Origin of the sequence: Deinococcus aquaticus (assembly GCF_028622095.1) — a bacterium.
Lineage (GTDB): Bacteria > Deinococcota > Deinococci > Deinococcales > Deinococcaceae > Deinococcus > Deinococcus aquaticus.
Window position 1 is genome coordinate 670,291 of record NZ_CP115165.1, and the last position, 42,210, is coordinate 712,500.

Here is a 42,210-nt window from a genome sequence, read left to right on the forward strand (position 1 = left end):
CGGCGGAACAGGGCGCGCAGCAGCGGGAAGGCCGCGGCCCACACCAGTCCCCCGATCACCACGCCGCCCGGCAGGGCCAGCAGCGGGTGCCACATGGCGCCCAACCACAGGGCCAGGAAGCTGAACATGGCCGCGCCCACCGCGATCAGGGTGGCGAGGCGGCGGGCGTTATCCACGGGTGTCCACGATTCCAGGTCCATGGGAGCAGCATGCCACGGCGTGGCGGGCGCAGATGCCCCGGAGCGGCGTGCGGCAGGAGTCACAGACGCGTCATGCAGGCCGCCTATACTCGTTCTCATGAAACGCGCTTTCCTTCTGCTGCTGGGCCTGCTGGCGACCTCCGCGTCCGCGCAGCGCACCGTGAACATCGGCCTGGGGTACAACCCGGACGTGCAGTTCACGCCGTTCTACGTGGCCGACAAACTCGGGTACTTCGGGGCGGAGGGCCTGAAGGTCAACTACCAGCACGGGTACGTGTCCCAGCTGCTGCCGCTGCTGTTACAGGGCAAACTGGATTTCGTGGTGGGTGATCCCGAGGACGCCATCTTCGCCCGCAACCAGGGCGCGGACGTGCGGTACGTGATGACCATGTACCAGAAGAACCCGGTCACGGTGTTCAGCTTCTCGCCCCTGACGGGAGCCGCGAGCCTGAAAGGGAAATCGGTGGGCATTCCCGGCCCGTTCGGCAGTTCGTACCACGCCATTCAGGCCCTGCTGGACAGCGCCGACCTGACCGAGGGCCGGGACGTGCGCCTGAACTCCATCGGGTTCACGCAGGTGGACGCCGTACGCGCCGGGCGCGTGGACGCCGCCGTGGGCTACTCGAACAACGACGTGCTGCAACTGGCCCGCACGGGCGGCAAGAAGGTGTACACGCTGGACATCAGCGGCGCGTACCCCATGGTCGGCGTGGGCCTGATCGGCACCGGCAAGAGCCTGAGCGGCGACCTGGCGAAGAAGGTCGTGCGGGCCAGTCAGCGCGGCCTGAAATTCACGGTCGCCGACCCCACCCGCGCGTTCAAGCTCGCGCAGCCCGTGTTCGGCGCGAGCGGCAACCTGGACGTCCTGAAGGCCAGCACGCCCCTGATGACCGGCCCGTACACCCAGACGAACGGCCTGGGCGCCATGAATCCCGCCGCCTGGACGAAAGCCGTCGCGGCGCTCGTGAAGCAGGGCAAACTGCCGGCCGGAGCGAAAGCCACCGATTACTACACGAACGCGTTCATCAGCAAGACGCTGAAGTAGGAACGCGCGCAAGGGGAGGCGGGGCTCAGTGCGGGCTCCGCCTCCTCTCTTTATCTTCTTTGCAGAGCGTTTGTGCAGGGGCGTGCACATCGGCCGGGTGTGCTAGGCGTGATGGCCTACCGCGCCCGGTGTTCGTGACACGCGCCGCTTTTGGCTGCTACGCTGAGGATCAATCACCGAAAGGAGGTGCCCGCTATGACCAATATCACTGATATCCAGACCGCCGCACATGGAGTCTCTCTTCCTGCAACCTGGAGTGATTTTGACGCACCAACACCGGCCACCTCTGCCTTCGGGCTGGCCTCCCTGCACTGACCGAACGGGGCGCGCGTGAGCGCCCGCACACCACACGCCCGGCCACCCCGCGACTGGGCAGCCCAGGACCCTGCCGATCAGGACTGGGCCACCCAGGACTGGACGGACACCCTGGACGACGCCTGGGCCGACACCCCGCCGCCCCCACGCCGCCGCGAGAAGAACAGACCCGTCGGACGCCGCCACCTCGCGGACCTGACCACCAGTGAACCGGGCGACGCTCAGGACGACGTGATCCGCCGCCTGACCGACCGCGGGTACATCACCGAGGTCGTCGCAGAACTCAAGAGCGGCAAGGAAGCCACCGCGTACGTCGCTCGCGGCCCGCGCGGCAGCGTCCTCGTGAAGCTCTACCGCGACCTTCAGGCCCGGTCGTTCCAGAACGATCAGGTGTACCGCGAAGGGCAGGTCATCCTGGACGCCCGCGCCGCAAAGGCCATGCAGAAACGCACCCGCAAGGGCCTGGAGATGCTTCAGCAGGACTGGGTCCTGAGCGAGTACGCGCACCTGTGGACCCTCTGGAAGGCCGGACTGAACGTTCCCGAACCCCTGGCCGGGCCGCACCCGACCGCGTACGCCGAAACCGTTCCCGCCGTCGTCATGCGCCTGATCGGCACCGAGGACCACGTCGCCCCGCGCCTCAGCGACGCCGCCCTGAGCCCCGCGCAGGCACAGAGCGCCTGGAATCAGAGCGTCACCGGTCTCGCCGACCTGCTCCGGCTCGGGTACGCGCACGGCGATTACAGCACCTACAACCTTCTCTGGTCGGAGGACACCGTGACCATCATCGACTTCCCGCAACTCGCCACCCGTCAGAACCCCAACTTCCAGACCCTGCTGGCCCGCGACGCGCAGAGCCTCGCCACCAGCTTCCGCAAGCACGGCATTCACACCGACGGCACGCAGGTCCTGCGGGACGTGCAGCGCCGCGCCCTGGGCCCCGCCCCGGAACCCCGCGTGCTGCTGCCGTAGGCTGCGGCCATGCGCATCCTGGAAACCTGCCTGTACGTGGACGACCTCGACCGGGCCGAGCACTTCTACACCCAGGTGCTCGGCCTGACCCTGCACAGCCGCGTTCCAGGCCGGCACCTGTTCTACCGGCTGGACGGCAGCATGCTCCTGATCTTCGACCCGCGCGCCAGCGCCCAGCCAGGCGACGTACCCCCGCACGCCGGACGGCCCGGCGGTCACGCCTGCCTGACCCTCGACCCCGCCCAGACGGACGCCTGGGAGGCCCGGCTGCGCGCCGCTGGCCTGACCGTCACCCGCTACGCCTGGGGCGACCGGGGTGAGAGCCTGTACTTCCACGACCCGGCCGGAAACGTGCTGGAACTCGCCCCGCCCCGCATCTGGGGCCTCACCGCGCCCGGCGTATTACCGTGAACGCATGACCCGCACCCTGCCCACGCCCCGCACCCTGCCACGCACCGTGCGCCTGCTCGCGGCCCTCCTGCCGTTCCTGCTCGCCACCAGCGCCGCCCGCACCAGCCACAGGAACCGCGCATGAAACCCCTACGCTCCGTGCTGTACGTGCCGGGCGACAAACCCCGCGCCATCGAGAAAGCCCGCACCCTGCGCCCCGACGCCGTGATCCTGGACCTCGAAGACGCCGTCGCCCCCGAACACAAAGCCCAGGCCAGAGAGCACGTCCGGGACGCCCTCCGCACCCCCTGGCGCGTCCCGGTCCTCGTGCGCGTCAACGGCCTGAACACCCCCTGGGAACACGACGACCGCGAACTCGCCCTGACCGCCGGAGCCGCCGGGATCGTCCTCCCCAAAGTCGAGGACGCCCGCACCGCACGCGACCTCAGCCTCGGCCTGCCACTCTGGGCCATGATCGAAACGCCCCTCGGCGTCCTCAACGCCCCCCACATCGCCGCCGTGCCCAGCGTGGCCGCCCTGCTCGTCGGCGCGAACGACCTCGCCCGCGCCCTCCGCACCCAACCCCACCCCGACCGCACACCCCTCCTGCACGCCCTGAGCAGCGTCATCCTCGCCGCCCGCGCCCACGGTAAGACCCCACTGGACGCCGTGTACAACGACGTCCGCAACCCCGAAGGCTTCCAGCGCGAATGCCAGCAGGGCCGAGCACTCGGCTTCACCGGCAAAACCGTCATCCACCCCGACCAGATTGAAGGCGCCAACACCGCCTTCGGCGTCACCACCCAGGAAGCCGAGGAGGCGCGGGAGCTGATCAGCGCGTGGGAGACCGCCCGGGCCGAAGGCAAAAGCGTCGCCACCTTCCGGGGCGCACTCGTCGAGCAGATGCACGTGGATGAAGCGCAGGAAGTTCTGGAGTTGTGGGGGGTTACGGAGGGATAGAAGGTAGGCGGCTTTCCGCGGGCTTCCCCACCCCCCAGCCCCCTACCCCAGAGGGGCAGGGGGAGCCGTCGTTAGCACTGGGCAGGGATTTCGCCGAGGTGGTCGGTGAGTGTCGGGCGGGGACGGCCACGCCTCACACGCCATCCTCCGAGTTCGCGGCGTTCGCCCCGCGCGCTGCGCGCACGACGGGCCGCGTTGCCACGACGATTGCGTGGCTATGTGGCTTGGTGCTTGCTGGAAGGTTCTACTTTTTCTCGCTTCAGCAGAAGCTGTCTTTTCAAAGTCGATCAGTGGCGCGAAGCGTTCCACCCATCACCTGACCGCAGACTGCCACCGGCCGTCGTGCGCGCAGCGCGCGGGCCTTCCACGGGGGGCGGCAGGATGGCGTCGAAGCCGGACACGTCACCGCTCAACACAAACCCGCCGCGCCAGTCGAATCTCTTGCCCAGTGCAACGCCTGCTCCCCCTGCCCCCCTGGGGTAGGGGGCTGGGGGGTGGGGAAGCACACGGAAAGCCCACCGCCACCCGACTGGCCACCTACCATCACACATTGATTAACCACAGCCAGTACCTTTACTATACTTAATAGATGCCGCTGACCGAGACTGAATCCGCCCTGCTCGCCCTGATCCGCGAGACCCCGCTGGCAACCCCGGAGGAACTGGCGCGCCGCCTGGGGTCCACGCGGGCGGCGGTGAACGTGCACGTGAGTAATCTGGTGCGTAAGGGGGCGCTGCTGGGGCGTGGGTACGTGTTGCCGGTAGAGGGCGGGCCGGGGCGCGTGGTGGTGGTGGGCGGCGCGAACGTGGACGTGAAGGCCCGGACCCTCCAGGCCGCCGTTCCCGGGACGAGTAATCCGGGCGTGACGGTGCAGGCGGCGGGTGGCGTGGCGCGGAACGTGGCGGAGAACCTGGCGCGGCTGGGCGTGCCGGTGTCGCTGGTCAGCGTGGTGGGCCGTGACGCGCTGGGGGAGGGGCTGCTGCGGGCGACGGAGGCGGCGGGCGTGGATGTGCGGCCGGTCCTGCAGGCGGCGGGCGTGACGACGGGCACGTACACGGCGGTGCTGGACGCCAGTGGTGAGTTGCTGGTGGCGGTCGCGGCGATGGAGGCGATGGAGGCGTTGACGCCGGCTGTGTTGCAGGAGCGGCGGGGTGTGCTGCGCGGCGCGGCGTGGGTGGTCGCAGACGGGAACCTGCCGGAGGGGTCGCTGGCGCACCTGCTGTCGCTGGCGGCGGAGGCGGGCGCGCGGGTGGTGTTCGAGCCGGTCAGCGTGCCGAAGGCGGCGCGGTTGCGTCCCGCGCTGGCGGCGGGCCTGTGTCCGTTCGCGGTGACGCCGAACGTGCCTGAGCTGGCGGCGCTGCTGGGCCGGGACGTGCCGGACACGCTGGAGGGCGTGAGCGCAGCGGCGGGTGAGTTGCGGGCGCTGGGCGTGGCGCTGGTGTGGGTGCGGCGCGGCGCGAGCGGGAGTGTGCTGTCCGGCCCGGACGGCGTGCATGAACTGGCGGCCCTGCCGGCGGCGGTGCGGGACGTGACGGGCGCGGGGGACGCGATGCTGGGGGCGTTCCTGGCGGCCCTGGCGTCCGGCCTGCCGCCTGTGGATGCGGCGCGGCGGGGGCATGCGGCGGCGGCCATCACCATCGAGAGTGACCACGCGGTCTCGCCTGCCCTCACCCCGGCGGCCATTGCGGCGCGACTGGAGGGCGCGTAGCGGCACACGTTTCCCCTGCTTTCCAGTTGCCTTCGCACGACCTTTTCTTCTTTTCTCCTTGTCTCCTGTCCCCTTTCCACTGATCAATGGTCCACTGATCCATTCGAGGTTCCTCATGACACACCAGATTGATCCGTCCGTCGCTCCTTACCTTGACCTTCACCCCGAGGTGGCCGCCGCGCTGGCCGCCGGGCAGGCCGTGGTGGCGCTGGAGAGCACCATCATCAGTCACGGCATGCCGTTCCCGCAGAACGTGGACATGGCGCGCGGCGTGGAGGACGTGGTGCGCGCGCACGGCGCGGTACCGGCCACCATCGCCGTGCTGGGCGGCCGCCTGAAGGTGGGCCTCACGCCCGACGAACTGCACCTGCTGGCGACGGATAAGGGCGTGGATAAGATCAGCACCCGCGACCTGCCGGTGACCGTGGCTCTCGGGCGGCACGGCGCGACGACGGTCGCCTCGACCATGCGGATCGCGGCGCTGGCGGGCATCCGCGTGTTCGCCACGGGCGGCACGGGCGGCGTGCACCGGGGCGCGGGCAGCTCCATGGACGTCAGCGCGGACCTGCTGGAACTGGCCCGCACGGACGTGTGCGTGGTCAGCGCGGGCGTCAAGAGCATCCTGGATATCGGCCTGACGCTGGAGGTTCTGGAAACGCAGGGCGTCCCGGCGATCACGCTGGGCGAGACGGAATTCCCGGCGTTCTACTCCCGTCAGAGCGGTTTCACGTCCCCCCTGACCGTGCAGACACCCGCCGAGGCGGCCCGCGTGCTGAAGGCCAAGTGGGATCTGGGCCTGTCGGGCGGCGTGATGCTCGCCAACCCCGTCCCCGCAGGGGCCGAGATCCCGGCGGCCGAGATCACCCCGCACATCGAGCAGGCCCTGCGCGACATGGACGCCCTGGGCCTGACCGGCAAGGACACCACGCCGTACCTGCTGGGCCGCATCGTGGAAATCACGGGCGGCCGCAGCCTGGAAACCAACATTGCCCTGGTGCGGAACAACGCCATGGTGGCCGCGCAGGTGGCCGTGGCGTACGCGCAGTTGGGCTGATGGCTCAAGGCAGATGGCAGATGGCCGCGCCCTGGCCATCTGCCATCTGCCATTTGCGTCCTTCCCTTACGCCGGTTGTGCGCTGCCTAGTTTGCGGCCTTCGCCGTGTTCCTCGGCCTGCACGTCGGCGTTCACGGGGGGCAGTTGCTCGCCGTTCAGGACGCGGGTGAGGCGGTTCATGTCGAGTTCCTTCTCGCTGCGGGCGACGACCAGGGTGGCGACGCCGTTGCCGATGATGTTGGTGATGGCGCGGCCCTCGCTCATGAAGCGGTCGATGCCGAGGATCAGGGCGAGGCCCGCGACGGGGACGGTGCCCAGGGCGGCCAGGGTGCCGGCCAGGACCACGAAGCCGCTGCCGGTGACGCCGGCGGCGCCCTTGCTGGTCAGGAGCAGGATGCCCAGCAGCGCGACTTCCTGAGCGAAAGACAGGTTGGTGTTGGTGGCCTGCGCGATGAACACGGCGGCCATGGTCAGGTAGATGCTGGTGCCGTCGAGGTTGAAGGAGTACCCGGTGGGGACGACCAGTCCGACGACGCTCTTGTTCGCGCCGGCGTTTTCCAGTTTGGTCATCAGGCGCGGCAGGGCGCTCTCGCTGCTGCTGGTGCCCAGCACGAGCAGCAGTTCTTCCTTGATGTAGCGCAGGAACTTCCACAGGCTGAACCCGGCGAGTTTGGCGATGATGTTCAGCAGGACGAACACGAACAGCGCGCAGGTAAGGTAGAAGGTGCCCATCAGGTACGCGAGCTGCTGGAGGCTGCCGACGCCGTACTTGCCGATCGTGAAGGCCATCGCGCCGAACGCGCCGATCGGGGCGAGTTTCATGATGAAGCCCAGGATGTTGAACACCATGACGCTGACGGCGTCGATGCCTTTCAGGACACGCTGGCCCAGGTCGCCCATGCGGATCAGGGCGAAGCCGCTGAGCAGCGCGATGAGCAGCACCTGCAGCAGGTCCCCCTCGGTGAACGCGCTGACGAAGGTGGTGGGGATGACGTGCAGGATGAAGTCCGCGACGGTCTGTTCGCCGGCGGCGTCGGTGTACTTGGTGATGCCGCTGGTGTCCAGGGTGGCGGGGTTGATGTTCATGCCGCGTCCGGGGCCGACGAGGTTCACGACGACCAGGCCGATCAGCAGGGCGGCGGTGGTAACGACCTCGAAGTACAGCAGGGCCTTGCCGCCCACCCGGCCGATCTTCTTCGTGTCGCGCATGCTGGCGACGCCGCTGACGACCGTGCAGAAGATGATCGGGCCGATGACGACCTTGATCAGTTTGATGAACCCGTCCCCGAGGGGTTTGAGCTGCTCCCCGACGGTGGGGAAGAAGTGCCCGACGGCGACACCGATGACGATGGCGGTCAGAACCTGGGCGTACAGACTGCGGAAGATCTTGGGCATGGGTGGAGCCTCCTGGGGTGGTGGGCGGCTGGAGCGGCCAGCTGCGCTGAGGGCGGGCCGGGTCCAGGCGGAATGACGGTGACCCTGCGGCGGTGCAGGGGCGGTGCGGGTGGGGGTTGCGTTGCCTGTCAGCATGCGCGGTCCGGGGGGCGCGCGGCCCGCCACGCGGCACTCCGGTCCGGGTTGGGGTGGGCTGCGCGCCGTCCTGGTGCCCCTGCACGGCCACGCGGGCGGGGGCGGGTATCGTGCATGGCGTGAACACAAGGCCTGATCTGGTCGGGCGCGGTCCGCCCCGGGTGCGGTCAGGTGCGGGGTGGGGACGGTGTGGCAGACTGCAGGTCCATTGCCTGTCCGCCTGCCTGTTCCTGATTCCGCGCGCCTGACGGCCCTGGCGCGCGAGGTGGCGTTGCCGCACACGCCCCGGCTGCTGCGGGTCGCGCCCCGGCTGTTCCTGATGACGCTGGGCGCGTTCCTGCTGCTGGCGTTGCCGCTGGCGGGGCTGGTCAGTCAGGGCGTGTACAGCGGGATTCACCGGTCGTTCGCAGAGCGGTCGCTGCGGGAGTCGCGGCTGGTGGCGGCGCTGCCTCCGGTTGTGGCGGCCCTGTCTGGCAACGCGGCCGAGCGCGCGAACCTGAACGCCCTGATGAACCGCTACGGCGCGGTGCTGGGCGCGGATTACGTGGTGGTCACGGACCGGGCGGCGCGGCGCGTCACGCACCCGGAGGCCGCGCGGATCGGGGAGCACATGGCGGGTGGGGATTTCACGGCGTTCCTGCGGGGCCGCAGCGTCACGGAGACGGTGCAGGGCACGCTGGGGCCGTCCGTGCGGGCCAAGGTGCCGGTCGTGGACGGGCAGGGGCGGGTGCTGGGGCTGGCCAGCGTGGGCTTCCTGCTGCCCAGGTTGCGGGACGTGTTCCGGGACGTTCTGCGCGCCGCGCTGCCCTGGTACCTGGGGGCGCTGGGACTGGCGCTGCTGCTGGCGCTGCTGGTGGCCCGGCGGGTGCGCTCCGAGATGCTGGGCCTGGAACCCGAGCAGATCGCCGGGGGCCTGCGGCAGTACCGGGCGGTCCTGAACACCCTGGAGGAGGGCGTGCTGGTCACGCGGGCCGGGCAGGTGTTCGTGATGAACCCGCAGGCGCGCGCGCTGCTGGGCACGGCCGGGGGCACGCTGCCGCTGCCGTGGCCGCCGGGGCTGCCGCTGCCCGCGCCGGGGGCCGGGCCGGTCACGGCGGACGTGGGGGGCCGCCCGGTGCTGCTGGCCGCGCAGGAGGCCGGGGACGGGGCGGTCGTGGTGACCCTGCGGGACCTGGCGCGCGTGCGGGCGCTGGCGGACGAGCTGACGCAGTCGCAGCGCTACGCGGAGCTGCTGCGCGCGCAGACGCACGAGTTCACGAACCGCCTGCACACCCTGGCGGGCCTGTTGCACCTGGGCGAGACGCGCGAGGCCCTGGCCCTGATTCACGAGCAGTCGGCGCGGCACGGCGCGCATGCGGACGCGGTGCGCTCGCTGCGGCACCTGCGGCTGTCGGCGCTGCTGCTGGGCAAGTTCGACCGGGCCGCCGAGCGGCGCGTCACCCTGACGCTGGACCCCCTGTCGGGCCTGCCGCCCCAGTTGCCGCCGGGCGTGCTGGACCTGCTGGAACTCGCCAGCGGGAACCTGATCGAGAACGCGCTGGAGGCCGCGAGCGGCACGCCGGACGCGCAGGTGCGGGTCCTGATCGCCGCCGACCCGGAAGGCGTGGTGCTGGAGGTCCGGGACAGCGGGCCGGGTGTCCCGCCGGAACTGACGCACTCGCTGACCCGCCGGGGCGTGAGCAGCCGGGGCGCGGGGCGCGGGGTGGGCCTGGCGCTCGTCGCGGACCACGCGCAGGCGCTGGGAGCCACCCTCACGCACGACCGCGTCACGGACGCGGCCCGCACCTGGACGTGCTTCACGCTGGACGTGCCCCTGCCGGGAGGCGAAGAATGAGCGGCGTGACCTCTCCCCCACCGCTGCGCGTGCTGATCGTCGAGGACGACCCGCAGATCGCGGCGTTGCACTGGCGCCTGCTGGAACGCGCCGGGGGCTTCACGGTCCTCGGACAGGCCGAGACGCTGGGCGTGGCGCGGGCCATGCTGCGCACCCTGCGCCCGGACCTGCTGCTGCTGGACGTGCACCTGCCCGACGGGCGCGGCCTGGACCTGCTGCGCGAGGCGAGACTGGCCGGCACGCCCCTGGACGCCATTCTGGTCACAGCCGCCAGCGACGCGCCCAGCGTGCAGGACGCCCTGCTGCACGGCGCGGCCGATTACCTCGTGAAGCCCGTCACGCCACAGCGGTTCACCCTGGCGCTGGAACGCGTGCGGGAACGCGCGGCGCTGTGGGCGCAGGGAGACGTGCGGCAGGGCCAGCTGGACGCCCTGTTCACCCCCGCCCCCGCCGACGCGGCCGGCCTGGACCCGGACACCCTGCGCCGCGTCCGCACGGCCCTGCGTGAGGGCGGCCCGGTCAGCGCCGCCGAACTCGGCGTGAGCCTGGGCCTCAGCCGCGTGACCGCGTGGCGGTACCTCGAACACCTCGTCGAGTCCGGCGAGGCCAGCGTCAGCACGGACGCCCGGACCGGGGGCCGCCCCGCCAAACGCTACCGCCGGGCGTGAAGATGGGCCATAGGTGATGGTTGATAGACCAGCTCAGGCATCGGCTTCAGCAGAAGCTTCTATCACCCATCCACCATCAATCATCATCTGTCCCTGACGGGGGAACGGGTCACCCTGGGCGTTTCGGGGGGGTGGTACGCTGCAAAGCGCTATGGATTCTTTCGACGTACTGGTGATTGGTGGGGGCCCCGCGGGTTACGTGGCGGCCATTCGTGCGGCCCAGCTGGGCTTCAAAACGGCCTGCGTGGACGCCTTCGAGCGGAACGGCAAGGCCAGCCTGGGGGGCACCTGCCTGAACGTGGGCTGCATTCCCAGCAAGGCGATGCTGGACAGCAGCGAGAAGTTCGAGGTCATGCAGCATGACTTCGCCGAGCACGGCATCAACGTGCAGGGCGCGTCCCTGGACATCGCGAAGATGCTGGGCCGCAAGAACGGCGTGGTCGACAAGCTGACGGGCGGTGTAGCCTACCTGTTCAAGAAGAACAAGATCACGTCGTTCTTCGGGCTGGGCAAGCTGGTCCGCGCGGACGGCGACGGCTGGATCGTGGACGCCGCCGGCACCGAGGTCCGCGCCGCGCGCGTGATCGTCGCGACCGGCAGCAGCCCCCGCGCGCTCCCCCTGGCGCCCTTCGGCGGGCACATCGTGGAGAACAGCGGCGCGCTGGAATTCACGGCCGTCCCGGAGAAACTCGGCGTGATTGGCGCGGGCGTCATTGGCCTGGAACTCGGCAGCGTCTGGCGCCGCCTGGGGGCCGACGTGACCGTCCTGGAAGCCATGCCCGGCTTCCTGATGGCCGCCGACGACGCGATTGCCAAGGAGGGCCTCAAGCTCTTCAAGAAGCAGGGCCTGGACTTCCACTTCGGCGTGAACATCACCTCTGTCGAGCAGGACGAGAGCGGCGTGAGCGTCACGTACACCGAGCAGGACAAAGAAGTCACCGCCCGTTTCGACAAGCTGATCGTGTCCATCGGCCGCGTGCCGCACACGCAGGGCCTCGGAGCCGACGCGGTGGGCCTCGCGCTGGATGAACGCGGCTTCGTGAAAGTCGACCAGCACTACCGCACCAACCTCCAGAACGTCTTTGCCATCGGCGACGTGATCGGCGGCGCCATGCTGGCCCACAAGGCCGAGGAAGAAGGCGTGGCCCTCGCCGAGATGCTGGCCGGGCAGGCCGGGCACGTGAACTACGACGTGATCCCCTGGGTGATCTACACCAGCCCCGAGATCGCCTGGGCCGGCCTGACCGAGAAGCAGGCCAAAGACAGGGGCCTGAGCATCAAGACCGGGCAGTTCCCGTTCAGCGCCAACGGACGCGCCCTCGGTCACGGCGACACGCGCGGCTTCGTGAAGATCATCGCGGACGCCCAGACCGACAAACTCCTAGGCGTGCACATGATCGGCGGCGGCGTCAGCGAACTGATCGGCGAGGTCGTCGCCATCATGGAATTCGGCGGTAGCAGCGAAGACCTCGCCCGCACCGTCCACGCCCACCCCACCCTCAGCGAAGTCGTCAAAGAAGCCGCCCTGGCCACCGATAAACGCGCCCTACACATGTAATTTCCGCACTCCGGGCGGGGCGTGACCACAACTGTCCGCCCCGCCCCTCGCATGCCCCACACACACCACTTGACGAATGCACCGAAAGCCTGTATCTTTCTGTGCGTGCCGGAAACGGCGCCCCTTGAAAGGCAGAAAGCGAAGGCGCAAGCCAACGACAACTGAAGTGGTGTGGCCCCATCGTCTAACGGTTAGGACACTACCCTTTCAAGGTAGCGATACGGGTTCGAATCCCGTTGGGGTCACCAAACAGCAGCGCCTCCGCCCACGCGGAGGCGCTGCTGCTTTACATGTGCCCGTTTACATGTACCCGGCGGCCGGTTGCAGGGCCACAGACAGTCAGTCGGCACAGGCCGCTGCGGCCCAGAGTTCTATACTGCCCCGCGTGACTCCTGAGCACCAGCCCCTCCCGCATCCTGCCCGGCCCCGCTGGGTGGGGTGGCTGATCGCCCTGGTACCGGTCTTCCCGCCTCTGTACTTCGCGGCGCTGGCCTGCCTGGGTCACCTGCGTACCCTGCCGCTCACGGCGCGGCGCGTGCTGTTCTTCTTCGCGGCCACGCAACTGATCGCGGCGCTGTTCACCCCTGCCCCCCTGCTGTCGGTCGGGCTGGCTGCCGCACGTACCCTCCTGATCCTCGCCATGGTCGCAGCCGGCGTGTACCTGCAGCGCAGCGCAGCCCTACGCCCGCTGCTGTGGGGGCAACTCCTGATCTTCGCCAGCGCCTGGGCCTACACCCTGAACACGCAGGGCTGGGCGGGCGTGCAGGAACGCCTGGGGCACCCCTACTACTACGTGGTGTCCCTGGGGCTGGTGGCCGTCATTGCCCTGTGGATCACCCTGTACTGGAAAGGCGGCGGCTGGTGGCGCTGGCCAGCCGGGGCGGCCGCCCTGGCCACCCTGCTGGCCGCCGGGAGTCGCGGCCCCATCATTGCCCTGATCACCGGCACGCTGGCCGCTCTGGCCTTCCAGCAGGGCAGGAGGCGCCCCTGGGTCCTGCTGCCCGCCGTGGCCATTGTGCTGACTGCCACCCTGAGCACCCGCCTGGACATTCCCCTGCAACCCGTCGAGCGCCTCCTGAACGACCAGACCAGCGGCCGCGAGTACGTCTGGCGTGACGCGGTGCAGGGCTGGCAGACCGCGCCAGTCGGCGGGGTCGGCCCGTACCAGGGCGGCCCGTACCTGACGTACCTGTTCAAGGACGGTTGCCAGCTCACCCCGACCCTGCAACGCAACGAGATCAGTTGCCCCGACACCCTCAGCCGCTGGTCCAGCGTGTGGCTGATCGCCCACAACGCCTGGCTGCACTGGCTACTGGAAACCGGCGTGATCGGCACGGCCGGCCTGCTGACCGTCATGGGGTACGGCCTGTGGCGCGCCACCCGGCAGGGCGACCCGCTGACCCTGGCGGTCCTGTTCGGCTACACCGCCATGAACGTCGTTGATGTGGTCATCGCGCTGCCCAGTCAGCATTTCGCGGAACTGTGGTGGGTGCTGATCGGGGTGACGCTCAGGCCCGCACCGGAGCGAGCAGACGCCACAGCGCAGCCACGCCCATGACGACAGCCAGCGCCGCCCCCCCTAGCACCGGGACGGTCACAGGGGCAGTCGTATCCATGGTCACCTGCGGGAAGTACACGTAGGCGCACCCCCGGGTGACGGTCGAACCCAGACACTCCACGGTCACGGTGAGTGAGCGTGCATCGGGGAAGCGGGTCAGTGACAGGGCGGGAGACACCCCCTTCAACTTGCTGCCCCGCTGCACGTCCACCACCTGCCCCTGCACCCGCGTGGTGACCCGGAAGGGCTGCGGGGCGTACACGTACAGGCTGGCGTTCAGCAGCTTCCCTTCGGGCCAGGCCAACTGTATGTCTCGGTCAGTCACGCGGCGCAGGAAGTTCACCCCATCAAATTGCAGAGGACCTGTTCCAGAAACCGTCAGCGGCGTTCCTGGGGCATTCAGCACCAGTCGCTCGGTGTGCAGGCCCACTCCCTGACGTGCCGTTGCAGGCATAGGTTGCACCATACGCACTTGCGTCCAATACTGACTCACTGGAACGGTGCAAGGCTTGTGATCACAAAGGTACGTCATCGTGAGCTTATGCACGCCCCGGTTCACAAAAGCGCCTGTCCGTTCTGGGAGTTCGAATTTACCCGCTGGGAACGTCCGGCGACCCAGTGGCTGTCCGTCCAGCACGGCAGTTGCGGTCACGGCCATCACGGGTGAGTACAACTGGTATTCCAGCTCTACGAACTGCGCAGCATCCAGCGTGAAGGTCAGGGTGCTGCGGTCCGCCTGCGGAACCCGGTAGTAGTTCACCCCATCAAACTTGGGTTCAGACAGGCCGGCCAGGATCCACCCGGCCGGCACGTCTGTTCTCAGGTCGACGGTGGTGACGGTGGGTTCAGGCGCGGCCATCGCTCCAGGATGCCACGAGTACCTGCCAGCGGTCGGTGTTCAGGCTGACGTCGCCGGGCAGGGTCACGCCGGCCTGAGCGCGCGTGCCTTCCTGCACGTCGGGTTTGCGGCGGCGGGCCAGTTCGAAAACGCTCTTGCGCTCGGTGACGATGTGCAGCAGGTCGTGCGGGATCTCATGGGCGTGCGTGATGGCCTGCGCGATCTGCGGGGCCAGCACGTCCACGTAGTCCTGGCCGGTGTAAACGTCGCTGAAGGCGACCGGGTACGCGAACTCGCGGGGGCGGAAGCTGGTGCGAATGATCAGGTGATCACCCGCGGCGCGGGCCGCCTCTTCGGCGACCAGTTTGGTCAACGAGTAGTAGTTGACGACCGGGCCGGGCGTGTCGTCCTCGTGGTAACCACCGGTGTCGCCGCTGAACACGTAATCGGTGCTGATGTGGATCAGTTTGGCGTTCACGGCATTCGCGGCGGCCGCCATGGTGCGGGTGCCGACCACGTTGGCGTTCCAGCAGGCAGCGCGGTCCTTCTCGGCGCCGCCCACGTTGGTGTACGCGGCGGCGTGCACGATCAGGTCCGGCTGTTCACGGCGTGCCACGTCCAGTACCTGTGCGGCGTCCGTGATGTTCATCTCGGCGGAAGCCGGGGCGACGATACCGGGCAGCAGGGCGCGCAGTTCGGTGCCCAGTCGGCCGCCGCCGCCCGTCAGGAGGATCTTCATCCCATGTCCTCGGCCCACAGGTCGTCACCGAAATGATTCCAGGGCAGGCGGCCCTCGTTGGGGTCGGTGATGTCAAACTGGGCGTCCATGGTGTACAGCAGGGTCGCCCCCTGCTCGCCCGCCTGATACCCGTGCGCGACGCCGCTGGGAATGTGCACCATCATGGGTTGCTCGCCACTGAACACCAGTTTGCGTTTCACGCCCAGGGTGGGGCTCCCGGCGCGGCAGTCGACCAGCCAGATCATCAGCTGGCCCTGCAGCACGCACCAGATCTCGTTCTGTTCCTGCTTCACGTGAATGTGGAAGGCATTGATGCGTTTCGGGGCGGCCCACGACACGCTGATCTGTCGGGGCGTCAGCTGGCCCGGCAGGCTCTGCACGCCCTGTTCGTCCAAGCGGACGTACTCCATGAACGCGCCGTTCTCGCTGCGGTTCTTCTTCAGCGCGTGAAACCACACGCCGTCTATCTGTGGGGCGGCCGGGTAGGTTTCGAATTTCAGTTCCTGCGCGTACTCGGGCGCGAGTTTGATGGTGTGTTCAGGCATGGCGTTTCTCCTTGCTCAGTTTCAGCAGGTACTTCCCGTACCCGTTCTTGGCGAGTTTCTGCGCCTGCTCCAGCAGCATCTCTGTGCTGATCCAGCCGTTGCGCCACGCGATCTCCTCGGGCGAGGCGATCTTCAGGCCCTGACGGTGCTCGATGGCCTGCACGAACAGACTGGCTTCCAGCATGCTCTCGTGCGTGCCGGTGTCCAACCACGCAAAGCCACGGCGCATGAGTTGCACGTCCAGCAGACCCTCATTCAGGTAGGTGCTGTTCACGTCCGTGATTTCCAGTTCCCCGCGCAGCGAAGGCTTGATGCTGCGGGCAATGTCGACCACGCGCTCGTCATAGAAGTACAGCCCGGTGACCGCGTAGTCGGATTTCGGTTCGGCTGGCTTCTCCTCGATAGAGAGCGCCTTCCCGCTGTCATCAAAATCCACGACGCCGTAGCGTTCCGGGTCGCTCACCTGGTACGCGAACACGGTGGCGCCCTCGGTGCGGCTGTTGGCGTCCTGCATCAGGTCCGACAGGTCGTTTCCGTAGAAGATGTTGTCACCCAGCACGAGGGCGCTGGGGTGGCCGGCAATGAAGTCCTCACCGATCAGGAACGCCTGCGCCAGCCCATCGGGTTTGGGCTGCACCGCGTACTCCAGACGAATACCCCACTGCGATCCGTCGCCGAGCAGCTGCCTGAAGCGGGGGGTGTCCTCGGGAGTGCTGATGATCAGGATGTCCTGCATGCCGCCCAACATCAGGGTGGTCAGCGGGTAGTAGATCATCGGCTTATCGTAGATGGGCAACAGTTGCTTGCTGACCGCGATGGTCGCTGGGTACAGGCGCGTGCCGGACCCACCCGCCAGGATGATGCCCCGGCGGGACGTGGTGAACGCCGTCACTTCGACTCGGTTCCCGCGAGACGCTCGGCGTACTGCCGGTCGTAGTACTCGCGGAACTCGCCGCTACGGATTGGTTCCCACCACCAGCGGTTGTCCACGTACCAGCGAGCAGCCTCCGCGACCGCCTGTTTGGGGTCGTACTTCGGCTCCCAGCCCAGGGTGCGCAGCTTGTCCACGTTCATGGAGTACCGGCGGTCATGGCCGGGACGATCCGTCACGTGCTTCACGAGGCCGTGATCCTTCCCGAGGGTATCAAGAACGATGTCCACCATCTCCAGGTTCGTCATCTCGCGCCCGGTGCCGACGTTGTACACCTCACCGATCTCGCCCCTCAGCAGCACGGCCTCGATGCCAGTGCAGTGGTCGTACACGTGCGCGTAATCCCGCATCTGCAGGCCGTCACCGTACACGGGCAGCGGCTCGCCCAGAATGGCGTTCGTACTGAACAGCGGCACGGCCTTCTCCGGGTACTGGTACGGCCCGACGTTGTTCGCGCCTCGCGTGATCGTCACGGGAATGCCGTACGTGATCGCGTATGCCTGCACCAGTTGATCGGCGGCCGCCTTGCTGGCCGCGTACGGGCTGCGCGGGGCGAGCTCGTCCGTCTCCACGCTCTGGTGGTTGTCCTTGATGTGGCCGTACACCTCGTCCGTGCTGATGTGATGCAGGCGGATCCCAAGTTCACGCGCCACTTCCAGCAGGACGTGTGTGCCGCGCACGTTCGTGTCCGTGAACACCAGCGGCCCCAGGATGCTCTGATCCACGTGCGTCTCGGCCGCGAAGTTCACGATCAGATCGATGGCCTCGTCCTGGCAGGTGCGGCGCACCAGATCCTGATCCCCGATATCCCCTACGACCAGTGACACGTTCGCCGTGTCCCACAGGTCATGCAGGTTCTCCTTACGGCCCGCGTACGTCAGTTTGTCGTACACCACCACACGGCTCTCCGGGTGCTGCTCCAGCCAGTACCGCACGAAATTACTCCCGATAAACCCGCAACCACCCGTCACCAGCAAACTCTTGATTTCACGCATACGTCACTCCTTTTTCTGATCCCAATGATAACTGTGCATGCTCATACGTTTCTTAACGAACAGTGGAAGAAACCGGTGCCGCTTCCCCAGCTGAAACGCTGAGAACTTCGCGCCGGCCTCCAGCACGACCAGCGGCAGCAGGTCCGGCCGTCCCCTGCGCAGCACGTACCGCAACTGCTCACGCACGAACCGGAAGCCCTCGCCACCCACAGCCGCACCCTCCAGCATCCCGCCCGCATCCGCAAAGAACGCCCCGACATCGAAGTTCCGGCGGAACTGCTGCTTCAACGAGTAATCATGCGAGTGCACCACCTCGGCCTCGGCCTCGTATTTGATCGCATACCCTGCCCGCAGGACCTTCGCGGCCATCAACATGTCCTCGTTCATGATCACGTCATCCGGGAAGCCACCCAATTCCCAGAACACATCCGCCCGGACCGCAGAACAGACGTTCGAGAAGAAGAACGCCTTCACACCCATCTCGGGAATGTCGGCACGGGTGCGCAGACGACCCTGCGCCGGGTAGTTGAAATACCGTGAGAACTCCTCCAGCACCGACGCCCTGGGCCTGGGCAACTGCCGCGCGAAAGTCGCCACCGCCTCGCCCGACCGGATCGGCGCCACCAGATGATCCAACCAATCCGGCCCGGCCGGCACCGCATCCTGCGTCATGAACACCAGAATCTCAGAACCCCGCTCCGACGCCAGTTGCGCACCAAGATTACGAGTTCCACCGTGACTAAAATCAGTTTGGCTGATTGGAATATAAACCCAATTTCTCTCGTCACACAGGTTTTTGATCAATGTCGATTTCTCTGAGTCAATTACAATAGCCTCCGCATCAGCATCCCCGAAATTGAGATCCTTCAGAAGCTCTATACCCATGAATTGAGGTATCACGATTTTTACCCTCATTTGCTTATCTTCCTATGAAGAATAGCCAAAAGAATGTTAATTCTTTTCAGCGACACTGACGCCCAACTTCCCCTCTTCATAGATGTCACGTTTCCACTATGCCTTCTATACCCCACAAGTCGATCCTCTATGAAAAGACTAGGAGACTTAGTTTCAGACATCAAACCAATCCACTGATCATGCATGGGTATTTTGTCCGGAAAAGGCATAATCATTTCCTTCAGCTCAGATCTGAAGGCCATACAGCATCCTATATATGTGTTTTTTATTAAGTTCTTTACAAATCCACTGCCACTGTTTCTAATTTTAAAAAATCCATCTCCCGTTGGGTGTCCGTTCTGGTCTATTATATCTGCATTACAGACAACCAGCTGATGGTAACGGAGACCGTCAAGCATCTTCTCTCTTTTTCCCTTTATCCATATGTCGTCTTGATCGCACAAGAAAATGAAATGGCCGGTACTTAATTTAATTGCTTTCTCAAATGATTTTATTACTCCAATGTTTCTATCATTGCCGTATATTTTTATTCTATCGTCTTGAAAACTATCTAATATTTTCAGCGAGGAGTCAGATGAGCAGTCATCAATGACTATTATCTCGTCATCCTTTTCTAAGTCAAGCAGGATTGAAGAAATCTGGTCTCTCAGAAATCTATCACCATTGTACATAGCAATACAGACGCTAATCATTTACTGCCCGGCTTTGAATTGTATTTGCCAAACCTACCCGCCAAACCATCAGATATACCCCTACGTATAAAATAGAATTTTTCGCTTTTATCTTCTTCCCACATGGCTATTTTCAAAATCTCAGTAATATTTCGGAAGAAATCCCTAAACACCCACACAGGATACCTATAGATATAGTTTCGATATATATAGATCCTGTTCCTGAATACATAATACTTTCTCAGCGGGCTATGGTTGCTCGTATGAAACTGCCACTTACCAATTCTATGGGGGGACATTTTCCCCAGGCTGTGTGAGAGTCGGATACCCTCAGCTTCCACCACCAGATACCCCTCACTCATCAGCCTAAAGCAAAAATCATTGTCCACATAGTCGATAAATAACAGGTCATCCATGAGACCAGTATTCTTAAGCGCAGATCTCTTTATCATGCTTCCGGATGCTATCGCTGTTTTTATTTCTTTTACGGCACCAATTTCATAGCTGGAACTGATTTTTAATCCACCAAAAGACGGGGCGATCAAGCCCACACGGGAAGTATCCAGATCGCCTGATTTTTCGATGTTCTCCAGCATCATCTCAAAGTATCCATTATCTATTGAGGTATCCTGATCGAACAGAGCGAACCACTTTGAATCTACGCACGAATTTACAATACCTATGTTGGTAGCGTGAGCTATGCCATAATTATAGTCCAACGCGATTATTTTTACCCTTGGAGGAATTTGTAACTTTTCCCACCATTTTTCAGAAGATCCATTGTCGACTATTATCAATTCAAGGCACTGGCTTGATATCGAGGTTATATTCCCCGTTATCTCTGAGTCTGGATTATAGCTTACCATTACAGAAGTAATCATTTCTCTTCTCATTTTCTTCCATGCTTTGCATTTTTTGAGTTAATCAAGAAAAGAAATGGAGCGGCCAGAATTCTTGGCTGCAGGATCCAGGATAGATTGCTTATCACGTCAGATCTAAAATACCCGTATTTAAGTATGGTAAAGATCCTAGGTATGTAAGACATGTCAGACATCATATAAAACGACGAGACTTTCGTGTCGCCATTCAAAGAATAGACATCGCAGAACTCTTTTGCCTGAATATATCTCTTCCTGCTGTCTTCGTTGTATGCTCTCCCCTTCAAGCTGTAGTCTTTAATCATTTTTTGCACCCTGTCAGCATAATAATACGCAGAGTTTTTCTGGGTTCCGACCACATTCTTAGAGTGCTGCCTGTATCTTGTCAGAGGCTCTTCAAGGCTAATTATCTTACCGTATTTACAGCATACCAACGCAATCCAGCTATCGTGCATTTCAGCTCCATCTGGTATTGTTGCAACAAGCTTCATTAAACTCTGGTTAATGGCCATTGTGCATCCAGTCACAATGTTCTGAGTCATCAGCAGTCCCAGCCTCTGGCTCCACTTTTTGCTCATTTTTTGGTATTTCCACATCGAATCAGAGATTAAATTCCCCGTCCCATCGATCAGGATTGCATCAGTATGGACTAAAATAGGCATATCTTTCCCGTATTGGGATTCAGACTTTCTGATCTCATTCATTATTACAGAGAATTTGTTAGGTTGCCATATATCATCCTGATCAGCGAAAAACAGATATTCGCAATCTACTTGTCCCATTAGATAGCAAAAATTCTCTTTAGCTCCTCCCGTAGGCGGAGACTGTATTATTTCGACTCTATGATCAGCCTTTGAGTATTCAAGCAGAATCTTATCGGTGCCATCAGTAGATCCATCATCATGTATGACAAGCCTGCTGTTTCCTATCTGGCAAAGAATAGAGTCGATTTGCTCGACAATATAGGGCTTTGCATTGTATGTTGCCATAATTACGACCACCGAATCGTAATCAATATCCTTTACTGCATCCTTCAAGACGCTCCTCCTATTCTGTGTCTGTTCTTTATAGATTCAAACGCCACAAGGAACATTCCAAAGATTGCTCCTCCAGCACTGGAAACCAGATTTGGATTAAACATTCCGGACATCAGCCAAACGATGTATGCCAATGCTATAAAAACCGAGATCAATTTCCTGAAGTCTATACTAATCACGCTCAAAACGAAAATAATCAAGGCAAAATTCCCAATGATTCCAAATTTCATCAGATACCCTAACCACTGCACTTCGTAAGCATAGGGAATATACTCTGATCTGCGGTAAGTTTTGATATTTCCGCCCATCCCGTTTCCAAAGAGCGGCTTTTTGTCAAACTCTTCCTGAAGATAGTATATTTGCTCTACTCTAATTCTGTCTGATACCACCGTTCCGTTACCGGATATTCTTTCGCTGAGGACATTCTTTACAATTTTGTCCTCCGAAATATATCCAACCAAACCTAAAAAAACAATCGCAGCAATCAAGGATGATATGGTATTTTTGGCGCCTCGCCGCTCAGTTATAGCGGTGAATAAGAGCGGAGTTATAACGCAAAACAGACCGGCAAACCAATAATATCTGGCAAAGGACACGGCTATAGCGAAACCTACCAATAATATTACTGCTATTACATTTATTGATTTTAATTTTTTATGCCCAATGAGGTAGAAAAATAATATGTATGGCAATATTGAATCGTTTGCGATCTGGATTCTAATAATCCCATTTCCATAGTTGTCTATAATTGGAATAAGACCCAGAGAATTTTCCATGATTGAGATGACCGCTCTGTAATCAATATAGCCGAAGAAAATAGCAAAAAACACCAAAACTTTTACAGCAGAGTAAGCAATGGCTGCCACGATAGAAATTCGGATCAACTCATTCATCTTCAGCAGATTGAGTTTATACACTACAAAGAGGACAAAAATAACATAAAAGGCGGATATGAAATCTGATAATTCCCTAAATGCGAAATTGTTACCATTAAATATAGTCCCATTTAATGTCATTAGAATCAGAAAACATATAAATGCTATACTAAAAACGGAAAATACTACCAAGCCAATCTCAATCTTCCTGATCGATATTAAATAAATTAATATTGCAGCAAGCATAATAATCGACAGTATAACCTTGAAATTAACACCAAGTATAATCCCTGTAGGCAAGGATATAACAGAAAATAAGAAAATAGCGGCTAAGCTTTTGATTATACTGGCAAAAGACACAGGCTTTCCCGCCTTAATCATTTTTTACCGCCCATCTTCCACTATTAATCCATCTAAATATATAAAATGAGAAGAAAATCATTGCAATACTCTCGGGTATTAGCATGGCATATATCATACCATATGTGTCAAAAAGCTTCACAAGTGGGAAAATTGAAAGCAGAGTAGCCACGCTTATGTAGGAATAAAGCTTAGTTACCAAACTATCCAGATGATTAGGAATCAGGAAATGATATACTATTACAGTATTGATGCATGTCATCGGCAGGATAATAAGCATTATTCGCAGGTATTCAGAGCTTTCAAGGTATTTTTCCCCAAATATAATTCGAATGATATAAGGCGAAAGTATCCATATAATCATAAAAAGCGCCATCCCCAGGAAAGCGTATACCTTTAACATATGTTTTAAATTCTTTATCCCTTCCTTTCCGCTATTTTTAAAGGCCCTGGATGATCTTGGTAGAAAAATCTGATTAATCGGGCCTAACAAACTAATAGCAGTGCGCAGTAATCTATCAGCATTACCGTACAAAGCTACGGCGAGAGCGGGCGAAAGAAGACTAAAAATGTATACGCTTGCGGTCGTGTACACACTTGTAATCAGGGAAAAATTCGCTAAATGAAAGCTTTGTCTAAGCGCGTCAAAGCCCCCCGAAATCGATAAGTTCAGCGGGCCTATTTTGTTAATCATCCACTTAATCATCAGGTAGTTTCCCATAAAATTTAGAACAGCCTGTACAGAGAGAATCAGATATCCATATGGATATCTGCTAAACAGCAGAACGGCTATTATCATATATAAAAGCTTCACCGCAATATCAATCAGGGAGTATTTTTCGAGATTCTCAGTTGCCTGATAGTACCACAGAGGACTCAGCCCCTGAGAGATCGCCCATATTAATCCCCATACGATGAGATTATATTCGCTTTTAAGTATTCCAAACTGACTTGCAGCTAAACAAATAAGGGCGGCAGGAATAAGTAGGATGAGCTTGGCACTAAACGCAGCGGATACGCTACTATTTATAGATGCCACATCATCGCCGGAAATAGCGATCTTCCTACTCAGGGAAAGTGTAAATCCAAAGTCGAGCAGGATTATAATCCAAGAACCCAGTGCCTGAGTCGCTAGCACCCTACCCCATTCAAAAGAAGATATGTTCTCAGTGAATATCGGGGTTATTAGAAAAAATGCAAAACTCCTTATAAAGAAGGAGCCGTAAATTATTAGCAATCTACGGTATTTAGCTATTCGTGCATCTTGCACTAATACGCGCCTTTTCCAGCGAACACAACTCGGATCGTCTGAATCAGTACGACCATATCCAGCCATGGGGTCCAATTCGTAACGTAGAAGTTGTCCATGCCCACCCGTTCGTCGTAACTAGTGTCGCTGCGGCCGTTGGCCTGCCAGTAGCCGGTCATCCCGGGGCGGACCTGTTTGTAGACGGCGTAGATATCGCCGTACTTGGGAACTTCGCCCTGCACGATGGGTCGGGGCCCGACAAGGCTCATGGTGCCTAAGAGGACGTTGGCGAGCTGCGGGAATTCGTCAAGACTGGTCTTGCGCAGGAACGCGCCGACGCGGGTCACGCGGGGGTCGTCCTTGAGCTTGTGTGTGGCTTCGAATTCGGCTTTCAGGGCGGGGTTGCTGTCGAGAACGCTGTTTAGTTTGGCTTCAGCATCGCGGTGCATGCTGCGGAATTTGAAGCAGTCGAACGGTTCGCCGTTGCGGCCCAGGCGGCGGGCGCGGTACACGGCAGGGCCGGGACTGTCGAGTTTGATAGCTAGGGCAATCAGCAGCAGGATCGGAAGGATCAGCAGACCGCCCAGGCCAGCGCCGAGCAGGTCGATGGTGCGCTTGATGAACCGTGACTGAACTGACATGTTGCAGTTTTAGAAAAGGACGTCTGGCACGGCGCTTTGGCCTCAGAATGAGGTGTGAACCCAAAGAATGCACGTGCCAGACGGCTCTATTCTGACATCCTCACCTGCTTTTCGCGCAAACAACATCGCGATTCCTTTCAGGTCTTCCTGGACCTCCTCCTCGACGGTTCCGGTCGTCCCCTGCCCACTCGCGCAACCGTCAAATCGCCCTCCGCGATCAGTCGATTCCTCAACCACACGATCTGGGATCTCCGGACACTCTGCCGCTTCATGCGCCAGGCTGCACTCCAGCTCTTCAATGACACCTGGAAACATGCTCCACACCAGCGTCCCCGGGTCGAATTCCTGGTCGACCTGACCAGCCTCGAAAAGGCAGGAAAGTTCCCCGGACTCTCCGACTGGATGCACGTCCTGAACGCCGTGAACGGCGTTCACCTGGTCGTCCTGTACATCTGCTGTGGAGACCTGAAGCTCCCCTGGGCCTTTCAGATCTGGCGTGGAAAAGGCACGTCCTCACCCGCCGCGTTAGCCCTCAAACTGCTCCGCACTGTTCCACCCGTCATGCTTCAGGGGAAGCGCCGCCCCCGTCTGCATGCAGACGGGGGCTTCGAAAGTGCGGAGTTCATTGAGGCCGTCCTGGAAAGAGAAATAGACATCGTGATTGGTGTCCGGCGCAACAGAACACTCGCGAATGGGACACCCATTCACGAGCTGATGACCCGCGGGTACAAGGCACAACTCCAGGGTCTGAAACCCACCATGTACGTCTCGTGGGCATGGCTATACCGGAACAAAGAGCCAGAGCAGCGCTTCGTCATGTCGAACATCAACCTGGGCGGCAAGTACCTGGCCAGAGTCGGGAAACGCCGCTGGCGGATCGAGGGCTTCTTCAAGACCATCAAGGGGCGGTTCGGCCTGGAGCGGTTCGCGCAGCACAGCAAAACAGGTGTGATGCGGTGGTGGTGTCTCTCAGGGCTGGCGTATCTGCTCTGCCACTTGGCGGATCAGGATGTGCCGCCCAGACCACCGGGAACATGGCCAGATTGGGGAGCGTTAGCGAGAACCGTTCGGTTCTCGTTTATCCCAGAAGTGCGTCGTAGAGCGCTTCAACTGGAACTCGCCGAGCTTGATGCCTTCCAGGACGCACTTTCTGCTCCCGCCCCCTAAACTGCAAGATGTCAGTGAACGCTGCGCAGGTTATTCCGGACTTCAAGACTGGCGACGCTGCCGATATTGTGGGGTTGCAGGGCCTGGTTGGGAACGCCGAACAGGTCCGGGATAACCCAGGTATGCGGGAAGACGGCGTACGTGGCGTTCACGATCCGCTGCTGCAGTTCGGCGCGGGCGCCGGGCATGGAGATCAGGGCCTGTTCGGTGCGTGGGTCGGTCAGGGCAAGGTCCAGGGTGCCCAGAACGGGCACCCCGAGAATATCGGTACCGTGCAGAGCTGGGTTGTCGTCGTAGGCGGCAACCGGGTTCAGGCCGTAGGACGGATGGGTTTTCAGGTGGCTGATGGCCAGCTGAGCGGTCTGTCCTGCACCGATGATACTGATGGGCCGCCCGTAACGGCTCAGTCGAATCAGGATGGAACGGACAGCGTAGCGCGTGAACAGCGAGGTGATGAGGGCCAGCATCCAGTACAGAAGGACGCCGGGCACGCTAGGCGCGAAGGGTTGCACGGCGAACGCGGCGGCCAATTGCACGGCAACGAGTTGAATCGTGCCGGTCACGTGAAGCCGGAGTTCGGTCTGGGGGGAGCGGCCGTAGCCGGGGTACAGACCCTGGTAGGCGCGCCAGAGGAGCCAGACGCCTCCCCAGACAAGCAGGCTGTGCAGGTTAATGCCTTGCACACCAAGTACGGAAAGCAGCGGCAGACTGATCAGGTAGGAGGCAGTCAGGGCAAGCAGGTCACCTGTGATCAGCGCACTAGCCTGTGGCACGCTGGTCAGGGTGCCGGCACTGTTGCGTTCCGTCTGGCGGACAGTACTTGTGGAGGGAGTCAGGATGCCCACGTCATGTCACCTAACCTTTGCTTTCCCTGGGGACGTAACCGTAGCTGTAGGTTTTTCCGTCCTGACCGGAGGGATTGACCTTGTTCATGATGAATCCGAGGACATTGACGTTGGCGTTCCGGGCACGGCGCAGGCTCTGCCGAATGGCCTGGAGGCTGGTGCGGCCTTCCTCGACGACTAGCAGAACGTAGTCCACGTGACGGCCGATGACAAGACCGTCAGCCAGTGCCAGCAGGGGTGGGCTGTCGATCAGGATCAGGTCGTAGCCCTGTCCCCAGTGGGTCAGGTACTCGCCCAGCGGGGCGCGGTTGAGCAAGCTGAGACTGTCGTGCATGCCAGGGCCGGCTGGCAGGACGTGCACGCCCGGCTCGGCTTCCATGACCTGCACATTGTGTGGATCTTTCAGGGCTTCCGCGAGTGTGCGGGCGCCGTTCTGGCCGGTCAGCTGCACCCATTCGTGCTGCGTTTCGTACTTGTCCCAGACTTCCTGCTGCGTGCCGCGGCGCATGTCAGCGTCGATGATCAGAACGCGTTGACCGCTGGCGGCCAGCCCGTCGGCGAGGGTGGCGGTCAGGCTGCTTTTACCTTCGCCGGGCGCTGTCGAGGAGATCATGACGCGCTGGCCGGGTTTGTTACCGATGCGTGAAAGGATGTTCACGCGCAGGAACCCGATGGCCTCGTACAGGCCAGCGAGGCGGGCGGCGCGCACAATGCCGTTGAAGACGACTTCGCGGCGGCGCAGGCGGGGAATCATGCCCAGGGTGGGGAGCCCAAAGCCGAGCAAGTCATCCTCGGTGCGGGCAGTGCGGTCGGTAACGGTACGCAGTGCGGCGATCCCGGTGCCAAGCAGCAGGGTCAGGAGACCCACCAACACTGCATTCCGCGTGGGCTTGGGAGCCACCCGGTCCAGTGGAAGGACAGCCGGCGCGACCAGTTCTAATGAACCGCTGACACCCTCGGCCTGAATTCCGGTCTGTGCGAGACTGCGCTGTAGGGTAGCGCGAGAAGCGATAAGCGTCTGGCGTTCCAAGTCACTCTGTCGACCCTCTGCGAGTTGACGATCGACTTCTGTCAATTGAGCACGCAGACTGCGCTCGGCACGTTGAACACCGCTCAAAGCGCGGCCTCGGTCCCAGTTTAGGAGCGATTGTGCTGTCAAGTCAGCGAGGAAAGTAGCGGCCTCGGGCGTGCCAGCGCGGGCACTGACAGTGTAAATACCGTTCCCATTGAAATCCAGCTGATTCTGGAGAGAAACAGTCGTCACATCGCGGCGGCGCAATTCCTGCTGCAGGTCCTCTGCCAGAGCAGTGCGCAGTTCTGCCGGAAGTGCGCTTTCCTTCTTGACGCGGGTGATGATTTCACCCAGTACCACAGGGCCGCGCATCGCTTCCTGCAAGGCTCCTTCCGGAAGGGGCGCTGCGGTCACGACGCTATTGATCGCACCGATATTAGAGCTGTTGCCTGTTGTGACCAAGCTTGAGGAAGCCTCAAATACGTCGGGTTGAGCGCGGGACCACAAGAACGCAGCACTGGAAGTAAGCGCCGTGACCAGCGCAATCCACGGTAGCTGCCGACGTACTCCCTGCCACAGAGCACCGAGTTCGATCTCGTTTTCCTGTGCGGTTTCGTTCGACCGTTCAGGGCTTCTCGTCCGTTGAGGATCTTCAGGAACGGAGTCAAGGAACGGGTCAGTCACACTGCCCCTGCCTGCCTGAAGCGAGGGCACTGGACCATTTTCATATGAACTGTTGGGTTGTGTACGTGCATCTGTTCTCCGTAGGTGTCAGGTCCCAGCATCAGCTCATCCTACTGTGTGGACGATCACATCCTGCTGCACCGTCTTGTGTTCGTTGGGTTGCTGTGCAATGAGTAGCGCTTCATCCGCCTCAGGGTGAAGGAATAGTATCTGCATAAGACCATAGTTCATCTCTTTACGGTATGCACGGATGCCCACCGATGTTCAACATCACATCAGGTAGATGAGAAGCAGGTGGAGCGTAGAATACTCGGTGTGAAAGCCATTATTCCCGCTGCTGGTCTGGGCACGCGTCTCCGTCCTCTCACGTATACACGGCCCAAGCCGGTGTTGCGGGTGGCCGGTCAGCCGATCATCGTGCATGCCATCGAGACGTTGCAGGCGGCGGGCATCTCGGAGATTGGCGTGGTGGTGTCGGATATCACGCGGGTGGAGATTCAGCATGCCATCCGGGAGATTTCGGGCGTGCAGGTGACGCTGATCAATCAGCATGAGCAGCTGGGGCTGGGGCACGCGGTGCTGGTGGCGCGCGAGTGGGTGGGCGAGGATGATTTCTGCGTGTACCTGGGGGACAACCTGTTTGAGTTCGGGGCGAAACCGTTCGTGGACCGCTTTCTGGCGGAGCGTCCGGCGGCGTTGATTGCGCTGGTGGAGGTTGAGGACCCGACGGCGTTCGGGGTGGCGCAGATGGACGGTACGCGCATCACGCGGCTGGTGGAGAAGCCGAAAGTCCCGCCGAGCAATCTGGCGGTGGCGGGCCTGTACTGTTTCACGCCGCAGATTTTCTCGGTACTGGACGGCATGGCCCCTTCTGCGCGGGGCGAGTACGAGATCACGGACGGCATTCAGGGGTTGATCGATCGGGGCGCGGACGTGACGGGTCAGCCGGTGATGGGCTGGTGGAAGGACACAGGTCGCCCGGCGGACCTGCTGGACGCCAACCGCCTGCTGCTGGAGCGGATCGTGCTGGACGTGAAGGGTACTGTTGAGGATTCGCGGATTACGGGCCGGGTGGTGATTCCGGCGTCGGCGCGGGTGACGCGCAGCAAGATCGTGGGGCCGGTAATGCTGGGTGAGGGCGTGGTCATCGAGGACGCGTACATCGGGCCGTTTACCAGCATCGGGGCCAACACGGTCGTGCGCGGCGCGGAGGTGGAGCACAGCGTGGTGGATGAGGAGGCCTGCATCGAGAACCTGAGTAAGCGTCTGCAGGACTGCCTGATCGGCGTGCGGGCGCAGGTGCGGGGTGGGCGGACGGTGCCGCGTACGCACAAACTGACTATCAGTGACGCCAGCGTGGTCGAACTGGCCTGATCTGGCCTGGGCTGGGCTGGTCTGAACTGGGCACTCCGGGCGTGGCGGCCGGGGCACTTTGGGTGTGACGGCAGGGTTCTGTCAGCCCGGCGGCCCTATCATGTGGGCATGACGGATTCACCTCGTATTCACCTGGGTTCCCTGTTGCGTTCCTCCACCGAGGACGCGCACGTGGAAGGCAACCTTGATCACCTCCAGTACGAGCAGGGCCGCACGCAGCACACGCTGCGCTTCGCGGAGCCCGCGCCGTTCGAGGTGGATGTCAACGCCCTGGGCACCAACGAAATGTACCTGCAGGGCACCTTCGAGCCGGTGCTGGTCATGGAGTGCGCCCGCTGCCTGCGGGAAGTGCACGTGCCGCTGGAGATCACGCTGGGCACGCTGCTGCGTTACGAGCCCTCTGTCGAGACGCCGTACCTGGAGGAGGCCGAGACGGGCGAGGAGATGCTGGTGTTCGGCGATCCGGACCTGGACCTGAGTGCGTACCTCGCGGAGACGACGCTGCTGGGAGCGCCGCTGAGTGTGCTGCACGATGAGGCCTGCCGGGGACTGTGTCAGGTGTGCGGGCATGACCTGAATGACGGGCCGTGCGAGCACATGGCGCAGGTGCCTGTCGAGGAAATCGACGATGAGCTGGGCATCCCGGCCGGGTCGCTGCACGCCAAGCAGAACCCGTTTGCGTCCCTGGCGGACCTGAAGCTGCCGGAGGAGTGAGGTGAGCGCGCCGGAACTGACGCATTTCCGTGATGGGCTGCCGCGCATGGTGGATGTGACTGGCAAGGTCGCCACGTCGCGCGAGGCAAGTGCCGAGGCGTGGGTGCGCCTCCCGCCGGAGGCCCGCGCGGCACTGGAGGGCGGCACCAATCCCAAGGGCGACCCGCTGATCGTGGCGCGGCTGGCCGGGCTGGCGGGCAGTAAGCGCACGGCGGATCTGGTGACCCTGTGCCACCCGATTCCGGTGACGGGCGCGGACGTGCAGGTGACGCTGGAGGAGGCGGGCGTGCGGGTGCGGGCGACCGTGCGGACCACCGCGCCGACCGGGGTGGAGATGGAGGCCCTGACGGCCGTGACGGTAGCGGCGCTGAACGTGTACGACATGCTCAAGGCGGCCAGCAAGGCCATCGAGATCACGGGCGTGCGGCTGCTGAGCAAGTCAGGCGGCAAAAGCGGCGATTTCGTCGCGCCGGATCAGGTGCCAGCCTCCGGCTGAGCAGTACTCAGGGTCCTGTGGTCGGGGCAGGGGAAGGTCCGGGAACCCGGCGGGTCTGTTCAACGTAAAGGGAACGTATGGGCGCAGAACGTCACAATCCAGCTTCAGCGGCCTCGCACCGGGCGTGGCTGGACCTGCTGCACCTGGAAGCCGACGGCACCCTGGACGCGGCGGGGCAAACCACGCTGGCGCAGCTGGAGACCGACCCCTTGGGGATTCCGGTCGCGCAGTGGCGGCAGCAACTGGCGCTCGGCGTAACGCTGGTGCAGGGGCTGCCGCGCCCGGTGCTGCCGGGCAGCGTGGCGGCGCGGGTGGTCAGTGAGATTCAGGGCAGCAGGTGGCTGGGTGTGCCCGCACCTTCCATGCCTGTGTCGGTGGCGCGGGTCGTGGCGACCGACGTCAGTCTGGACTGTCACCTGACGGCTCCCCCACTGCCCGAGGGGATGAGTGTCGCAGCTGCCGTGGCGCGGGACGTGTCGGTGCAGGCCGCCCTGAGCCGCGTGCCACCCCTGCCGGGCAGTGTGGCGGCGCTGATCGCAGGTGAGGTGAGTAGTTCCCTGCGCCTCGGCGCCGCCACGCCGCCGCCAGCCCCGGGAAGCCTCAGCAGTCCAGAGAGCGTGGCCGCGCTGCTGGCCGCCCGCATTGCCAGCGAGGCCGCATCTGAGCGGACGCCATCTACACAGAAGGAACCCAATCTGGGGCAGCCTGACTCCTCCGGGCCTATTCCGGCAGGTGCGGCTCTCCCCTCCCCTGCCGGACCGGCGTTCCTGACTGGAGCCGAGCCGTTCAATCCGCCGGACCGGCCACTGCGGCACAATCCGGCCCCGCTGTTCATGGTGGTGTCCATGCTGGTCGCCCTGACGCTGATGGGCGTCACGAGCGTCTGGCCGAACCTCGCGGCGGGCGCCGTGGTCGCGCAGGCGCTGCTGGCGCAGGTGTCGCCGGTGGCCTTGGCGGGGCTGGCCCTGCTGCTAGTCACGAGCGCGCTGGTCAGCTGGCGTCCCGGCCCGCTTGCGCAGAGGGTCGGGGCCGGAGCGTTCGCGCTGAGCGCTGCGCTGACCCTGCCCACGCTGTACGGAGTGGTCAGTCACGGCAGCGTGACGTTCGGGCAGGACCTGCAGGTCAGCGGCCCGGTGCGCGGGAACGTGATCAACGTGGGTGGCAGCGTGTACCTGCGCCCGGGCGCGCAGGTGAAGGGCGAGGTCATCGCGCTGCTGGGCGACGTGCACCGTGACGCGGGCGCGCAGGTCAGCGGCCGCGTGAACGCCCTGCTCGGGCATGCGCCGGACGACCGGGCCGCGTTGCAGACGGGTGTGCCGCAGGGGCTGGCGGCCGTGACGGCTGCGGCGTTCCGTCCGGTGCTGGGGTGGCTGGGCAGCGCGGCGTGGCCGCAGGTGTTCGTGACCCTGACCGGCGGGGCGCTGCTGCTGCTGTTCGTGTCGGGGTTGGCTCCTATGCTGGCGCGGCGGCAGCGGTACGCGCCGGTCCGGACACTGGCGCTGGGTGTGCTGGCCCTCTCGGCGCTGCTGGGGCCAGCCTACGGGTTGACGCTGGCAGGTCTGCTGGGGCCGGCGCTGATCGCACTGGCCCTGACGGCGCTGCTGATCGCGCTGGGCCTGAGCGTCAGCGCGTACGACGTGGGCCGCGCGCTGGCCCTGCGGGTGCGTCTGCCCGTGCCGGACGCCGTGGGGGCCTTCATCGGCCTGAGCGCGGTGGCCGCGACCCTGAGCGTGCCGCCACTGGCCTTCGCACTCGCGCTGGTCGGCGGAGCGTGGGGCGCGGGGACGCTGCTCCTGACCCGTGGGCGACCGGAACTGCTGGAATTGGCGCAAGCCGCCTGATCAGGGCTGCTGTGCACCGAAATTAGGACCAGTTGAGGCAAGACGAGAGAACCGGAGCTCAGTGAGGCTCCGGTTCATGGCGTACGGCATTGGCACTGACGGCGCGCGTCAGTTCAGGATGCGTTTGAGGTGCAGGTAGATCTCGTACCAGTCCTGCTTGTCGCGGGGGCGCTTGCCACGCAGTTCGATGCGGGACAGGGTGCGGACCCAGTCGGGCGTGATCTGCGGTCCCAGGGTAGGGTCGGCGACGAGGTCGGCGAGCCCCTTGGGCAGGGCGCCCTCGGTGGATGCGCCGTAGAATTCGACGCCCTCGAGCAGGTCGTGAACGGTGATGGCGTACGCGCCGGCCAGGGTCTGGAGGGTTTCCAGGCTGGGGTTGGTGCGGCCACGTTCAAGGTCGCTGAGGTAGGGGACGCTGATCCCGGCTATCTCGGCGACGTCCTTGAGCCGCAGCCCGCGTTCGCTGCGCAGTTCGCGGAGTCTTTCGTGCAGTTTCATTGTTCACCTCCTTGGCTGCGGCGTGGCCTCACGCCGGGTGCCGGGCATGGTTGGGTGCCGGGCGGGGGCGCGTGCCGCCTGGGGCTGTGCATCTGGTCACGGGCGGGGTTTGCCTGTGGGCAGAATGGGGCAGCCTTGGTTGGAGTGTAACACCGCTCATCGGTACGGTCAATACAGAATACAGAGTGTGACTTCTTGCCTCCCCTGATACGTTCCTGCTATAATCTGCCAAGATCGTAATCAGTCCGGTGATTCGTCTCCGACAGAACCCCCGTGTGCGCCGTCGCCTGCGTCCCGGCCCCCCGCCCATCCCTTCACGGCCCCACTGACCTCACTGCCCACCGGGCGGGAAGGAGTGCTCCTCATGCGCTCACTGGACACCATCACCGAAAGCATCCGCCTGGGCCACGCCCATCCCACCACCCTGCTGAACACCTTCATCGAACTGGAAAACGAGGGCGGACTGGTCGCCGTGCGCCGCATGGAACGGCAGTTGCAGCTGGGCGTGCGGGCCATGCGGGAGCGCGGGCATCCCCACAGTGACCTCGCGCAGAAGTGGCTGAACTCCGCGCGCGCCTACCTGATCACCCGCGCCGAACGGCGACAGGCCAGCTGACCCACTCCCACAACATCCAGCAGCAGGCCCCCGGCGTGAACGTCACCGGGGGCCTTGCATCACTCTGTCGCCGCTGTCCGACTGGGCTTCCATTCCCGCCGCGATCCAGCCAGACCCGGCGCAGCCAACCTTATACGGATGCCGTCTGCTTCGTTAACAACCCGGAAGGGCACCGGGTTGCCAACTCCACGCCCGGAATCCGCTCTGCTCCCACTCGCTCCGCTCGGATTGAACGGTTTTTGCAAACCATTCAATCGGAGTCCGTATCAGTCCAGGCGGTAGATCTCGCCGTACTTGCGGTGCAGGTACGCCACGTACGGGTCAGCCGTCAGGGCCTGTCCGGTGGCCTGCACGGTCAGTTCGGCGGGTGTCAGGCTGCGCCCGTGCTGGTGCACATGCTCGACCAGCCACGCGCGCAGCGGGCCGTACTCGGCGGCGGCCACGCCCTGCGCCACGGCAGGGTCGCGCTGCGCGGCCTCCAGCAGTTGCACGCTCAGCAGGTTCCCCAGCGTATACGTCGGGAAGTACCCGATCAGACCGGCCGACCAGTGAATGTCCTGCAACACGCCGCGCGCATCGTCTGGCGGGGTCAGGCCCAGGTACGCCTGCATCTTCTCGTTCCAGGCGTCCGGCAGGTCCCGCACGGCCAGACTGCCTTCCAGCAGCGCCAGTTCCAGCTCGAAGCGCAGCATGACGTGGAAGTTGTACGTGACCTCGTCGGCCTCCACGCGGATCAGGCTGGGGTTCACGCGGTTCACGGCGCAGTACAGCGCCCCGGCGTCCAGGCCGTCGGTCACGGCGGGCGCGGCCTGCTGAAGCTGCGGGAAGTACCGCTCCCAGAACGGGAGGCTGCGGGCCAGCAGGTTCTCGAACATCCGCGACTGGCTCTCGTGCACGCCCAGGCTCGCCCCGGCCGAGACCGGCGTGCGCGCCCAGCGCTGCGACACGCCACGCTCGTACATGGCGTGCCCGGTCTCGTGCCACGTGCCGAACAGGCAGGCGGGCCAGTACGGCTCCACGCGGGTCGTGATGCGGATGTCACTGCGGCTGAAGTTCGACTGGAACGGGTGCGCGCTCTCGTCTTGCCGCGCGAAACTGCCCTGCAACCCGAAAGCCTCGCCCGCCACGCGCCACGCGAAGTCCTTCTGCGCCTGCGGGGGGAACGGGCGGGTCAGTACGTTGTAATCGGCGGCGTCCCCGGCAGCGCGGATTCGCTCCAGCAGCGGCAGCGTGCGGTCGCGCAGGTCCGCGAACACAGCCCGCACCTGCGAGGCGCGCATGCCCGGCTCATAATCGTCGATCAGGGCGTCGTAGGGGTGCTCGTCGAAACCCATCAGGTCCGCCTGACGGCGCGCGAGGTCCATCATGCGTTCCAGATGCGGCGCGAACGTCCCGAAATCGCTGCGGCTGCGGGCCTCGATCCAGGCGTGGTGCGCCTCGTTCTGGGCGCGGGTCTGCTCCTCCACGAACGCGGTGGGCAGGCGGGTGGCCTTGGCGTGGTCGCGGCGGGCGACGCGCACCACAGCCCGGTCCGTCTCGCCCTGTGGCTGCGCGGCGGTCAGCAGGTCGCCGGTCTCCGGGGCGGTGAACAGTTCGTGCGACAGGCCGGCCAGCGTGGCCAGTTGCTGCCCCCGCACCGGGGCGGCCTCCTCGGGCATGAAGGTCTCCTGCTCCCAGGAGAGCAGGCTGGCGGCGGCGTTCAGGTCACTGACCTGCCCCAGGCGGCGCTGGAGGGCCTGCATGGTCGGGTGGGCCGGGGTCGCTTCGGTGGCCGTCTGGTCGGGCGTGGTCATGACCTTCAGGGTACCGCTGCCCGGCACCTCCTAGGCCATCTGGCGGAGGCGGCCTTACCCTTACTGCCAGCGTTCGCGGGACGCGCCGGCCTCGCCCAGCAGCAGGGGCCGCACCTCGCCCAGCAGGTACAGGCTGCCGCATACCAGTGCCAGCGGCGCGTGCCGGGCAGCCAGGACCGCCAGCGCCGCCACCGGGGAGTCCGTGACCGTCACCGGCAGCCCCGCGAACAGCGAGGCCAGTGCCTGCGGATCGGCCGCCCGTGGACTCAGGGCCGCGCGGGTCAGGATCACCTCTGACGCGCAGGAGCGCAGTGCCGAGGCGACCCCACTGATGTCCTTGTCGCCGGCCGCGCCGAACACCAGCGGCAGCGGGCCGACGCCCAGTTCCCTCAGCGCGGCAGCCAGTGCCCGCGCGCCGGCCGGGTTGTGCGCGCCGTCCAGCAGGACCCGCCCACCCTGCCAGGCAATGACCTCCAGCCGCCCCGGCCACTGCACGGAGGCCGCCCCGCGCGTCACGGCCTCTGCGGGCAGGCCCAGCCGCAGGGCGGCCAGGGCTGCCAGGGCCGCGTTACGGGCCCCGTGAGCGCCCAGCAGGGGCGTGTGCAGGGTCACGGGCCCGTCGGGGCTGCGCAGCGTCACCTGGACCCCCTCCCAGCCCAGCAGGCGGGTGCCGAGCAGGTGATCGTCCAGCCTCCACAGGTCCGCGCCCTGCGCGGCGAAGATGGACTGCACCTGCGGCGCGACCCCCACCACCGCCGGCCGGCCCGCTCGCAGAATCCCCGCCTTCTCGGCGGCAATGGCCTCCAGCGTGTCTCCCAGGAACTCCGTGTGATCTAGCGCCACGTTGGTCACGACACTCAGCACCGGGTCCAGGGCGTTCGTGGAGTCCAGGCGGCCGCCCAGCCCCACCTCCATCACGGCCACCTGCACGCCCGCCTCTGCAAACAACAGCGCCCCCAGGGCCGTCACGATCTCGAAGAACGAAGCCTCGACCGCCTCAGCCTCCGGGCGCACGCGGGCCAGCGCCGCCGCGACCACGTCTTCCGGCAGTTCCTGACCGTCCACCACGAACCGCTCCGTGAACCGTGTCAGGTGCGGACTGGTAAACAGGCCCGCCCGTACCCCCCCAGCCCGCAGCATGGCCGCCAGCGTGGCCGCCGTGGACCCCTTCCCGTTCGTGCCGCCCACCAGCACCGTCCGGAACGACGCCTGTGGAGTACCCAGCCGCGCCAGCAGCGCCTGCACCCGCCCCAACCCCGGGTGCACCCCGAACCGCTGCCGGGCGAACAGCCAGTCAAGCTCCGCCTGCCACGCTTCCTGCCGGCCCATACCGTCCTGTTCCGTCCTCACGGGACCCAGCATAGGCTCCCGGCAGCACGACAGACAGAACGGCAGAGAGGGCCCGATGTGACCCGGACCCTCCTCAGCAGATACGCCTTCCTTACGCCTGGGGCGCGAAGAACCCTTCCAGCACCGGCACGATCTGCTTCTTGCGACTGATCCGCGCCCCCAGATCCGCGACCGGACCGTCCACGCTCACCCCAAATGCACCCGACAGGACCTGCGCCTCGGCAGCCCCCAGTACCAGCGTGCGGTTCGTCTCGTTCAGGATATCCACCACGCTCAGCAGCACGCCCGCCAGTCCGTCGGCCGCCTTCACGTCCGCCATGGCCGCCAGCAGCTCGGCCTGACGACCGAACACATACGCCGGGTTCGTCGTCTCGATCACACCGATCCCCCACTGCTGCGGCGCGACCACGTCACCGAACGGGAACACCTTGTAATCCATGCGCAGCAGCGTCTCGGCCGGCGTGTTGCCCAGATCGCTCTTGGCCGCGAACATGGCCAGCGCGTACGCCTCCACGTCCTCCACACCTGCCACCGGAGCCAGGAACGCCACCGCGTCACGGTCCTCCCGCGTGGTTGTGGGACTGCGGAAATGTAGCGTGTCACTCAGAATTGCGCTCAGCATCAACCGGGCGTCCAGGGCCTCCACGCTCAGGCCCGCCTCGCGGTGCAGCCTCAGCAGGATCGTGCCCGTGCACCCCACTGGCTCGAAGCGCAGGTAGGGGGGCTGCGCGGTACTCAGGTCGCCCAGCTTGTGGTGATCCACCACGCGCGTCACGTTCAACTCCACAAGGTTCGGCACGGACTGCGCACTCTCGTTGTGATCCACCAGCGCCACCGCCGCGCCCGCCTCCAGCGCCGGCAGCAACGCTGGGGCGTCCACGCCCGCCTCACGCAACACGAACGCCGTCTCGAAATTCAGTTCGCCCAGACGGAACGCCTGCGCGTCCACCCCCTGACGGGCAAGCAGACGCGCGTACACCAGCGCGGCCGTGATGGCATCGGTATCCGGATTCAGGTGACCAAAAACAGCAAGCATGCTTTCAGTCTACCTGCTGCCCAGCAGGTCGCACGTGGCACTAAACTGCACAGGCAACAGAACATAACAGGAGAAACCCCCGCACATGGCGGGGGCTTCTCCGGCGAATCCCTGACGAGATTCAGAGTGAACTTTAGAAGCTGACTTTGTAGCTGATCTTGAAGACCTGGCCACGGGCGTCGTTCACGCCGGTCACGGCGGCGCCGTTGGCTTCCTTCAGGCGCAGGTTGCCCACGCCGTAGCCGAAGCTCAGGTCGTAGTAGTTGCCTTCCACGTACAGCAGGTCCTGGCTGACGGTCTGACCACCGTTGTTAGCATCAGAGAAGTAGCCGGCGACGTCGGTACCCGCGTCAATACTGCCCGTGAAGGGGGTGTAGCCGCGGTTCTTGCCCTGGTAGCCAGCGTAGTACACGGCCAGCTTGGTGTTGGGGAGCAGGAACTCGTTGAGCTTGACGCCCGCGAGGTAACGCACAGCGTTGGAGTCGTAGTCCGAAGCGGTGCCGTTGTAGTCGTGGCTGCGGCTGTAGTAGCCGATCTGCCCTTCGAAGCTGGGCTTGAAGGCGACGTTCAGCGCGTCGGTCTTGACACCCAGGCCAGCGGCGACGGCCGTGCTGTTGAAGGTGGTGGCGTTTTCCTTGGTCAGGTCGTAGCTGTCGTTGGAGAAAGCAGCCTTGACGTTGACGTCGGCAATGCCGAGCTTGGTGGAGTACACAGCGTCACCGTAGGTGAAGGTGTTGCTGTAGCTCTTGGTGGCTTCACGGTAGCGACCGGCGTAGCCGAGGCGCAGGTCAAGGTTCTTGACCAGGGCGTTGGCGTCCTTGCCGCTGTGCGCGATTTCCACGCCGTACTCGCTGTAGCACTTCTTGTCGGTGAAGCTGTTCTGGCTGAAGGTCAGGGCAGTGCCGACGCCGTCGGTGTCACGGTCGCTGATGCCGGGGTGCAGGTCGGCGCAGCCGCTCTGGTCGAGCAGATCGTTGTTGGCCAGGGCGAAGTAGCTGTTGTACTTACCCTTAGCGAACAGGCTGCTGTCGTCGGCCAGCAGGTCGTTCTGCTTCTTGGTGCCATTGATGGTCAGGTCGCGGTAGTAAGCGCCGACGCTGAAGCCCAGGCCCGGGGTCACGTCGCCACGCACGCCGTAGCGCACGCCAGCCAGACCCAGTGGGTTAGCCATGTACTCGTAGTAGCCACCACGCACCGTGATCAGGTTCAGCAGGTTGACCTTGGCGGTGATGCCACGGTCCACAACGCCACTGGGCTCCCGGGCAGTGTCCAGGGGGTTCTTGCCGTAAGCGACTTTGTTGTCCTGATAGCCAGCCAGGGACACGGGACCCAGGGTGGTACCGACCTTCACGCCGAAACCGGTCTGGTTGGCGCTGTAAGGAGCGGTGCTGCCGTTGTCGGTGTCTTTGGGGTTGGCTTCCATGACACCCGACACCTTGTCGTAGCCGGCGCTGACGCTGCGGTAGTTCAGGGTGTACACCTTCACCGGGCCCAGCGTACCGCTGGTCTTGGCGTAGAAGGCGTTCTGGGTGTCGATCGTGGGGGTCACGCTACCCGTACCAGCAGCAAAGGTGCTGGTGTTGCGGCGGCTCTGAGCATACTCGCTGTCGAGCTGCCAGCCGGCGACCTGACCGTGCAGATCAGCGCCGTAGGCGGTGACGTCGGCAACCGTCGTAATGCTGTTACCGCCAACAGGAGCGGGGGCAGCAGCGAGACCAGCAGTGACCTTGTAACCGGTCTGGTCGAGGCCTTCCTGCATGTAGTTCAGGCCAGCCTTCAGGGTGCCCACGGGCGTGATTTCCGCGCGGATACCGCGGTAGTACTGATAATCGCTGTTGGCGCCGCCCTTGCTGCCGTACACGCCGGTGATCATGGGCTTGAAGGCACCGATAACGGGCAGGGTGCTGCCGTCGACGTTCACGATGTAGCCGTCGCCGCGGGCGGTCTTGTCGTTGTCGCCGATGTAGTCAGCGAATTTGAACTTCAGGCTCTTGCCGAAGGTCACGGTGATGGGAGCGTTGCCCACGGTGAACTTGGCGGTGGCGTTCTTGAAGTAAAAGAACAGGGGGCGGTAGGTGATGCCACTGTCGGTGTCCACGACATCCGGGTAGTTGGCGTAAGAGCCAGCACTGATGTAATCGGAGCTGGGCAGACCGGCAGTGATGCCGAAGGTGACATCAACGCTGTTGACGTTCAGACCGCCAGGTCCGGGAACGTAGGCGCCACGGACGGCGCTCTTGGAGGTGTCGATCTTGCCGCCACCGTTGTTGAAGTCGATGCTGAAGGAGATGCTAGTGGCACCTTCGCGGCTGACAGCGTTGGTGGGAGTGTTACCCGCACCGCTGAAACCGTAGAAGTTCGCCTTGTCGTTCACGACTTTGACATCGCTTCCCGTCAGGTCAGCCCAATCGACAGCCGTGTCGGTGGTGTCGGTGTTGTCGTCGGTGCCGGTGCTGAACACGGTGCCGGGGATCAGGCGATCCAGGTCCATGTTGCGGTCAGCGCGGGCCACGTTGTAGGTGGCGCTCAGGCTGGGCTTGATGCTGAAGGCGTACTTCTCGAGCTGGGTGACGCGGTTGTCGATGCTGGTGACTTTGGTCTCGACGACGCCGACGCGGCCGGCGAGGTTGTCGTAGTCGGCGCGGGCGACGAGGTCGGCCTGGGCGGCTTCGACGGCGCTGACGCGGTCCTGGAGGTTCAGGATGTCCTGGTTCAGGAGGACAGTCAGGTCGTTCAGGGCGGCGATGCTGCTGGCGTTGTCGTCGACGTCGGCACGCAGGGTGTCGTAGTCGTCGGCGCGGGCGGTCAGCTCGTCGATCTGGCTGGTGAGGCCGGCGAGGGCTTCGGGGTCACCGTTCTGGAGGGCGATGGCTTCGACGCGCTCTTCGAGGCGGGCGAAGTCGTCGCGGCTGACGGCGTTCTCTTCGAGGTCGCTGACGCGCACGCCCAGGGCGGCGAGGTCGGCGGCGAGTTCCTGAATCGCGTTCTGGAGCGCGGTCAGGGTCTCGGGGTCCATGGTGCTGGGGTTGACTTCGCCGCTCTTCACCTGGTCGAGCAGGCGGGCGATGATGACGGCCGCTTCGTAGCGGGTCAGGTTCTGGGTGCCGCGGAAGGTGCCGTCGGGGTAGCCCAGGATGATGCCGGTGCTGACCAGCTTGTCGATGGCGTCTTTGGCCCAGTGACCGGCGGGAACGTCGGTCAGTGCAGGGACCTGGGGCGCGCTGGCAGGAGCCGCAGTCTGTGCAGCGGCAACGCCAAAGGACAGCGCAGCGGTGAGAACGAGCAGGCTTTTCTTCATATGAACCCCCAAAAGGTCGTCGCGCGTCGGAGTCACGTCCGGCTCTGAAGTTGACGTTGGGGCGAGTTGCCGGGTTTCCTCTCCCGGAGTGATTCGCCGTCCTGTGTCCCTTTCGCGCAACCTGACGCTCCTGTCCTGTCGGATGAGAACTGTCAGATCAGGCGGATGATACAAGCATGAAAGAGACCGGGTCAAGTCTGAGAGTCACGTAAAATGCCCTTGTTACGCGAGAATGCCTATTTCTGACGAACCGATGAAGGTCCGTTCGGCCGGCCCGGAGGCCCGGAAATGCCCCTGCACTGTAAGAAGACTGTGACGTTTCAGGACGTGCCAGGGGGCGTTCATGGCCGCCGGGTCATCCACCAGCGTGGGAATCAGACGCCCGATTGCCCAGTGTCGATGGCCTGCTGGAACCAGGCGGGGATCTGCCCCTTGAAGTAGCGTTCCGCCCACGCCGAGGCCCACACGTGGTACTCACCTCTTTCGATGGCGGCTCGGGCCCGCTCGACCAGCCGGTGCAGGTACCGCAGGTTGTGCAGCGACAGCATGCGCGGCGCGAGCATCTCCTCTGCTTTGACCAGGTGCGCGAGGTAGGCGCGGGTGTAATGCTGGCAGGCGTAGCAGTCGCAGTCGGCGTCCATGGGGACCAGCTGGCGGCGCGGGGGGCTGGAATTCATGTTCAGTCGCCCGTCATCGGTCAGGGCGTAACCGAACCGTCCGGTGCGGGTGGGGTACACGCAGTCGAACATATCGACGCCCAGCGCAATACCAGCCACCAGATCCTCGGGGTGACCCACGCCCATCAGGTAACGGGGCTTATGCTCGGGCAACTGCTCAGCCGTGAAGGCGACCGCCGGGTACATCTGATCCTTCGGTTCACCGACCGCCAGCCCACCAATGGCAAATCCCGGCGTGTTGTAAGGCAGTGTCAGGTCCAGGCTCTGACGGCGCAGGTCCTCGTGGACGCCTCCCTGCACGATTGCGAACAGCGCCTGATGGTCGTTGGTCTTGGCACTGAGG

Annotated in this window: 38 protein-coding genes and 1 tRNA gene (2 of these 39 cut by a window edge); 17 read left to right on the forward strand and 22 right to left on the reverse strand. The window is 63.4% G+C overall.

Translation table 11 applies throughout. The features are described 5' to 3' along the window. On the reverse strand, positions 1–200 hold the 5' portion of the coding sequence (locus tag M8445_RS03275) for a hypothetical protein (RefSeq protein WP_273989650.1). Its footprint begins 4 nt before the window's first position; the window shows 200 of its 204 coding nt (coding positions 1–200); its start codon is at positions 198–200; its stop codon lies off the left edge, out of view. Between the two features lie 97 nt (positions 201–297). Between M8445_RS03275 and M8445_RS03280 the strand changes: the two genes are divergently transcribed. From M8445_RS03280 to M8445_RS03305, 6 genes are all read left to right on the forward strand, one after another. Then, positions 298–1,245: an ABC transporter substrate-binding protein gene (locus tag M8445_RS03280; protein ID WP_273989651.1), complete on the forward strand. Its 948-nt coding sequence runs from the start codon at positions 298–300 to the stop codon at positions 1,243–1,245. A gap of 426 nt (positions 1,246–1,671) precedes the next feature. Beyond that, positions 1,672–2,532 (forward strand): RIO1 family regulatory kinase/ATPase domain-containing protein, encoded by an 861-nt coding sequence (locus M8445_RS03285; protein WP_380091513.1) that lies wholly within the window; start codon positions 1,672–1,674, stop codon positions 2,530–2,532. A 9-nt stretch (positions 2,533–2,541) separates the two neighbouring features. After that, a complete protein-coding gene (locus M8445_RS03290; protein WP_273989653.1) occupies positions 2,542–2,943 on the forward strand; it encodes a VOC family protein in 402 nt (133 codons plus the stop codon). 120 nt (positions 2,944–3,063) lie between these two features. Beyond that, complete coding sequence (locus M8445_RS03295) at positions 3,064–3,882, forward strand: HpcH/HpaI aldolase/citrate lyase family protein (protein ID WP_273989655.1); 819 nt, start codon at positions 3,064–3,066, stop codon at positions 3,880–3,882. A gap of 589 nt (positions 3,883–4,471) precedes the next feature. Next, positions 4,472–5,590, forward strand: a complete 1,119-nt coding sequence (locus M8445_RS03300) for a carbohydrate kinase (RefSeq protein WP_273989657.1) — start codon at positions 4,472–4,474, stop codon at positions 5,588–5,590. 115 nt (positions 5,591–5,705) lie between these two features. Continuing rightward, on the forward strand, positions 5,706–6,644 hold the full coding sequence (locus M8445_RS03305; protein WP_273989659.1) for a pseudouridine-5'-phosphate glycosidase: 939 nt from the start codon (positions 5,706–5,708) through the stop codon (positions 6,642–6,644). Between the two features lie 66 nt (positions 6,645–6,710). Here the strand turns inward: M8445_RS03305 and M8445_RS03310 are convergent, their stop codons facing one another. Beyond that, positions 6,711–8,039, reverse strand: a complete 1,329-nt coding sequence (locus tag M8445_RS03310) for a dicarboxylate/amino acid:cation symporter (RefSeq protein WP_273989661.1) — start codon at positions 8,037–8,039, stop codon at positions 6,711–6,713. Between the two features lie 343 nt (positions 8,040–8,382). Between M8445_RS03310 and M8445_RS03315 the strand changes: the two genes are divergently transcribed. From M8445_RS03315 to M8445_RS03335, 5 genes are all read left to right on the forward strand, one after another. Then, complete coding sequence (locus tag M8445_RS03315) at positions 8,383–10,008, forward strand: sensor histidine kinase (protein ID WP_273989663.1); 1,626 nt, start codon at positions 8,383–8,385, stop codon at positions 10,006–10,008. 5 nt (positions 10,009–10,013) lie between these two features. Then, positions 10,014–10,676, forward strand: a complete 663-nt coding sequence (locus M8445_RS03320; protein WP_273989666.1) for a response regulator — start codon at positions 10,014–10,016, stop codon at positions 10,674–10,676. 151 nt (positions 10,677–10,827) lie between these two features. After that, on the forward strand, positions 10,828–12,234 hold the full coding sequence (gene lpdA, locus M8445_RS03325) for a dihydrolipoyl dehydrogenase (RefSeq protein WP_273989667.1): 1,407 nt from the start codon (positions 10,828–10,830) through the stop codon (positions 12,232–12,234). 173 nt (positions 12,235–12,407) lie between these two features. Further along, positions 12,408–12,482: transfer RNA gene (locus M8445_RS03330), tRNA-Glu, on the forward strand. A 137-nt stretch (positions 12,483–12,619) separates the two neighbouring features. Beyond that, complete coding sequence (locus tag M8445_RS03335) at positions 12,620–13,792, forward strand: O-antigen ligase family protein (protein ID WP_273989669.1); 1,173 nt, start codon at positions 12,620–12,622, stop codon at positions 13,790–13,792. Here the strand turns inward: M8445_RS03335 and M8445_RS03340 are convergent. From M8445_RS03340 to M8445_RS03395, 12 genes are all read right to left on the reverse strand, one after another. Then, positions 13,743–14,651, reverse strand: coding sequence for a hypothetical protein (locus M8445_RS03340; RefSeq protein ID WP_273989672.1), 909 nt, complete (start codon positions 14,649–14,651; stop codon positions 13,743–13,745). The genes M8445_RS03335 and M8445_RS03340 overlap by 50 nt on opposite strands. Continuing rightward, a complete protein-coding gene (locus M8445_RS03345) occupies positions 14,638–15,369 on the reverse strand; it encodes an SDR family oxidoreductase (protein WP_273989673.1) in 732 nt (243 codons plus the stop codon). Before M8445_RS03345 ends, M8445_RS03340 begins: the two co-directional genes overlap by 14 nt. Beyond that, positions 15,366–15,914, reverse strand: a complete 549-nt coding sequence (locus M8445_RS03350; protein WP_273989676.1) for a dTDP-4-dehydrorhamnose 3,5-epimerase family protein — start codon at positions 15,912–15,914, stop codon at positions 15,366–15,368. Before M8445_RS03350 ends, M8445_RS03345 begins: the two co-directional genes overlap by 4 nt. Then, positions 15,907–16,806, reverse strand: a complete 900-nt coding sequence (gene rfbA / locus M8445_RS03355) for a glucose-1-phosphate thymidylyltransferase RfbA (RefSeq protein ID WP_273989677.1) — start codon at positions 16,804–16,806, stop codon at positions 15,907–15,909. Before rfbA ends, M8445_RS03350 begins: the two co-directional genes overlap by 8 nt. Then, a complete protein-coding gene (rfbB, locus tag M8445_RS03360; RefSeq protein WP_273989679.1) occupies positions 16,803–17,840 on the reverse strand; it encodes a dTDP-glucose 4,6-dehydratase in 1,038 nt (345 codons plus the stop codon). The genes rfbA and rfbB overlap by 4 nt, the downstream gene beginning before the upstream one ends. A gap of 3 nt (positions 17,841–17,843) precedes the next feature. Beyond that, positions 17,844–18,755 carry a glycosyltransferase family 2 protein gene (locus M8445_RS03365; RefSeq protein WP_273989681.1) on the reverse strand — a complete coding sequence of 304 codons (912 nt, stop codon included), beginning with the start codon at positions 18,753–18,755 and terminating at the stop codon, positions 17,844–17,846. After that, entirely contained in the window at positions 18,752–19,447 is a 696-nt protein-coding gene (locus M8445_RS03370) for a glycosyltransferase (RefSeq protein ID WP_273989683.1), read from the reverse strand. Before M8445_RS03370 ends, M8445_RS03365 begins: the two co-directional genes overlap by 4 nt. Then, positions 19,444–20,307, reverse strand: coding sequence for a glycosyltransferase (locus M8445_RS03375; protein ID WP_273989684.1), 864 nt, complete (start codon positions 20,305–20,307; stop codon positions 19,444–19,446). Before M8445_RS03375 ends, M8445_RS03370 begins: the two co-directional genes overlap by 4 nt. Positions 20,308–20,315: 8 nt before the next feature. Then, positions 20,316–21,341, reverse strand: coding sequence for a glycosyltransferase family 2 protein (locus M8445_RS03380; protein ID WP_273989686.1), 1,026 nt, complete (start codon positions 21,339–21,341; stop codon positions 20,316–20,318). Then, the gene (locus tag M8445_RS03385; protein ID WP_273989687.1) at positions 21,338–22,462 is read right to left on the reverse strand and encodes an O-antigen ligase family protein; all 1,125 of its coding nucleotides are present in this window, start codon (positions 22,460–22,462) and stop codon (positions 21,338–21,340) included. Before M8445_RS03385 ends, M8445_RS03380 begins: the two co-directional genes overlap by 4 nt. Before the next feature lie 127 nt (positions 22,463–22,589). Further along, positions 22,590–23,846, reverse strand: a complete 1,257-nt coding sequence (locus M8445_RS03390; protein WP_273989689.1) for an oligosaccharide flippase family protein — start codon at positions 23,844–23,846, stop codon at positions 22,590–22,592. Further along, positions 23,846–24,466, reverse strand: coding sequence for a sugar transferase (locus tag M8445_RS03395; RefSeq protein WP_273989690.1), 621 nt, complete (start codon positions 24,464–24,466; stop codon positions 23,846–23,848). Before M8445_RS03395 ends, M8445_RS03390 begins: the two co-directional genes overlap by 1 nt. A gap of 54 nt (positions 24,467–24,520) precedes the next feature. Here M8445_RS03395 and M8445_RS03400 point away from each other — a divergent pair, with 54 nt between their 5' ends. After that, the gene (locus M8445_RS03400) at positions 24,521–25,633 is read left to right on the forward strand and encodes a transposase (protein WP_273987271.1); all 1,113 of its coding nucleotides are present in this window, start codon (positions 24,521–24,523) and stop codon (positions 25,631–25,633) included. 11 nt (positions 25,634–25,644) lie between these two features. On the opposite strand, the gene M8445_RS03405 is transcribed toward M8445_RS03400, so the two are convergent. Together M8445_RS03405 and M8445_RS03410 are read right to left on the reverse strand one after the other, a co-directional pair. After that, positions 25,645–26,406, reverse strand: coding sequence for a nucleoside-diphosphate sugar epimerase/dehydratase (locus M8445_RS03405; protein ID WP_273989692.1), 762 nt, complete (start codon positions 26,404–26,406; stop codon positions 25,645–25,647). 82 nt (positions 26,407–26,488) lie between these two features. Next, on the reverse strand, positions 26,489–28,174 hold the full coding sequence (locus M8445_RS03410) for a polysaccharide biosynthesis tyrosine autokinase (protein WP_273989695.1): 1,686 nt from the start codon (positions 28,172–28,174) through the stop codon (positions 26,489–26,491). Between the two features lie 315 nt (positions 28,175–28,489). Here M8445_RS03410 and M8445_RS03415 point away from each other — a divergent pair, with 315 nt between their 5' ends. The 4 genes from M8445_RS03415 to M8445_RS03430 all read left to right on the forward strand — a co-directional run bounded on the left by M8445_RS03415 (position 28,490) and on the right by M8445_RS03430 (position 32,599). Further along, positions 28,490–29,548 carry a glucose-1-phosphate thymidylyltransferase gene (locus tag M8445_RS03415; RefSeq protein ID WP_273989697.1) on the forward strand — a complete coding sequence of 353 codons (1,059 nt, stop codon included), beginning with the start codon at positions 28,490–28,492 and terminating at the stop codon, positions 29,546–29,548. Between the two features lie 108 nt (positions 29,549–29,656). Beyond that, complete coding sequence (locus M8445_RS03420; protein ID WP_273989698.1) at positions 29,657–30,262, forward strand: DUF177 domain-containing protein; 606 nt, start codon at positions 29,657–29,659, stop codon at positions 30,260–30,262. Position 30,263: 1 nt separating this feature from the next. After that, positions 30,264–30,758 carry a cyclic pyranopterin monophosphate synthase MoaC gene (gene moaC / locus M8445_RS03425; protein ID WP_273989701.1) on the forward strand — a complete coding sequence of 165 codons (495 nt, stop codon included), beginning with the start codon at positions 30,264–30,266 and terminating at the stop codon, positions 30,756–30,758. Positions 30,759–30,835: 77 nt separating this feature from the next. After that, entirely contained in the window at positions 30,836–32,599 is a 1,764-nt protein-coding gene (locus M8445_RS03430; RefSeq protein ID WP_273989703.1) for a polymer-forming cytoskeletal protein, read from the forward strand. Positions 32,600–32,707: 108 nt separating this feature from the next. Here the strand turns inward: M8445_RS03430 and M8445_RS03435 are convergent, their stop codons facing one another. Then, on the reverse strand, positions 32,708–33,097 hold the full coding sequence (locus M8445_RS03435; protein WP_189064303.1) for a helix-turn-helix domain-containing protein: 390 nt from the start codon (positions 33,095–33,097) through the stop codon (positions 32,708–32,710). 364 nt (positions 33,098–33,461) lie between these two features. On the opposite strand from M8445_RS03435, the gene M8445_RS03440 reads away from it, so the two are divergent. Beyond that, on the forward strand, positions 33,462–33,713 hold the full coding sequence (locus M8445_RS03440) for a hypothetical protein (protein ID WP_055362122.1): 252 nt from the start codon (positions 33,462–33,464) through the stop codon (positions 33,711–33,713). Positions 33,714–33,979: 266 nt separating this feature from the next. Here the strand turns inward: M8445_RS03440 and M8445_RS03445 are convergent, their stop codons facing one another. The 5 genes from M8445_RS03445 to tgt form a co-directional block, all read right to left on the reverse strand. After that, entirely contained in the window at positions 33,980–35,506 is a 1,527-nt protein-coding gene (locus tag M8445_RS03445) for a carboxypeptidase M32 (RefSeq protein ID WP_273989705.1), read from the reverse strand. Between the two features lie 60 nt (positions 35,507–35,566). After that, on the reverse strand, positions 35,567–36,835 hold the full coding sequence (locus M8445_RS03450; protein ID WP_273990820.1) for a bifunctional folylpolyglutamate synthase/dihydrofolate synthase: 1,269 nt from the start codon (positions 36,833–36,835) through the stop codon (positions 35,567–35,569). A 112-nt stretch (positions 36,836–36,947) separates the two neighbouring features. Beyond that, the gene (locus tag M8445_RS03455) at positions 36,948–37,892 is read right to left on the reverse strand and encodes a manganese-dependent inorganic pyrophosphatase (protein WP_273989708.1); all 945 of its coding nucleotides are present in this window, start codon (positions 37,890–37,892) and stop codon (positions 36,948–36,950) included. Positions 37,893–38,025: 133 nt separating this feature from the next. After that, positions 38,026–41,190: an S-layer homology domain-containing protein gene (locus M8445_RS03460; protein WP_273989710.1), complete on the reverse strand. Its 3,165-nt coding sequence runs from the start codon at positions 41,188–41,190 to the stop codon at positions 38,026–38,028. Positions 41,191–41,564: 374 nt separating this feature from the next. Then, positions 41,565–42,210: the 3' portion of a tRNA guanosine(34) transglycosylase Tgt gene (gene tgt / locus M8445_RS03465; RefSeq protein WP_273989711.1), read on the reverse strand. 509 nt of this gene lie beyond the right edge of the window; the window shows 646 of its 1,155 coding nt (coding positions 510–1,155); its start codon lies off the right edge, out of view — the gene reads right to left on this strand; the stop codon is at positions 41,565–41,567.

Coding starts and splice junctions, on each gene's coding strand:
- M8445_RS03460 (WP_273989710.1), bottom strand. CDS start 41,190: ATGAAGAAAAGCCTGCTCGTTCTCACCGCTGCGCTGTCCTTTGGCGTT.
- M8445_RS03300 (WP_273989657.1), top strand. CDS start 4,472: ATGCCGCTGACCGAGACTGAATCCGCCCTGCTCGCCCTGATCCGCGAG.
- M8445_RS03420 (WP_273989698.1), top strand. CDS start 29,657: ATGACGGATTCACCTCGTATTCACCTGGGTTCCCTGTTGCGTTCCTCC.
- M8445_RS03450 (WP_273990820.1), bottom strand. CDS start 36,835: ATGGGCCGGCAGGAAGCGTGGCAGGCGGAGCTTGACTGGCTGTTCGCC.
- M8445_RS03340 (WP_273989672.1), bottom strand. CDS start 14,651: ATGGCCGCGCCTGAACCCACCGTCACCACCGTCGACCTGAGAACAGAC.
- M8445_RS03445 (WP_273989705.1), bottom strand. CDS start 35,506: ATGACCACGCCCGACCAGACGGCCACCGAAGCGACCCCGGCCCACCCG.
- M8445_RS03365 (WP_273989681.1), bottom strand. CDS start 18,755: ATGAGGGTAAAAATCGTGATACCTCAATTCATGGGTATAGAGCTTCTG.
- M8445_RS03370 (WP_273989683.1), bottom strand. CDS start 19,447: ATGATTAGCGTCTGTATTGCTATGTACAATGGTGATAGATTTCTGAGA.
- M8445_RS03385 (WP_273989687.1), bottom strand. CDS start 22,462: ATGCTTGCTGCAATATTAATTTATTTAATATCGATCAGGAAGATTGAG.
- M8445_RS03430 (WP_273989703.1), top strand. CDS start 30,836: ATGGGCGCAGAACGTCACAATCCAGCTTCAGCGGCCTCGCACCGGGCG.
- M8445_RS03305 (WP_273989659.1), top strand. CDS start 5,706: ATGACACACCAGATTGATCCGTCCGTCGCTCCTTACCTTGACCTTCAC.
- M8445_RS03435 (WP_189064303.1), bottom strand. CDS start 33,097: ATGAAACTGCACGAAAGACTCCGCGAACTGCGCAGCGAACGCGGGCTG.
- lpdA (WP_273989667.1), top strand. CDS start 10,828: ATGGATTCTTTCGACGTACTGGTGATTGGTGGGGGCCCCGCGGGTTAC.
- M8445_RS03290 (WP_273989653.1), top strand. CDS start 2,542: ATGCGCATCCTGGAAACCTGCCTGTACGTGGACGACCTCGACCGGGCC.
- M8445_RS03455 (WP_273989708.1), bottom strand. CDS start 37,892: ATGCTTGCTGTTTTTGGTCACCTGAATCCGGATACCGATGCCATCACG.
- M8445_RS03440 (WP_055362122.1), top strand. CDS start 33,462: ATGCGCTCACTGGACACCATCACCGAAAGCATCCGCCTGGGCCACGCC.
- M8445_RS03295 (WP_273989655.1), top strand. CDS start 3,064: ATGAAACCCCTACGCTCCGTGCTGTACGTGCCGGGCGACAAACCCCGC.
- M8445_RS03310 (WP_273989661.1), bottom strand. CDS start 8,039: ATGCCCAAGATCTTCCGCAGTCTGTACGCCCAGGTTCTGACCGCCATC.
- M8445_RS03395 (WP_273989690.1), bottom strand. CDS start 24,466: ATGTCAGTTCAGTCACGGTTCATCAAGCGCACCATCGACCTGCTCGGC.
- M8445_RS03280 (WP_273989651.1), top strand. CDS start 298: ATGAAACGCGCTTTCCTTCTGCTGCTGGGCCTGCTGGCGACCTCCGCG.
- M8445_RS03350 (WP_273989676.1), bottom strand. CDS start 15,914: ATGCCTGAACACACCATCAAACTCGCGCCCGAGTACGCGCAGGAACTG.
- M8445_RS03375 (WP_273989684.1), bottom strand. CDS start 20,307: ATGATTACTTCTGTAATGGTAAGCTATAATCCAGACTCAGAGATAACG.
- rfbB (WP_273989679.1), bottom strand. CDS start 17,840: ATGCGTGAAATCAAGAGTTTGCTGGTGACGGGTGGTTGCGGGTTTATC.
- M8445_RS03345 (WP_273989673.1), bottom strand. CDS start 15,369: ATGAAGATCCTCCTGACGGGCGGCGGCGGCCGACTGGGCACCGAACTG.